This window comes from Streptomyces anthophorae, assembly GCF_049310305.1.
In the GTDB taxonomy this organism is placed as follows: domain Bacteria; phylum Actinomycetota; class Actinomycetes; order Streptomycetales; family Streptomycetaceae; genus Streptomyces.
The window spans coordinates 2901970-2957805 of sequence record NZ_JBLWQQ010000001.1 but is presented as its reverse complement, the minus strand read 5'-3'; the positions used below and the strand labels follow the sequence as shown (position 1 = coordinate 2957805).

The window sequence follows — 55836 nt, the reverse complement described above, 5'->3', positions numbered from 1 at the left end:
CGCGGCGCATGAGCCAGGGCATGGGCGGCGGCGCGGGCGGCATGCTCGGCCGCAAGCAGCCGCCCAAGCCGGTCGAGCTCGAACCCGGCAAGAAGCGCACCACGTTCGAGGACGTCGCCGGGATCGACGAGGTCGAGGGCGAGCTCAACGACGTCGTCGACTTCCTCAAGAACCCCGAGGACTACCGCACCATGGGCGCCAAGATGCCGCGCGGCGTGCTCCTCGCGGGCCCGCCCGGCACCGGCAAGACGCTGCTCGCGCGGGCGGTCGCCGGTGAGGCCGGGGTGCCGTTCTTCTCCGCCTCCGCCTCGGAGTTCATCGAGATGATCGTCGGCGTCGGCGCCTCGCGGGTGCGCGAGCTGTTCGCCGAGGCCCGCAAGGTCGCCCCGTCGATCATCTTCATCGACGAGATCGACACCATCGGCCGGGCCCGCGGCGGTGGCGGCGGCGTGGGCGGTCACGACGAGCGCGAGCAGACGCTCAACCAGATCCTCACCGAGATGGACGGCTTCACCGGCTCCGAGGGCGTCATCGTCATCGCCGCCACCAACCGCGCGGACGTCCTCGACCCGGCCCTGACCCGCCCGGGGCGCTTCGACCGGATCGTCAACGTGTCCCCGCCCGACCGCGGCGGCCGCGAGGCCATCCTCAAGATCCACACCCGGGGCATGCCGCTGTCCTCCGACGTCGACCTCGCCCAGGTCGCCCGCACGACACCGGGGATGACCGGCGCCGAACTCGCCAACCTGACCAACGAGGCCGCGCTGCTCGCCGTGAAGCGCAAGCAGAAGCAGATCAACCAGACCGACCTCTCCGAAGCGCTCGAAAAGGTCCAGCTCGGCGCCGAGCGGCCGCTGGTGATGCCCGAGGAGGAACGTCGCCGCACCGCCTTCCACGAGAGCGGCCACGCCCTCCTCGGCATGCTTCAGCCCGGCGCCGACCCCGTCCGCAAGATCACGATCGTGCCGCGCGGCCGCGCCCTCGGCGTCACGCTCTCCACCCCGGACGCCGACAAGTACGCGTACACGGAGGAGTATCTGCGCGGCCGCATCATCGGCGCCCTCGGCGGCATGGCGGCCGAACACGTCGTCTACGGAGTCATCACGACCGGCGCGGAGAACGACCTGGAGCAGGTCACCAACATCGCCCGCGGCATGGTCGCCCGCTGGGGCATGAGCGAGAAGGTCGGCCGCCTGTCCGCACTCCCGAACGACTCCCAGCAGCCGTACGGCCTCGCCGCCGCCCCCGACACCGTCAACGCGATCGACGGCGAGATGCGCCGCATCGTGGACGAGTGCTACGAGGAGGCGTGCCAGAAGCTGCGCGACAACCGGGACAAGCTCGACGCCCTCGCCGAGGCGCTCATGGCGAACGAGACGCTGGAGGAGGCGGACGCCTACCGGATCGCCGGCGTCACACGCTTCACCAAGGACTGAACGGCACGACCTCCGCGCGCAACCGGGCCCGCACGCCACACGGCGTGCGGGCCGTTCACGGCGTACGGGCTATCAGGTACCTGAACACATTGGGCATCCATACGGTCCCGTCGCCCCGCACATGCGCTTGCAGCGCCTCGGACACCTCCTTGTCGACCTGCGCCGGATCCGTCGCTCCCACCGCGGCGTCGAACAGGCCCGTCGACAGGAGGCCGCGCACCGCGCTCTCGGCGTCCGCGTACCCGAAGGGGCACGCCACCCGGCCGGAACCGTCAGGGCGCAGCCCCGCCCGCTGGGCGACCTCCTCCAGGTCGTCACGGTGCGCCGGGCGCCAACTCCCCGTGCTGCGGAGGGGGTCGGCGAGCTTCGTGGCCACCCGTAGGACGGACGACGTGGCACAGCGCTCCGGGGGACCCCAGCCGACCAGCACCACGGCGGCGCCCCGGCCCGCCAGAGGGGCCACGCTCTCCAGACGCGCGGAAAGCCCCTCGGAGTCCCCGGCCACACACCCGATCGGCCGGAAGTCGGTGATCACGCTGTACGGGGTCCCGCCGGGATCGGTCGCGGTGAGGTCGGCGGTGTCGGACCTGGTGAGCCGGACGTCCGCGGTCTCCCGCGGCCGGGACGCGTCGGACAGCAGCCGCTCCTCGGCCAGGGCGAGGAGCTCTGGGTCCGAGGGCTCGACGCCGGTCACGGCGGCGCCGCGCGAAGCCGCCATGAGGAGCGCGAGACCGGATCCGCAGTCGAGGCCGAGGAGCCGGGTGCCAGGACCGACCTCCAGGCGCTCGTACACCGCTTCGTAGAGCGGCACCAGCATCCGCTCCTGAATCTCCGCCCAGTCACGCGCGCGTGCGCACAAGTCCGTCCGCGGCGCGGGTGCCGCGTGAGGGAGGTGCCGCCGCACGAGCGTAGGTGTCATCGAAAGTGCCCCAATCCACCGAGAGATGCCGAGAGTTGTTGTCGTGCCGCCCGGCCGTTCGCGTGGCGTCCGGCCGTGTTCGCGCGCTGCTCGCACTCCCCCCGTATGCCAGAGAACTCCGCAATGTCCGCCGCGTCTAGGGGGTGTTTGGCAGGCGCGGCGACAATGCGCGTGTGCACCGTCGTGCGCCCCCGGGCGGTCATATGACGGGCGCACGCGGGTGGCCGCGGGCATACGGGCGAAAAGGATTCGAGTGCCACCCGGCCCGCGCCGTAGCATCCGCGCCATGGCCAAACCCCGCGTTCTCACGCCCCGGACGGAAGACTTTCCGCGCTGGTACCAGGACCTGATCACCAAGGCCGAACTGGCCGACAACGGTCCGGTGCGCGGCACCATGGTCATCCGACCGTACGGCTACGGCCTGTGGGAGCGGATGCAGCGGGAGATGGACGACCGCATCAAGGAGACGGGCGCGCAGAACGCGTACTTCCCGCTCCTGATCCCGCAGTCGTACCTGACCAAGGAGGCCGACCACGTCGAGGGCTTCGCGCCCGAGCTCGCCGTGGTCACGCACGGCGGCGGCAAGGAGCTGGAGGAGCCCGCCGTCGTCCGCCCCACCTCGGAGATGATCGTCAACGCCTCCTTCGCCAAGTGGGTGCAGAGCTACAGGGACCTGCCGCTGCTCATCAACCAGTGGGCCAACGTGGTCCGCTGGGAGCTGCGCCCCCGCCTCTTCCTGCGTACGACGGAGTTCCTCTGGCAGGAGGGACACACGGCGCACGCGACCTACGAAGAGGCGCGCGACTTCGCGGCGCGCATCCACCGGCACGTCTACGCGGACTTCATGGAGAACGTCCTCGCGATGGACGTCCTCCTGGGGCGCAAGACGCCCAAGGAGCGCTTCGCCGGGGCGATCAACACCCTCACCCTCGAAGGCATGATGGGCGACGGCAAGGCCCTCCAGATGGGCACGAGCCACGAGCTCGGCCAGAACTTCGCCAAGGCGTTCAACACCCGCTACCTGTCCAAGGACGGCGCGGAGGAACTGGTCTGGCAGACCTCCTGGGGCTCCACGACCCGCATGATCGGCGCCCTGGTGATGATGCACGGCGACGACAACGGGCTGCGCGTCCCGCCCCGCCTCGCGGCCACCCAGGTCGTCGTCCTCGCCGTCAAGGACGACGAGGCGGTGCTCCGCGCGGTCCGCGAAATCGGCGACCTCCTTAAGAAGGCGGGAATCCGCGTCCACGTGGACGACCGCACCGACACCCCCTTCGGGCGCCGTGCCGTCGACTGGGAGCTGAAGGGCGTGCCCGTACGCGTCGAGGTCGGGCCCCGCGACCTGGAGAACGGCACGGCGATGCTCGCCCGGCGCATCCCCGGCGGCAAGACCCCGGTCGCCCTGGAGGCGCTGGTCGCGGTGCTGCCCAAGATCCTGGAGGAGGACCAGGCGCTGCTGCTCGCGCAGTCACGGGAGCGGCGGCAGCTGCGGACGGCCGATGTGACCACGGTCGCCGAGGCCCTGGAGGCCACCGCGGAGGGCGGCTGGGCGCGCATCCCGTGGGCCACCCTCGGGGAGGCGGGCGAGAACGAACTCGCCGGGCACGGCGTCTCCGTACGGTGTCTGCTCACCCCCGAAGGGGCGGTGCCGGACGCCGATGACGCGGCCGGTAACGTCGCGGTCGTGGCACGCGCGTACTAGGCGCGTACAGGGGATCGCCCGTAAAGGCGTACATGCCACTACGCACCACCTTTGTGTGAGCTGTGCGCCTTCTCCGTACATCTGCGCACCCGTCCTCCTCGGGACGCATCAGCGGGAACTGACTGGTACGTGCAAATTATTTGGGATGCCCCGGAATAGGAACACGGAGGCACCCCGGCTCGTTGTCACGACGTGAGCACGACACCACCTGTTCTCGCCGCAGAGCTGGCAGGGGCGTGGGCCGATATTCAGCGGCACCACCCCGAGCTGCCGGATCTTGCCGCGCCCGAATCCCTGATCGGCGAGTCGTCGTCCGCATGCGGACGCGAGCTCTCCTTCGAGCGACTCCTTCACGAGGCAGTCCACGGCATCGCAGCCGCGCGCGGAATCCGCGACACATCGCGCGCCGGCCGCTACCACAACCGCAGATTCCTTGCCATTGCCGAGGAGTTGGGCCTCGACCACCCCGAGGAACCGCACCCCAGCAGCGGGTTCTCGCTGGTCACGCTCAACCCGGACGCGAAGCAGCGCTACCGGCAGACGATCGAGCGGATCCAGCGTGCCCTGAAGGCGCACACCGTGGCGACCGCCGCGGACACCAAGCGAAGCTTCCGCGGCCCCGCCGCGCGGCACGGCTCCTCCGGGGGCGGCGTCCGCGTCAAGGCGGTCTGCGACTGCGGGCGCAACGTCCGCGTCGTGCCGTCGGTGCTCGCGCAGGCCCCGATCATGTGCGGCGGCTGCGGGAAGCCGTTCCGCATCCCGGAGATCGTCGGCGTCGCGGCGGGCTGAGTTCTCGGCTCCTGGCGGGGCCCGGTGGAGCGGCCGGGGGGATTCGGCCGCTCCGGAGACGTGTGGCACAATGGCTAGCTGTACTCGACAGTCGCACAGGACCCCTCTCTCCTCCGGCTGACGCGTCCATCGGGCACTCGGGTACCGCAACCCCACGCGGCAATCTCGCCGTGCCCACCCACGTCAAGACCAGGAGACACCACACCCGTGGCAGTCAAGATCAAGCTGAAGCGTCTGGGCAAGATCCGTTCGCCTCACTACCGCATCATCGTCGCCGACTCCCGCACCCGCCGTGACGGCCGTGCGATCGAGGAGATCGGCCTGTACCACCCGGTGCAGAACCCGTCGCGCATCGAGGTCGACTCCGAGCGTGTCCAGTACTGGCTGGGTGTCGGCGCGCAGCCGACCGAGCCGGTCGCGGCCATCCTCAAGGTCACCGGTGACTGGCAGAAGTTCAAGGGTCTGCCGGCCCCGGCGCCGATGAAGGTCGCCGAGCCGAAGGCCGCCCGCCCCTCCTTCGAGGCGCTGGCCACCGAGGACGAGCCCAAGGGTGAGGCCATCACCCAGAAGAAGAAGGCTGAGAAGAAGGACGAGGCCGAGGCCCCGTCCGAGTCGACCGAGGCCTGAGCATGCTCGAGGAGGCTCTTGAGCACCTCGTGAAGGGCATCGTCGACAACCCCGACGACGTGCAGGTCGCCTCGCGCAACCTGCGCCGGGGACGCGTTCTCGAGGTCCGGGTCCACCCCGACGACCTCGGCAAGGTGATCGGCCGCAACGGCCGCACCGCGCGCGCCCTGCGTACTGTCGTGGGTGCCATCGGCGGCCGTGGTGTCCGCGTCGACCTCGTCGACGTCGACCAGGTTCGCTGAGAAAAGTTGAACACCGGCTCGGGCCGGGGAGGGCTTTCGAGCCGTCCCCGGCCCGAGTGCCATTCTGACGGACCTTGCTGGAGTCGCGGGCCCTGGCACGCACATCTGCGGCGTTGTCGTCGGTTGCCAACGCTCCGCGTTGACGCCCTCCTCCGCCTTGCAGCTGCACGCACCAGACCCCGCTCACCGGCACCGCCCGTGCACGCCGTCCGCGTCCAGCCTGGTCCGTCAGAATGGCACTAGTCGTTTGTGCCCCCTGGTGGGCTGACAGGAGAGTTTCCGACGTGCAGTTGGTAGTGGGGCGCATCGGCCGCGCCCACGGCATCAAGGGCGAGGTCACCATCGAGGTGCGCACCGACGAGCCCGAGCTGCGGCTCGGCCCCGGCGCACGGCTCGCCACCGACCCGGCCGCCACGGGGCCGCTCACCATCGAGACCGGCCGGGTGCACAGCGGCCGGCTGCTGCTGCGCTTCGAGGGCGTGAAGGACCGGACCGCGGCCGAGGCGCTGCGCAACACACTCCTGATCGCGGAGGTGGACCCCGAGGAGCTGCCCGAGGAAGAGGACGAGTTCTACGACCACCAGCTCATGGACCTCGACGTCGTCACGGTCGACGGCACCGAGGTCGGCCGGATCACGGAGATCTCGCACCTGCCCTCGCAGGACCTGTTCATCGTGGAGCGGCCCGACGGCAGCGAGGTCATGATCCCGTTCGTCGAGGAGATCGTCACCGAGATCGACCTCGAGGAGCAGAAGGCCGTCATCGACCCGCCGCCCGGCCTGATCGACGACCGCGCCGAGATCGCGTCCTCCCGCGAAGACGCCGAAGACGCGTCCTCCCGCGAAGAGGGGGACGAGTCCGCATGAGGCTCGACGTCGTCACGATCTTCCCCGAGTACCTGGAACCGCTGAACGTCTCCCTCGTCGGCAAGGCACGCGCGCGTGGGCAGCTCGACGTCCACGCGCACGACCTGCGGCAGTGGACCCACGACCGGCACAACACGGTCGACGACACGCCCTACGGCGGCGGCCCCGGCATGGTCATGAAGACCGAGCCGTGGGGCGAGTGCCTCGACGACGTGCTCGCCGAGGGGTACGAGAGCGGCGCCCAGGGGCCCGTCCTGGTCGTCCCCACGCCCTCCGGGCGCCCCTTCACCCAGGAGCTCGCGGTGGAGCTCTCCGAGCGCCCCTGGCTGGTCTTCACGCCCGCGCGCTACGAGGGCATCGACCGCCGCGTCATCGACGAGTACGCGACCCGTATGCCCGTCTACGAGGTCTCCATCGGCGACTACGTCCTCGCGGGCGGAGAGGCCGCCGTGCTCGTGATCACGGAGGCCGTGGCACGCCTGCTGCCCGGCGTCCTCGGCAACAGCGCCTCGCACGAGGACGACTCCTTCGCGCCCGGCGCCATGGCCAACCTCCTGGAGGGGCCCGTCTACACCAAGCCCCCCGAGTGGCGCGGCCGGGACATCCCCGACGTGCTGCTCAGCGGCCACCACAGCAAGATCGCGCGGTGGCGCCGCGACGAGGCGCTGCGCCGCACCACGCGCAACCGGCCCGACCTGATCGAGCGCACCGACCCCAAGGCCTTCGACAAGAAGGACCGCGAAATGCTCTCGATCCTGGGCTGGGGGCCGCGTCCCGACGGCCGATTTGGGCCGACGCCCGAGGCCGTGGAAGAATAGGCCGCTGCTGTACGTCCAGCCTGCGCCCCTGCCACAGGGGGAACGACGCTAGGCCCGACGCGATCAGCTACCGAAACTCATCATTTACCTCCCGCCGATGACCTGTGGCATCGGTGAAGAAAGCAGACGATCATGTCTCACCTGCTCGACTCCGTCGACTCCGCGTCGCTGCGCGACGACGTCCCGGCCTTCCGCCCGGGCGACACCGTCAACGTCCACGTCCGCGTCATCGAGGGCAACCGCTCCCGTGTGCAGCAGTTCAAGGGCGTAGTCATCCGCCGCCAGGGCGCCGGCGTCCGCGAGACCTTCACGGTCCGCAAGGTCTCCTTCTCCGTCGGCGTCGAGCGCACCTTCCCGGTGCACACGCCGATCGTCGAGAAGATCGAGCTCGTCACCAAGGGTGACGTCCGCCGCGCCAAGCTGTACTACCTCCGTGACCTGCGCGGCAAGGCCGCGAAGATCAAGGAGAAGCGCGAGAACTGAGCCGCTCGGCGCCCCCAGAGGGCGCCGGCGCATCTCGCCTGCGGCGTCCACAGGGCGGCCGGATAGCATCTGGCCTCGATGGACACCGAAGCACAGCACGAGGAGCGCGACCGCTCCTCCGAGCCCCATGAGAACACCTCACAGGGCGAGGAGGACCGGTCGCGCTCCTCTTTGCTGTCCGGGGTGGTCGACTGGCTGCCGGGCGGCCGCATCACCCTGGCCCTGCTGCTGTGTCTGGCGTGCCTGCTGGCCGTCAGCGTCTTTGTGATGCAGCCGTTCCAGATCCCCAGCGGCTCCATGGAGAGCACATTGAGGGTCGGGGACCGCGTTCTCGTAAATAAGTTGGCGTACCGTTTCGGTGCCGAGCCGACCCGAGGCGACGTGGTCGTCTTCGACGGCAGCGGGTACTTCGGTGAGGGCGACTACATCAAGCGCGTCGTGGGCACGGGGGGAGACCGGGTGGCCTGCTGCGACAGCAAGGGGAGGATCGAGGTGAACGGGAGGCCCGTGGACGAGCGCGCCGTGCTGCACGCCACGGACGCGCCTTCGAAGGTGCCGTTCGACATCGTGGTTCCCGAGGGCACCCTCTTCCTGCTCGGTGACCATCGCAGCGACTCCCGTGACTCCCGCGACTACTTGGGCGCGCCCGGCGGCGGCTTCGTCCCCGTGGACCAGGTGATCGGCAGGGCCGAGTGGATCGCGTGGCCGACCGGGCACTGGCACTCCTTGTCCCGTACGGACATCTACGCGCGCGTGCCCGCACCCGGCGGCGCCCATGGGTAGGCGGGGCAAATCGCGCAGCCACCGCGGCGACGAGCGGCTGCCCACCGGCAGCCGGCCCACCAGTGGCCCCGAGCAGCAGGGCAGGGCCGAGCGGCGCAAGCTCGCCCGCAAGGTGAAGCGCCGCCGCAGGCGCTCCGTGCTCAAGGAGATACCCCTCCTCATAGGCGTGGCGCTGGCCATCGCCCTCGTCCTGAAGACGTTCCTGGTGCAGGCCTTCGTCATCCCGTCGGGCTCCATGGAACAGACGATCAGGATCGGCGACCGGGTCCTGGTCGACAAGCTCACCCCCTGGTTCGGCGCGCAGGTGCAGCGCGGCGATGTCGTCGTCTTCAATGACCCGGGGAAGTGGCTCGAGCAGGAGGCCGGTCCGAAGAAGGAAGCCCCGGTCGGTGTGAAGCAGGTCAAGGAAGGTCTGACCTGGATCGGGCTGCTGCCGTCCGACAACGAACGCGACCTCATCAAGCGGGTCGTGGGTGTCGGCGGCGACACCGTGAAGTGCTGTGACACACAGGGCCGCGTCACGGTCAACGGGACACCGCTCGAGGAGCGTGCGTACATCCATCCCGGCAACGCCCCCTCGAAGTTCGACTTCTCCGTCAAGGTGCCCAAGGGGCGCCTGTTCGTGATGGGCGACCACCGCGCCAACTCCGCGGATTCCCGCTATCACCTCACCGAGGCCTTCCACGGGACGGTGTCCGAGGAGTCCGTGGTCGGGCGGGCCCGGTTCATCGGGTGGCCCATCGGTCACTGGACCTCGCTGTCGGAGCCGCCGACCTTCGCCGCCGTCGCCGACGCGCAAGGAGACGGGTCGACCGCCGCCTCAGGAACGTCGCATAGGGTGGCCTCCACGTACGGTGCCGGACCGGGCTCGAACGCTTCGGATTCGGACGGATTTATCCCCCTCCCGACCCCTGCGGAACTCCCGCTCGTTATGGGAGTGGTGGGCCTGCATCGGATACGGATCAGGCGGCGGCACGGAGTGAGGAGTGGATGTGGGGGACTTGGCGGTCGGCGCACGGTCAGGGCATGGTCCCGAAGAGGAGCCCGGGCGATCCGACGACGCGGCGGGTCCGGGTCCGACGGAGGCGGGTGACGCCTCGACGGCCGCACCCCCGCGCGAGGCGGAGTCGAGCGGCGGATCGACGAGTGGCTCCAAGAAGCAGCGTTCCTTCTGGAAGGAGCTGCCGCTCCTCATCGGCATCGCGCTGATCCTGGCGCTCGTCATCAAGACGTTCCTGGTCCAGGCGTTCTCGATCCCTTCGGCGTCGATGGAGAACACGCTGAAGATCGGCGACCGGGTCTTGGTCGACAAGCTCACCCCGTGGTTCGGTGCGGAGCCGGAGCGCGGCGAGGTCATCGTCTTCCACGACCCGGCGAGCTGGCTGGAGGGCGAGCCGACGCCCGAGCCCAACGCCGTGCAGACGGTGCTCAGTTGGGTCGGCCTGATGCCGTCGGCCAACGAGAAGGACCTCATCAAGCGCGTCGTCGGCGTCGGTGGCGACACCGTCGAGTGCAACGGCACGGGCCCGCTCAAGATCAACGGCAAGGCGCTGAACGAGCCCTACGTCTACCCGGGCAACACCCCGTGCAGCGACGACAACGCCGGTGGAACGTTCAAGGTGAAGGTCCCCGAGGGCAAAGTTTGGGTCATGGGTGACCACCGCCAGGACTCCATGGACTCCCGCTACCACCAGAACGACAAGAACGGCGGCTTCGTCCCCGTGGACAACGTCGTGGGTCGCGCCATCGTCGTAGCCTGGCCGCCCACGCACTGGTCGACGCTGCCGGTGCCGGACACCTTCGACCAGTCCGGCCTCGGCGCCGTGTCGAACGTGGCTCCGGGCGCGCTCGGACTCGCGGGCGCCGCACCACTGGTGCTGTGGCGCAGGCGCAAGATCAATCAGCGCGTTACCGAGGGGAACACCAGGGTTTCTGAGGCTGGTGGCGCCCGGTAGGGTGCCGTCCCAGATCGCCGATCTTCCGTGGTCCGCACCGTTCCGGGGCTGGTTCGACGAGATCGACTTCTCCGAACCGCGGGAGCAACTGGGATGAGCAGGACGCGTCGTACGAATGAGGGTCACGGCAAGGTCGGCAGCGCGCTGTCCGGCATAGCCGTGGCCCTCGGCTGTGTGTTGTTCCTGGGCGGGTTCGTCTGGGGCGCCATCCTGTACCAGCCGTACACCGTGCCCACCGACTCCATGGACCCGACGATCAAGGCGGGCGACCGGGTGCTCGCGGAGCGGATCGACGGCAGCGAGGTCAAGCGCGGCGACGTCGTCGTCTTCCAGGAGAACTCCTGGGGAAACGTTCCGATGGTCAAGCGTGTGGTCGGCGTCGGCGGTGACAAGATCGCCTGCTGCACGCAGAACAAGCTGACCGTGAACGGCGAGCAGATCGACGAGCCCTACCTCCCGAAGGGCGAGAGCGCCTCGCTCACCGGCATCAGGAACACGACCGTCCCGAAGGGCCGGCTCTTCCTGCTCGGTGACCACCGCGCCGACTCCCTGGACTCCAGTGCGCACATCGGCGACAGCGAGAACGGCTCGGTGGAGCGCGGCGCCGTGCAGGGCCGGGTGGACGCCCTGGCGTGGCCCATGGCCGGGATGCAGAAGCCGACCGGCTTCGAGGCGCTGCCGGGCGGCATCTCGCAGCCGGGCCCTGTGAAGACGGTGCTGGCGGCCATCGTGGCGGGCGCGGTGCTGGTGCTCGGCGGGGCGGCGTACGGGCCGATCGCGAAGCGCTCCCGGCGCTCGCGCGGCGCGTCCCCGGAGCCGGCCCGTGTCTGAACCCGGCCGCGAGCTGCGCAAGGTCGCCCGCGTCGTCCTGCTCGACCCGGAGGGGCGGATCCTGCTCCTGCACGGGCACGAGCCGGGCGACACGGCGGACGACTGGTGGTTCACGCCGGGCGGCGGCCTGGAGGGCGACGAGACGCGTGAAGAGGCCGCCCTGCGGGAACTGGCAGAGGAGACCGGCATCACCGACGTCGAACTGGGGCCTGTGCTGTGGCAGCGGATCTGCTCCTTCCCCTTCGCCGGTCGGCGCTGGGATCAGGACGAGTGGTACTTCCTGGCCCGTACGAGAACGGCCTCTGCGGAGCTGGGAGAGCTCAACGGGACGGGCCTCACCGACCTGGAGCGCCGCAGCGTGGCGGGAGCACGCTGGTGGACGTGCCGGGAACTGACCGAGGCGCATGAGACGGTGTATCCGACCAGACTCGCCGGGCTGCTGAAGCGGCTGCTCGACGAAGGTCCCCCGAGCCGGCCCGAGGTCCTCGACACGGAAATCGTCTAGAGGCGCACGAGGCTGGCGCACAATGGGGGGACGCACGGCTGAAGGGGAACATGCCATGAGCGCCGAGGACCTCGAGAAGTACGAGACCGAGATGGAGCTGAAGCTCTACCGGGAGTACCGCGACGTCGTCGGTCTGTTCAAATACGTGATCGAGACCGAACGGCGCTTTTACCTCACCAATGACTACGAGATGCAGGTCCACTCGGTCCAGGGCGAGGTGTTTTTCGAGGTGTCGATGGCGGATGCATGGGTCTGGGACATGTACAGGCCCGCTCGTTTCGTGAAACAGGTCCGTGTGCTCACGTTCAAGGACGTGAACATCGAGGAGCTGAACAAGACCGATCTGGAGCTGCCGGGCAGCTGACCCGGCCTGTGGGGGCTCGTCACGGGTGACGAGGTTTTCCACAACCCGTAGGTAGTTCACCAAGATCCACTTCTTTGCGGCCCGGGCGTCAGCGTGGGTGCCGGAGGTGGTGCCGACGTGAACGCACGGGGAGCACTGGGGAAGTACGGCGAGGATCTGGCCGCGAGGCGGCTGACCGAGGCCGGGATGACGGTGCTCGCGCGCAACTGGCGCGCGGGCAGGTCCGGCGAGATCGACATCGTGGCGCGGGACGGCGACGCGATCGTCGTGTGCGAGGTCAAGACCCGCAGCGGACCGAGCGGCGAGGCCGGGGCCTTCGAGCACCCGATGGCCGCGATCACACCGGTCAAGGCGGCGCGGCTGCGCGACCTCGCCGAGCGCTGGGTGCAGGAGCACGGGGGAGCGCCGCCCGGCGGCGTCCGCATCGACCTCGTCGGCGTACTGCTGCCGGAGCGCGGAGCGCCCCGCGTCGAGCATGTGCGAGGGGTGTCCTGATGGGCTTCGCGCGTACGTGTTCCGTGGCCCTCGTGGGAGTCGAGGGCGTCGTCGTCGAGGTGCAGGCGGACCTGGAGCCGGGAATCGCCGCGTTCACGCTGGTGGGGCTGCCGGACAAGAGCCTGGTGGAGAGCCGGGACCGCGTCAGGGCGGCGGTGGTCAACTCCGGGGGCGACTGGCCGCAGAAGAAGCTCACGGTGGGGCTGAGCCCGGCATCCGTGCCCAAAGGTGGTTCGGGTTTCGATCTCGCCGTTGCTTGTGCCGTGCTCGGTGCGGCCGAGCGGATCGACCCGAAGATCCTCGCCGACATCGTGATGATCGGGGAGCTGGGCCTGGACGGGCGGGTGCGGCCGGTACGGGGCGTGCTCCCGGCCGTGCTCGCGGCGGCCGACGCAGGCTACGAGCAGGTGGTGGTCCCCGAGTGCACGGCGGGGGAGGCGGCCCTCGTGCCGGGCGTATCGGTCCTCGGAGTGCGCAGCCTGCGCCAGCTCATCGCCGTGCTCACGGACGCGCCGGTGCCGCAGGAGGAGGCGGACGAGTCGGGGCGGCCCGATCAGCTGCTCGCCGGCCTGTGCATGCCCGGCAGCGGCGTCGGTACGGGCCTCGGCGGCTCCGCGCACGACGGGCATGGGCTCGATCTCGCGGAGGTCGTCGGGCAGCTCTCCGCCCGTACGGCGATCGAGGTCGCGGCGGCGGGCGGACACCACGTGATGCTGTCCGGGCCACCGGGCGCGGGCAAGACGATGCTGGCGGAGCGACTCCCCGCCATCCTGCCGCCGCTCACCCGTGAGGAGGCCCTGGAGGTCACGGCGATCCACTCGGTCGCGGGAATGCTGCCGCCGGGCAAATCGATGATCGACACCGCGCCGTACTGCGCACCGCACCACTCCGCGACCATGCAGTCCCTCGTCGGGGGCGGTCCTGGGGTGGCCCGGCCGGGAGCGGTGTCGCTGTCGCACCGGGGCGTCCTGTTCCTCGACGAGGCCCCGGAATTCAGCGGACAGGCGCTCGACGCCCTGCGTCAGCCCCTGGAGGCGGGACATGTGACGATCGCGCGCAGCGCCGGGGTGGTGCGGCTGCCCGCGCGGTTCCTGATGGCGCTCGCGGCGAACCCCTGCCCCTGCGGGCAGTACCGGGCGCTCGGCGGCGAGTGCGACTGCCCGCCGGCCACGGTCCGCCGCTACCAGGCGAGGCTCTCGGGTCCGCTGCTCGACCGGGTCGACCTCCGCGTCGAGGTCGAGGCCGTCACCCGCAACGAACTGGCGGGGTACGGGCCGCGGGGCGAGAGCACCCAGGTCGTCGCGGACCGGGTACGGGAGGCCAGGCAGCGGGCGGCGGCCCGGTTCGCGGACACCCCGTGGCGGACCAACAGCGAGGTGCCCGGGCACGCCCTGCGCACCCGCTGGCCGGCCGCGCCCGGGGCCCTCGACGAGGCGGAGCTCGACCTGGAGCGCGGCTTCCTCACCGCGCGGGGGCTCGACCGGGTGCTGCGGGTGGCCTGGACGGTGGCCGACCTCGCCGGGCGGGACCGCCCGTTCGCCCAGGACGTGGCGCTCGCGCTGCAACTGCGGACCGGGATCTCGCGCGGGGTGCCGATGACGATCGGGGCGGGTTCGTGACCGGGGGCGGGGCCTTGCGGGCCGGTGCTCCGGGCGGGGCGGTACCGAGGGAGGGCGGGGCGTGATGGGCGGGGGAGGTGGCGACGACGTGCGGCTCGCGCGGGTGCGGCTCACGCGGATCGTGGAGCCCGGCTGGGAAGTGGCTGGGCGGTGGCTGCGGGAGTTCGGAGCCGTGGAGACGGTGCGGCGCATCGAGGCGGGCGGGACCGAGGAGCCGCTGCCCGGGGCGCGGGAGGGACGCTGGGCGGGGCTCGTCGCGCGGGCCGCGGACGCGCCGCCTGCCGAGCGGGATCTGGAGCGGGCGGCGGCGGCCGGGGCGCGGTTCGTGTGCCCGGGGGACGCCGAGTGGCCGGGACAGTTGGACGACCTGGGGGACGGGCGGCCGGTGGGGCTCTGGGTGCGGGGCGGGCCCAGCCTGCGGATGTGGGCGCTGCGCTCGGTGGCCGTGGTGGGCGCGCGGGCCTGCACGGACTACGGGGTGCGGATGGGCGCGAGCCTCGGGGCCGGGCTCGCCGAGCGGGGCTGGGTCGTGGTCTCGGGCGGGGCCTACGGGGTCGACGCGGCCGCGCACCGCGGGGCACTGGGAGCGGCCGGGGCGACGGTGGCCGTGCTCGCCTGCGGCATCGACCGGATCTATCCGCGGGGGCACACGCAGTTGATCGACCGGGTCGCGGAACAGGGACTCGTGATCGGGGAGTTGCCGCCCGGGGACCATCCGACGCCCAGCCGGTTCATCCTCAGGAACCGGGTGATCGCCGCGCTCACCAGAGGGACCGTCGTGGTCGAGGCGGCCTATCGCAGCGGCGCGCTGGGCACGGTCCGTTGGGCGCAGCGCCTCGGGCGGCACGCGATGGGCGTGCCAGGGCCCGTGACCAGCGGCGTCTCCGCGGGAGTGCATGAACTGCTGCGCAAGGACGCGGTGCTTGTGACCGACGCGGCGGAAGTCGTCGAGCTGGTCGGGGACATGGGCGAGCTCGCGCCCGAGCGCCGCGGGCCGGTGCTGCCCCGCGATCTGCTGCCACCCGAAGCGGCGCGGGTGCTCGCCGCGCTTCCCGCGCGCGGCTTGTGCAGCGTCGCCGAGGCGGCCCGCGGGGCGGGGACGGCCGAGGACGAGACGATCGGGAGGCTGTACGAACTGCGCTCTTTGGGGTTCGTCGAACGACACGGCGTCGGCTGGCAGTTGACACGCCAGGCGATCGAATCGGTCTTTCCCGGAGGGGAGGTGCGGTGACGCGGTGCGTTGCGCCGTCCGGATGACCCCCCGATGACCTTGGCAATTCCGGCAGTTGGCGCTCCGCGCCGGTCGGACGGTGCGACGGAACCGGCCACGCGAGTCGACGAAGGGAACGTATCTGCGCAACGGTGATCTCCCACCCTTCGCACACTGCGACGCTCCAGTCACGCTACGCTCACCAGGATCCGGGTTCGTCCCCTCCATCCGGAATCAGGTGGGTAGCTCGGGTACCAGTCATCACCAGACGGGCAACACGGCATCTTCACAGGCAGAGCGATCACAGCGACCAGTACGTCAAGCACCTTCGGGTTCCTGGGTACGCAGCAGCAGAACGGCACAAGGCGGCGCATGCCACAACACACCTCCGGGTCCGACCGGGCGGCGGTACCCCCCGTCGCGCGCGGCTCCAGCGTGCGGCCTCCGGCTCCCTCCTCCCTCGAGGAGCTGTGGAGGTCGTACAAGGAGACGGGTGACGAGCGGCTGCGCGAGCAGCTGATCCTGCACTACTCGCCGCTGGTGAAGTACGTGGCGGGCCGGGTCAGCGTGGGGCTGCCGCCCAATGTGGAGCAGGCGGACTTCGTCTCGTCGGGGGTCTTCGGGCTCATCGACGCGATCGAGAAGTTCGACATCGAGCGGGAGATCAAGTTCGAGACGTACGCGATCACCCGTATTCGCGGGGCGATGATCGACGAACTGCGCGCGCTCGACTGGATTCCCCGCTCCGTGCGGCAGAAGGCGCGCAACGTCGAGCGCGCCTACGCCACCCTCGAGGCCCAGCTGCGGCGCACTCCCTCGGAGAGCGAGGTCGCCGCCGAGATGGGGGTCGCGCTCGAGGAACTGCATGCGGTTTTCAGCCAGTTGTCGCTGGCCAACGTGGTGGCGCTGGAGGAGCTGCTGCACGTCGGGGGCGAGGGAGGCGGGGACCGGCTCAGCGTCCTGGACACGCTCGAGGACCATGCCGCGGACAACCCGGTGGAGGTCGCGGAGGACCGGGAGCTGCGTCGATTCCTGGCGCGGGCGATCAATACGCTGCCGGAGCGCGAGAAGACCGTCGTGACGCTCTACTACTACGAAGGCCTGACGCTGGCCGAGATCGGCAACGTGCTCGGGGTCACGGAGAGCCGGGTCAGCCAGATCCACACGAAGTCCGTGCTCCAGCTGCGGGCGAAGCTCGCGAGTTTCGGGCGCTGACGGGGCGTGCGGCCGAGCCGGCAGGCGAATCGTGCCTGCCGCGGGTGCGACTCCGGCCGGGGCCTGAGGCCCCGGCGGCTCCCGTCGCGGGCCGCATCTTCGTAAAGTGGAGACGTGCCTAGGATTCGAGCGGCCTCTGTGGCCGAGCACCGGTCGATGCAGCGCGGCGCCCTTCTGGACGCGGCGCGTTCCCTGCTGTCCGAGGGTGGGACGGACGCGCTGACGTTTCCCGCGCTCGCGGAGCGGACGGGGCTCGCGCGCTCGTCCGTCTATGAGTACTTCAAGTCGCGCGCGGCCGTGGTCGAGGAGCTGTGCGCGGTCGACTTCCCGGTGTGGGCCGCCGAGGTCGAGGCCGGGATGGCGCGGGCCGGTACGCCCGAGGGCAAGGTCGAGGCGTATGTGCGGGAGCAGTTGGCGCTGGTGGGGGACCGGCGGCACCGGGCCGTCGTCGCCATCTCCGCGAGTGAGCTGGACGCCGGGGCGCGGGAGAAGATCCGGGCCGCGCACGGTGGGCTGGTCGCGATGATCGTCGAGGCGCTCGAGCAGATGGGGCATGCGCAGCCGCGGCTCGCGGCGATGCTGCTTCAGGGCGTGGTGGACGCGGCCGTGCGCAGGATCGAGCTGGGGGCCGCGGAGGAGCCCGGCGTGATCGTGGACGCGGCCGTGGGGATGGCTCTGCGGGGCGTCCGCGGCTGAGTCCGTCCCGGGGCCCGGCGGTCGTGTTGCGCGGCACCGGGGTTCTTTAGCTGTACCGGGGGCGGCGCCTGTCGTCCTGGGCGCGCGGCACCGGGGTGCCGCCTTGCCCACCCTGCCGCCCAAGGCGGCAGATTGCCCAAGGCGGGGGCGGCTGGCCGAAATGGGTGGGGCGGCGTTCTGGTGGCGGATTGCCCGAGGTGGGGGCGGCCGGCCGTCACAGGTGAGGCGGCGTTCACGCGGCCGGTTCCCCAAGGCGAAGCGGGTCACAGGTCCCACGTCCATCCCCACCCCCACACCGGAAGCAGCCTCGATGGGCGGCCGCGGAGGGTCGATGGGGCCAGCAAGGACAAGGGGTCCAGGTACTCCGTGGCTCGGCGAAGGCCCCAGTGGAGGCAGGACCGGGATGCGGGTGGGCAGTGGTCCGTGGGGAGTTGGAGGGTGGCCACCGGTTCGCCGGCCGTGACCTTGGCGCCCCGTTTCACCAGCGGTGTCACCGGTTCGTACGTCGTGCGCAGAGGTGGCTCCCCGGTGTCCGAGAGCGCGACGGAGAGCACGCCTCTGCCCGCGACCTCGCCCGCGAAGGAGACCCGTCCGTCGGACACCGCGCGTACGGGAGCGCCGATCGGGGCCGCCAGGTCGACGCCGCGATGGCCGGGGCCGTAGGGCGAAGCCGGTGGGGCCCAGGGCCGGACCACCCGTGGCCGCTCGCCCACCGGCCAGAAGCGGGCGTCCCCCGCCCAGGCCGTGGGTCCCAGCACCGCGAGGAGCGCACCCGCCATCATCACCGTGAGTAATTTCCGCATGGCGCTCAGGTTCCTCCGCGGTGCGCCGGCGCAGGGATCATGGCCGGGAAACGTGGACTACCGAGCGGTTGTGGACAGCGGCGTCACCCGGTACCTCGCGGGTCCCGTACACTTCATGTGGCGATCCGGCCCACCGGATCGACTTCGCACGCCCCGACACCGGGCCTCACAGGCTTCGTGTCAGTGGCCTATCGGTCCCGTACGACCGTCTCGCAAGAGCGCGAGCGTACGCGGCAGGCACACGCAGTGGGCGTCAGGAAACAACCGAGAAAACACAAGGAGTACGGCCATGGCCGTCGTCACGATGCGGGAGCTGCTGGAAAGCGGCGTCCACTTCGGTCACCAGACCCGTCGTTGGAACCCGAAGATGAAGCGCTTCATCTTCACGGAGCGCAACGGCATCTACATCATCGACCTTCTCCAGTCGCTGTCGTACATCGACCGCGCCTACGAGTTCGTCAAGGAGACCGTCGCCCACGGTGGCACGGTCATGTTCGTCGGCACGAAGAAGCAGGCGCAGGAGGCCATCGCCGAGCAGGCGACCCGCGTCGGCATGCCCTACGTGAACCAGCGCTGGCTGGGCGGCATGCTCACCAACTTCTCGACCGTCTACAAGCGTCTGCAGCGCCTCAAGGAGCTCGAGCAGATCGACTTCGAGGACGTCGCCGCGTCCGGTCTCACCAAGAAGGAGCTTCTCGTGCTCTCGCGCGAGAAGGCCAAGCTGGAGAAGACCCTCGGTGGTATCCGCGAGATGTCCAAGGTGCCCAGCGCCGTCTGGATCGTGGACACCAAGAAGGAGCACATCGCTGTCGGCGAGGCCCGGAAGCTCAACATCCCGGTCGTCGCGATCCTCGACACGAACTGTGACCCCGACGAGGTCGACTACAAGATCCCGGGCAACGACGACGCGATCCGCTCCGTCACCCTGCTCACCCGCGTGATCGCCGACGCCGTCGCCGAGGGCCTCATCGCCCGCTCCGGCGTGGCCACGGGCGACCAGAAGCCGGGCGAGAAGGCCGCCGGCGAGCCCCTCGCCGAGTGGGAGCGCGACCTGCTCGAGGGCGAGAAGAAGGCCGACGACAAGGCTGAGGCCAAGCCCGCCGACGCCGAGGAGAAGGCTGAGGAGGCCCCGGCCGCCGAGGCTGCCGCCCCCGCCGAGGCCCCGGCTGAGGCCCCCGTCGAGGCCCCGGCCGCGGACGCCGAGAAGGCCTGACCCGTACGGGATTCGGTTTCATGAGGTGACGGCGGGGGTCGACTGCGGCCCCCGCCTTCACCCGTAACCGTCACCTTCGTTCTCACACTGCTTCAGACTTCGTAGAGAGAAAACCAGGATCATGGCGAACTACACCGCCGCTGACGTCAAGAAGCTCCGCGAGCTCACCGGCGTCGGCATGATGGACTGCAAGAAGGCGCTCGACGAGGCCGACGGCGACGTCGACAAGGCCGTTGAGGCCCTGCGCATCAAGGGCCAGAAGGGCGTCGCCAAGCGCGAGGGCCGCTCCGCCGAGAACGGTGCCGTTGTCTCCCTCATCGCCGACGACAACACCTCCGGTGTCATCGTCGAGCTGAAGTGCGAGACGGACTTCGTCGCCAAGGGCGAGAAGTTCCAGGCCGTCGCGAACCAGCTGGCCGCGCACGTCGCCAAGACGAGCCCCGCGGACCTCGAGGCGCTGCTCGCCTCCGAGATCGAGGCCGGCAAGACCGTCCAGGCCTTCGTCGACGAGGCGAACGCCCAGCTCGGCGAGAAGATCGTCCTGGACCGCTTCGCGCAGTTCTCCGGCGCCTACGTCTCCGCGTACATGCACCGCACCATGCCCGACCTGCCCCCGCAGATCGGTGTCCTGGTCGAGCTGGACAAGGCCGACGCCGAGCTGGCCAAGGGCATCGCGCAGCACATCGCCGCCTTCGCGCCGAAGTACCTCTCCCGCGAGGACGTCCCGGCCGAGGTCGTCGAGTCCGAGCGTCGCGTCGCCGAGGAGACCACCCGCGCCGAGGGCAAGCCGGAGGCCGCGCTCCCGAAGATCGTCGAGGGTCGCGTCAACGGCTTCTTCAAGGAGGCCACGCTGCTCGGCCAGCCGTACGCCCTCGACAACAAGAAGTCCGTCGAGAAGGTCCTCCAGGAGGCCGGTGTCACCCTGAAGCGCTTCGCGCGCATCAAGGTCGGCATCTGAGTCCGTACCGCGCCAGACGCGAGACCCCGCTAGGGTCGACAGCAGTCGTCCGGGAACGCACCGGGCGACCGCAGTTGTGACGAGGAGGCCATTGCCGCGCATGGGATGCGAACCACCCCACCGGCAATGGCCTTCTTCGTATGTGTGCCAAGTAAAAGAGGCGAGAATCCCATGACCACCACCCAGGCCGACACTGCCGATAAAGGCGACAAGAGCGACGACGACAAAGTCGCGGGGCGCTTTCTGCTGAAGCTTTCCGGTGAGGCGTTCGCCGGGGGCGGGGGTCTGGGCGTCGACCCCGACGTGGTGCACGCCATCGCCCGGGAGATCGCGGCCGTCGTACGCGAGGGCTGGCAGATCGCCGTCGTCATCGGCGGCGGCAACTTCTTCCGCGGCGCGGAGCTCCAGCAGCGCGGCATGGACCGCGCCCGCTCCGACTACATGGGCATGCTCGGCACGGTCATGAACTGCCTGGCCCTCCAGGACTTCCTGGAGAAGGAGGGCATCGACTGCCGCGTGCAGACCGCCATCACCATGGGGCAGGTGGCGGAGCCGTACATCCCGCTGCGCGCCGTACGGCACCTGGAGAAGGGCCGCGTCGTCATCTTCGGCGCCGGTATGGGCATGCCGTACTTCTCCACCGACACGACCGCCGCGCAGCGCGCCCTGGAGATCGACGCCGAGGCGATGCTCATGGGCAAGAACGGTGTCGACGGCGTCTACGACTCGGACCCGAAGACCAACCCCGGGGCCGTGAAGTTCGACGCGCTCAGCTATGGCGAGGTCATCACCCGTGACCTGAAGGTCGCCGACATGACCGCGATCACCCTGTGCCGCGACAACAAGCTGCCGATCCTCGTCTTCGAGCTCATCACGTCGGGCAATATCGCCCGTGCCGTCAAGGGTGAGAAGATCGGGACCCTCGTGGGCGAACAGGGCACCCGAGCCTGACCCCTCCTGTCTCCCGGGAGCCCCGTGTCCCTGCGGGTCCCCGGGGGATGGACAATGTCCTGCCGGTCGGACACCGTGCAGGAAAGACACGCGACGCAGCCGACCGCGCCCCCGTGCCCGGCCGGGCCTCACTCAAGACACGCAGGAGCAAGTGGTGATCGAAGAGACCCTCCTCGAGGCCGAGGAGAAGATGGAGAAGGCCGTCGTCGTCGCCAAGGAGGACTTCGCCGCGATCCGCACGGGACGTGCGCACCCGGCGATGTTCAACAAGATCGTGGCCGACTACTACGGCGCGCTGACGCCGATCAACCAGCTGGCCTCGTTCTCGGTGCCCGAGCCGCGGATGGCCGTGGTGACCCCGTTCGACAAGAGCGCGCTGCGCAACATCGAGCAGGCGATCCGCGACTCCGACCTCGGCGTCAACCCGAGCAATGACGGCAGCATCATCCGGGTGGTCTTCCCGGAGCTGACCGAGGAGCGCCGCAAGGAGTACATCAAGGTCGCCAAGGCCAAGGCCGAGGACGCCAAGGTCTCGATCCGCTCCGTGCGCCGCAAGGCCAAGGACACGATCGACAAGGCGATCAAGGACGGCGACATCGGCGAGGACGAGGGCCGCCGCGGCGAGAAGGAACTGGACGACACCACCACGAAGTACGTGGCCCAGGTCGACGAGCTGCTCAAGCACAAGGAAGCCGAGCTGCTCGAAGTCTGAGCCAGCGCGGAAGATCGAGGTTCGAGGAATCCGTGAACGACTCTTCCTGGGGTGCGCCGACCGGGCCCGGACAATGGGGCCCGACCGACGGCCAAGGGTCCGCCCCTGGTCAGGGGCCCGCGTACGGGCAGGTGCCGGCGTACGGCCAAGAGCCGTCGTACAACCAAGGACCGGCGTACGACCACGGGCGCGCTCCGGCGGGTCCCGCGTACGAACGGCACGCGGTCGATGAGACTCGGCCCATGCCCATCGTGCCCGATATGCCTGATACGCCTTCTGGTGACGGAAGGGGCGACGACCAGGACGACCGGGGGGCCGCTCGGCTGAGTGGTCCCCTGTTCCGCGACGAGACGCCTCGGCAGCCGGAGCCGGACGAACGGCCCGCGGAGCCCGCCGGGTCCTCGGCGCCCTCGCGGCCCGAACCGCCCAAGAAGAAGAGCGCGGGCCGGGACCTCGGGGCCGCCATAGGCGTCGGTGTCGGGCTCGGTGCGGTGATCATCGCTTCGCTCTTCATCGTCAAGGCCGTGTTCGTCGGCGTCATCGCGGTGGCGGTCGTCGTCGGACTGTGGGAGCTGACCTCGCGGCTCGAGGAGCGCAAGGGCATCAAGGCGCCGCTCGTGCCGCTCGCCGTCGGCGGCGCGGCCATGGTGGTGGCCGGGTACGTACGGGGCGCCGAGGGCGCCTGGGTGGCAATGGCGCTGACCGCGCTCGCCGTCCTCGTGTGGCGGATGACCGAGCCGCCCGAGGGATACCTGAAGGACGTCACGGCGGGGGTCTTCGCGGCCTTCTACGTGCCGTTCCTCGCGACCTTCGTGGCGATGATGCTCACCGCGGACGACGGGGCGTGGCGCGTGCTCACGTTCCTGATCCTGACGGTCGTCAGCGACACCGGGGCGTACGCGGTCGGCTGGCGCTTCGGCAAGCACAAGCTCGCGCCGCGCATCAGCCCCGGCAAGACCCGCGAGGGCCTGGTGGGCGCCGCCTCGTTCGCCATGGTGGCGGGCGTGCTGTGCATGCAGTTCCTGGTGGACGACGGCACGTGGTGGCAGGGCCTCGTCATGGGCGCCCTCGTCGCGGCCAGCGCGACCCTCGGCGACCTCGGCGAGTCCATGATCAAGCGGGACCTCGGGATCAAGGACATGGGGACGCTGCTGCCGGGGCACGGCGGCATCATGGACCGCCTCGACTCCCTGCTGCCGACCGCTCCGGTCGTCTGGCTGCTTCTGGTGCTGTTCGTCGGTTCCTGAAGAACGCCCACGTGAGAGCCCCTGTCCGTAACCGGACGGGGGCTCTTCGTATATACCTCCACGAGACTTGTGAAGACCTGTTCACGAAGGTGGTCGGGTTCGTTGAGGGGGGCTTGCGTGCGTTCTTTACGCTGAAGTAACAACGTGCCTCATGAACATCTTCGGCCGCAGCTTCTCCTCCCGACGCGCAGAGGGATCCGCTGCTCCGGGTGCCGCCGGCACCGCAGTCCTGCCCGACCCGGCCGGCCACGACCCCTCCATGGCGGCGCTCACCGGCTCCTGGATGGTCGACCCCGCACACAGCAGGATCGGGTTCTCCGTCCGGCACGCCATGGTGACGACCGTGCGCGGCGCCTTCACGGATTACCAGAGCCGCCTCTACTTCGACGGCAACGATCCGTCCCGCTCCTCCGCCGAGCTCGTCCTCGCCACGGCGAGCGTCGACACCGGTGTCGAGCAGCGGGACGCCCACGTGGTGGGCCGGGACTTCCTGAACGCCTCCCAGTACCCGCGGATGACCTTCAAGAGCACCGCCGTGGAGCTGGTGGGCGACGATGTCTACCGGATGCACGGCGACCTCACCATCAAGGGCGTGGCCCGTCCCGTCGTCCTCGAACTCACCTACATCGGCTTCGTCACGGACGCCTTCGGCGACGAACGCGTCGGCTTCGACGGCACCACCACCATCAACCGCACCGACTGGGGCCTCACGTACAACGCCCGCCTGGCCCAGGGCGGCAACATGGTCAGCGAAAAGGTCCGCCTCCAGTTCGACATCGCAGCGATCCGCACGCCGTCGGCTCCCTGATGCCGCGGGTGCCCGGGGCACGCGTCGAGCTCTGCGACACGGCTCGGCCCGCCTGAGGCCGGAGAGCGGCTCGCTGAGCTCCAGCCACCGAGCAGCCCTCTATCAGCGACTCTGTCGCCGGTAGGGGGCTGCTCCGCTGTGTGTGGCCGGTAGTACGACACGATCTTCGCGATACGCTCCAGGTCGGCCACGGATGCATCGCGCCGAAGGCCCGGCCGACGCCGGGACCGAAAGGCCGGCCGTCCCTCACCGATGAATCCGTAGATCACTTCACATCACCGCCGGGAGAACCCGTGACCGACAGCAAGAACATCAACAACCCAGTGGGCCAGGGCGGCGGCCAGCGCAAGAAGCAGTCCCGCGCCGAACGCCAGAACAACGGCCCGCACCGCAACGCGGACCGCCGCCACGCAGCGGACCAGAAGGCGGAACTGGTGCGCAAGATGCGAGAGAAGACAGGCGCAGCCGAGGGCACGGGGCAGTCGGACGACGACACCGCCCCCACACAGAGCTGACGCACCACGGGCCGCCCAAGGCCGCCCAACAGCGACCAACGGCGACCGCCAGTGACGGGCGTCCCAGGCGACGGCCCCGGGGCACCCCCGCGCATCCGCGGCACAAAAAGGCCCCAACCTGCGTGGTTGGCACGGATCAGGGGCCTGTTTGGCTTACTGGGCTGTGTCTGGGGCCGTCTGCCTCGGAAGGCGTTGGCAGGAACACCCGGTCGACAGCGTTGCGCGTGCGCTCCTGACTCGACGGCATCAAGTGCGCGTACACGCGGAGCGTCAGCGCTGGGTCTGTGTGACCGAGGTACGGGCGTTCAGGAGGACGGACGCGTAGAAGTGCCTGAGTGCGTACATGCCGTGCTCGCGGACCGAGACGTACCTCCCGTCGGGTCCGGCGCCCGGGATGAGGCCAGCGAGCGCCAGAGCAGGCTTCCAGGCATGGGTGTTGAAGTTGCTGCGCCACACGATCCCGTTCGCGGCGTTCGTGAACAGGAGATGGATGGGCCGTCACCTCCGTAGCCGGAGTGGTGGTCCGCGATGACGGCCGACTGCTGGCCATCCGCCGAGCGGACAACGGCACGTGGGAACTTCCCGGCGGCGTGCTCGAACTCGAGGAGACCCCGGAGGCAGGCGTACGCCGAGAGGTCTGGGAAGAGACCGGCATCCACGTCGAGGTGGACGAGCTGACCGGCGTCTACAAGAACACCACCCGGGGCGTCGTGGCCCTGGTGTTCCGCTGCAAGCCCGCGGGCGGTGAGGAGCGCACGTCGGACGAGTCCACGGCCGTGGAGTGGCTGACGCCCGACGAGGTCAGCGAGTACATGTCCGAGGTTTACTCGATCCGGCTCCTGGACGCCCTCGACGGGGCGGGCCCGCATGTCCGAAGCCATGACGGTAAGCGCCTGATGCCAGCGCGATAGAGCTTTCCCTACTTCATCAAGACCGGCTGCGCTCCGCTCCGCCGGGCGCGCTTCTCGGCTCCGCTGCCCTTCGCGCTCATGCCTTCGGCCCGCGCTACGGGCGCTGCACCGACGCGCGCCCACATGGTTGGGGGCCGGGGCTTGAAGTGGGTGACCGCGCTGCTCAACTCGCCTTCAAAGACGATGCCTCCGGCGGGGGATCGGCCGGCACCGGGAGCCGGGGAAACGCTGCCGGGTGCAGGTCCGTGGGTGGTTGCGAGGGCTCCCATCCCGTCCACCGTCGACCCAGGCAAAGCCGAGCAGACGTGGCCCCTGGTGTCCAGGTCGTTCGTACAGCGGCGCGCTCCACCTGGACACCAGGGGCCACGCCCGCTCCACTGCGTGTGGGTCGACGGCGGACGGGATGGGAGCTGGGGTTGGGTGGTGGGCTGCGGCGATGAGGCGGGGTGGAGGTTGCTCCAATTTACCCTCCGCCCGAAGTCGCTCCGCCTACATTGTTGTCCATCCAGCGCGGAGAAATCTCGATATGTTTAGTACATGCGTTGAGATTCGAGAGAGTCGGGGAATTAATGTACGAAGGTCGACCGAAGACGCCGTCCGAGGTTAAGAGGAAGCTACGTCAACATGCCCGTTTTGGCTGCTGTAGATGTGGGCTACCGATCTATCAGTATCACCACATCGTTCCGTACAGCGAGGAGCAGCATTTTCGAGTAGAGGACATGATGCTCCTCTGTCCTTTGTGTCATGACATGGCGACGAAAGGGGTTTTCAGTGACGCTCAACAGCGGGAAATACAGAATGCTCCCTTTAATGTACGGAAGGGGCTGGCAGGTGGAATGTTGCATACCAGTCAAAAGTACTGTGCCGTGCTGGCTGGTGGCGTGTTGCTGGTAGGCGAAGGGCCGGTGATCCTTGCGGACGGGGAGTCGCTCTTGGCCCTTGCCCCGGACGAGGGTGGGCATGTGCGGTTGTCGATAACCTTGCGAGACGAGGGCGGGAACCTGCTTGCCCTAGTTCAAGATAATGAATGGATTTCGGGCGATGCGACAGTCTGGGATATGGAATCAGATCATCAGAAGCTAGTCGTTCGATCTGCCGCCAACCGGGTGGCGCTGAATCTGAACGTGAAGGGTGAACCGGCTCATCTTCGGGCTAAATTCTGGCACGCTGGCTACATGGTTGATTTGCGTGGTATTGGTATCCGTATTAATGGGGTGGACGCTGGACAGGAGCTAGCGGAGGGGCTCGCATTCGCTGGTATGGCCCTTGACCTCAACACCGAAATGCGGCGCGTCCAGCTCGTGCCGCAGCTTGAAAATGCCCTTCTGGTAAGCGAGCCCGACCCCTTGAGGCGGCTAACAAAGACCGTGGAAGCGTGGAAGCGACTCAAAGGTGAAATGTCCAGCTCGGAGAGGCAGGGCTGACGGGAGCTGGGCCGTCCCTGGGCCGTCCGAGGCCGCTCAGCAGTGACCAACGGCGACCGCCAGTGACAGGTGTCCCACACGACGACCGCAGGTCACCCCCATTCGTCTGCGACACTGGTAACGCTATGCCTAAGCCCGGAGAACTCACGTTCGTCGCCCCCCGCGGAGCCAAGAAGCCGCCGCGGCACCTTGCTGATCTTTCGCCTGCTGAGCGGAAGGAAGCCGTTGCCGCGATCGGTGAGAAGCCGTTTCGCGCCAAGCAGCTCTCGCAGCACTACTTCGCGCGGTTCGCGCACGACCCCGCGGAGTGGACCGACATCCCCGCGGGATCGCGCGAGAAGCTGCGGCAGGCGTTGCTGCCGGAGCTGATGACCGTTGTGCGGCATCTGTCGACCGACAACGACACGACGCGCAAGACGCTGTGGAAGCTGTTCGACGGGACGCTCGTCGAGTCCGTGCTGATGCGGTATCCGGATCGCGTGACGATGTGCATCTCGTCGCAGGCCGGATGTGGGATGAACTGTCCCTTCTGTGCCACGGGGCAGGCCGGGCTCGACCGGAATCTGTCGACCGGTGAGATCGTGCATCAGATCGTCGATGGGATGAGGGCTCTCCGGGACGGGGAGATTCCCGGGGGTCCTGCCCGGCTCAGCAACATCGTGTTCATGGGCATGGGCGAGCCGCTCGCCAACTACAAGCGCGTCATCCAGGCCATCCGCGCGCTCACCGACCCGGAGCCGGACGGGCTCGGGCTCAGCCAGCGCGGCATCACCGTGTCGACCGTCGGGCTCGTGCCCGCCATCAACCGGTTCACCGACGAGGGGCTGAAGTGCCGGCTCGCGATCTCGTTGCACGCCCCGGACGACGAGCTGCGTGACACCCTCGTCCCCGTCAACACGCGGTGGAACGTGCGCGAGGTGCTCGACTCCGGGTTCGAGTACGCCGCGAAGTCCGGGCGTCGCTTGTCGATCGAGTACGCGCTCATCCGGGACATCAACGACCAGGCATGGCGTGGTGACCGGCTCGGGCGGATGCTCAAGGGCAAGCCGGTGCACGTGAACCTGATCCCGTTGAACCCGACTCCCGGGTCGAAGTGGACCGCCTCGCGGCCCGAGGACGAGAAGGCCTTCGTCGACGCCATCGCCGCGCACGGCGTCCCGGTGACCATCCGGGACACCCGCGGCCAGGAGATCGACGGAGCCTGTGGACAGCTGGCGGCCACCGAGAGGTAGCCTGGCCACAGTAAGTACGACAACTACATCTGCATTTCCGACAGGGGAGCGCCACAGCGCTGAGAGTGCGGCGACCGACGGCAGGCATCGCGTCGACAGGCCGCAGACCCTCTGGACCTTGCCCGGGTCATTCCGGGTAGGAAGTTCGGACACCACTCAAGCTGTTGCGCCCTGCCCGGAGCCCTGGCCGTTTTGGCCGGAGGGCTCCGGGCAGGGCCGCGTCTTCTCCTGGTCAACTCCAGGAGGAATGAAGTAGTGAGCAAGAAGCAGTCGGCCCGCAGGGCGACCACGACCGCGTACGTTTCCGTGGTCGTGGGGCTCGGGCTCGTGGCGCTGTCCGCGTGCGGGTCCTCCGGCGGTGGCTCCGGTGCCGCCGGTGGGGACTCCAAGACCGTGACCCTGGTGAGCCACGACTCGTGGGCCGTCTCCAAGGGCGTGCTGAAGGACTTCGAGAAGAGCTCCGGGTACAAGGTCAAGGTCCTCAAGGACGGGGACGCAGGCGAGGCCGTCAACAAGGCGATCCTGTCGAAGGACAATCCGCAGGGCGACGTCTTCTTCGGCGTCGACAACACCCTGCTCTCGCGCGCGCTCGACAACGGGATCTTCTCCTCGTACAAGGCCAAGGGGCTCGAGGAGAACGTGAAGCGCGAGTACCGGCTCGATGCGGGGAAGGACCGGGTTACCCCTGTTGATACCGGGTCGCTCTGCGTCAATTACGACAAGGCGTATTTCAAGAAGCACGACCTCGCGCCGCCTTCGTCCTTCGCCGATCTCACCAAGCCGGCCTACAAGAACCTGCTGGTCACGGAGAACGCGTCCACCTCGTCGCCCGGTCTCGGCTTTCTGCTCGGCTCCGCCGCGAAGTACGGGGACGACGGCTGGCAGCCGTACTGGAAGAAGCTGAAGGCCAATGGGCTCAAGGTCGTCGACGGCTGGGAGCAGGCGTACAACGAGGAGTTCAGCGGGAGCGCCGGGGGCAGGAAGGCGGGCGGTGACCGGCCGCTCGTCGTGTCGTACGCGTCCTCGCCGCCCGCCGAGGCCGTCTTCGCCGATCCGCAGCCGAAGACCTCGCCGGTCGGGGTCGCGAAGGGCACCTGCTTCCAGCAGATCGAGTTCGCGGGGCTGCTGAACGGCGCGCAGAACGAGAAGGGCGGCAAGGCGCTGCTCGACTTCCTGGTCTCCAAGAAGTTCCAGGAGGACATGCCGCTCAACATGTTCGTCGACCCCGTGACGGAGAATGCCACCGCGCCCGCCGACTACACCAAGTACGCGGTGAAGATCGACGATCCCGAGACCATGAGCCCGCGCAAGATCGCGGACAACCGGGACGACTGGGTGAAGTCGTGGACGTCGCTCGTACTGAAGTAGCCGTCAGGACGACGAGCGGGAACACGGCGCGGCTCGGGCTCATGGTCCTGCCCGTCGTGTTCTTCGGGCTGTTCTTCGCCTATCCGGTCGTCGCGATCGTCGAGCGCGGCCTGCACGCCGAAGGCGGCTGGCAGCTCGGGCGGCTGTTCGACGTGCTCGGGCAGTCCGACATCCGGCACGTCCTGTGGTTCACGGTGTGGCAGGCGCTCGCGTCGACCGCGCTGACGCTGCTGATCGCGCTGCCGGGGGCGTATGTCTTCGCCCGGTTCGAGTTTCCCGGCAAGCAGGTGCTGCGGGCCGTCGTCACCGTCCCGTTCGTGCTGCCGACCGTCGTCGTGGGCACCGCCTTCCTCGCGCTCGTCGGCAAGGGCGGGCTGCTCGACGAGCTGTGGGGCGCCCGGCTCGACACGACGGTGTGGGCGATTCTGCTGGCGCATGTGTTCTTCAATTACGCGGTCGTGGTGCGGACCGTCGGCGGGCTCTGGGCGCAGCTCGATCCCCGGCAGGAGGAGGCCGCGCGGATGCTCGGCGCCTCGCGGTTCGCGGCGTGGCGGAAGGTGACGCTGCCGGCGCTCGGGCCCGCCGTCGCCGCCGCGGCGCTCATGGTGTTCCTGTTCACGTTCACGTCGTTCGGCGTCGTGCAGATTCTCGGCGGTCCGGGGTTCTCGACGCTTGAGGTCGAGATCTATCGGCAGACCGCGCAGATCTTTGATCTGTCCACCGCCGCCGTGCTGACCATCGTGCAGTTCCTCGCCGTCGGGCTGATTCTCGGCGTGCACGCCTGGACCGTGCGGCGGCGGGAGAGCGCGCTGCGGCTCGTCGACGCCGCGCACACGTCGCGCAGACCGCGCGGGGCCGGCCAGTGGACGCTCCTCGCCGGCGTACTCGTGACCGTCGCCCTGCTGATCGTGCTGCCGCTCGGGGTGCTCGTCGAGCGCTCGCTCGACGCTCCCGGCGGATACGGGTTCGGGTACTACCGGGCGCTCACGAACGCCGACGGCGGGACCTTCCTCGTACCGCCGATCGACGCGATCTGGAACTCGCTGGAGTACGCGCTCGCCGCCACGGCCATCGCCGTGGTGATCGGTGGGCTCGCCGCCGCGGCGCTCACCCGCCGGGCCGGGCGGCTCGTGCGGGGCTTCGACGCGTTGCTGATGCTGCCGCTCGGGGTGTCGGCGGTGACCGTCGGGTTCGGGTTCCTGATCACGCTCGACGAGCCGCCGCTCGACCTGCGGTCCACGTGGATCCTGGTGCCGCTCGCGCAGGCGCTCGTCGGGGTGCCGTTCGTGGTGCGGACGATGCTGCCGGTGCTGCGGGCCGTCGACGGGCGGCTGCGGGAGGCCGCCGCCGTGCTCGGGGCCTCGCCGCTGCGGGCGTGGCGGGAGGTCGACCTGCCGATGGTGCGGCGGGCGCTCCTGGTCGCGGCCGGGTTCGCGTTCGCCGTGTCGCTCGGCGAGTTCGGGGCGACCGTGTTCATCGCGCGGCCTGACAACCCGACGCTGCCGGTCGCCGTGGCCCGGCTGCTCGGGCGGGCCGGCGACCTCAACTACGGGCAGGCGATGGCCCTTTCGACCGTGCTGATGGCCGTCTGCGCGGCCTCGTTGCTCGTCCTTGAACGGATTCGGCCCGCCAAGGCCTCGACCGGGGAGTTCTGATGTCGCTGCTGGAGCTGGACGACGCGACCGTACGGTTCGGTGGGCGCGCCGTGCTCGACGCCGTGGACCTGGAGGTCGCCGAGCACGAGATCGTGTGTGTGCTCGGGCCGAGCGGCAGCGGCAAGTCGACGCTGCTGCGGGCCGTCGCCGGGCTGCAACCCCTGGACGGCGGGCGGGTGTTGCTCGACGGCGCCGACCGGGCCGGGGTGCCCGCGCACAAGCGCGGCGTCGGCCTGATGTTCCAGGACCACCAGCTGTTCCCGCAGCGCGACGTGGGGCAGAACGTCGCCTTCGGTCTGCGGATGCACGGGGCAGGAAAGGCCGAACAGGCGGAGCGCGTACGGGAGTTGCTGGGGCTCGTCGGGCTGCCCGGCGCCGAGCGGCGCGCGGTCGGCGCGCTGTCCGGCGGGGAGCAGCAGCGGGTCGCGCTCGCGCGGGCGCTCGCGCCGCGGCCGCGCCTGTTGATGCTGGACGAGCCGCTCGGACAGCTCGACCGCTCGCTGCGTGAGCGGCTCGTCGTCGAACTGCGGGAGCTGTTCGGCGAGTTGGGGACGACCGTGCTCGCCGTCACGCACGACCAGGGGGAGGCGTTCGCGCTCGCCGACCGGGTCGTGGTGATGCGGGACGGGCGGATCGCCCAGACCGGTACGCCCCTTGAGGTGTGGCAGCACCCGGCGGACGAGTTCGTGGCCCGGTTCCTCGGCTTCGACAACGTGGTGGAGGCGACGGTGACCGGGGCGGTAGCGGACACCCCCTGGGGGAAGGTGCCGGTGCCCGACGGCTCGGAGCAGGGGGACCGCAAGCTGCTCGTACGGCCCGCGGGCGTACGCCTCGTACCGGCCGCCGAAGCCCAGCTGACCTGCGCCGTCACCGCGCGCACCTTCCGTGGCACGCACGTCGCGCTGCACTTGCAGCCGGAGGACGCGCCCCGCCTGGAAGCGGCCTGCGCGCTGCGCGAGGCGCCGGAACCGGGGGACGAGGTCGGGGTCGCCTTCGACGCGGCGGAGATCGTGGTGCTGGGGGCGGGCGCCGCCGCGGAGACCGGCTGAGCGGTCGGACGGCGCCCGCGCCGGGCCTACTTCTGCGCCGCGCTCTTGCGGCGGAGCGCGAAGACCACGCCGCCGCCCGCGACGACCAGGAGGGCCGCGATGCCGGCGATCACCGGGGTGTTGCTGCTCGCGCCGGTCTCGGCGAGGTCCGAACCACCGGCCGGGGAAGCCGAGTTGCTCGGCGCCGGGGCGGCGGCGGGGCTGCTCTTGGAGGGTGCCGGGGCCGGCTTCTCGGCCGGGGCCGAGGTGCTGGGCGCCGCGGACGTGGGAGGCGTCGACGGCTTCTCGCCGGCGCACGCCTTGGCGGGGGCGGTGACGCCGCCCTTGATGTCGTCGTCGACGTTGAAGCGGTCGGTCTTCACGTGGACGCGGTAGGTCGCGCCCGGCTTCCAGTCCTCCTTGAAGGTGATCGTGGCGCCCTCCTTGGAGCCCTTCACGACCTGGGAGCCGACCTGCTCCTCGGAGCCGCCGGACGTCCGGAAGACGGTGACGGTCGCCGGGGTGCCGGACGCGTCCACGTCGGTCACGGAGATGACGCCCTGCTGACCTTCACAGCCGGCCTTGGCGGTGAACTCGCTGATGTTGCACGCCGACGCGGAGCCTGCGACGCCGAGCGTCAGGGCCGTCGCGGCGGCGGCCACACCGGCGAAGCGGGCAGCTCTTGAGGGGATGCGCTGAAATATGCGGGGGGCTACGGACACAGCTGTCCTTCACATGTACTGGGAAGAGAAGGGGTGCGGCGCGGCGCGAACGCACCTCGAAGCTCAACACCCCCACGGTCACCGATGGTTTATCGGTGACCGTGACGCACGGTCAATACACGAAGCGCCCCACCGGCCACTCTTGACCCCCGCTTGACCCAACGGGCCAGGGTCCGCGACCCCAGCAAGATCCGTCAGAAGGGCCCTAGCCGAGCCGCTTGATGGTCTCGCCCGCCTCCTCGACCGTGTCCACCAACGCGATCCGGTCCTCCATGGACCGCTCGCGGGCGAGCGCCTGGAGCAGTGGCCAGGTGGGCAGCCGTTCGGTCCAGTGGGCGCGGTCGACCAGGACCATCGGGGTCGGCTCGCCCCGCGACTCGTAGTAGTTGGGCGTCGCGTTGTCGAAGATCTCCTGCACCGTGCCCGCCGCGCCCGGCAGGAAGATCACGCCCGCGGTGGAGCGGGCCAGCAGGCCGTCCTCGCGGGTGGCGTTGGCGAAGTACTTGGCGATGTGCTCGGCGAACGCGTTCGGCGGCTCGTGTCCGTAGAACCAGGTGGGGATGCCCACGGAAGGGCCGCCGCCCGGCCAGCGCTCCCGGACGGCGAAGGCCGCGTCCGCCCAGTCGGTGATCGACGGGGTGAACGACGGTGACTTGGCGAGGAGTTGGAGTGCGTCGTCGAGCATGGTGTCGGCGAACGGCGCCGCGTACGCGCCCAGGTTCGCGGTCTCCATCGCGCCGGGCCCGCCGCCCGTCGCCACGGTGAATCCCGCGCGGGCCAGCGTGCGGCCGAGCCGGGCCGCGCCCGCGTACGCCTCCGTGCCGCGCGCCATCGCGTGACCGCCCATGACGCCCACCACCCGGGCCCCGGCGAGGAGTTCGTCGAGCGCGTCGGACACGGAGTCGTCGTGCACGGCGCGCAGCATCGACGCGAACACGTCGCCGTCGGCCTTGGTGCGCTGGAACCATTCGTACGCGCGGGCGTCGGGAGTGGCCGCGTAGCCGCCCTCGGACGACAGGCCCTCGAACAGCTCGGCGGGGGCGTAGAGGCGGCCGCGGTACGGGTCGAAGGGGAGGCCGGGGACCGGTGGGAAGACCAGCGCGCCGCGCGCCCTGACCTCGGTGGCGGCCTGCGGGTCCATGGGGCAGCCGAGGAATATGGCGCCCTCGACCTCGGTGCGGCGCAGCTGCTCGGTGCGGGCGGTCAGGTCGACGGCCTGCACCCGGTGCCCGGTCAGCGTGGCGTGCGCGGCCACCACCTCGTCGAACTCCGCGAGCGTCTCGATCTCGCGGTCGGAGGTGGTGGCGGGCACGGACGGTTCGGTGGAACGTTCTGGAGTCGGCACCCGCCCATGCTAAGCAGGGGCGGGCGCCGGGCTGTTGGTCAGCCCTCGACGACCGACGGGTCCATCCACATGACCTCGAAGGTGTGCCCGTCGAGGTCGTCGAAGGCCCGCCCGTACATGAAGCCGTGGTCCTGCTTCTCGCCGGTCTCGGTGCCGCCCGCGGCGATCGCCCGGTCCACGAGCTCGTCGACCTTCTCGCGGCTCTCGGCGCTCAGTGCGAGGAGCACCTCGCTGCTGCTCGTCGAGTCGACGATCTTCTTCTTGGTGAAGCTCGCGTACTTCTCCTTCGTGAGCAGCATGATCACGATGTGTTCGCTGATCACGATGGAGGCGGCGGTGTCGTCCGAGAACTGGGCGTTGCGCTCGTAACCCAGCTCCGTGAAGAACTTGGTTGACGCGGCCAGGTCGTTCACGGCCAGGTTCGGGAAGATCATCTGCTGGTACTCGCTCATGACGTGTCCGTCGCCTTCTCGCTGAAGTGAAGTGGTGTGGTGCGTACGAACATGTAGACGGCCAGTGTCGGCAAAACTCATCGCACCGTCAGCGGTGCTGCCGAAAGTTCCGCGACGACCCAGGTCAGCGGCCCGAAAACGGCCAGCAGGGCGCAGGCCCTGAGCGCCACCGCCCCGCGCAGCGCCGAGGCGGGGGCGCCGATCCGCAGCAGCGCCTCCGTCGTGTTCCGCCGCGCCTGGCGGGCCTCGAAGGACGCGGTCACCAGCGTCGCCACGGCGCAGCCGACGACCAGCAGCGCGCCGAGCGTCGCGAGCGGCCCGACGCCGGCCGCCGCGCCCTGGCGCTCCCCGTACACGGTGGCCGCCGCGTACGCGCCCGACGCCACCGCGCAGACCACGCCGAGCGGGCGGCCGACGCGCCGTGCCTCCTCCTGGAGCACCCGGCCCGCGAGCAGCCGCACCGCCGAGGGGCGTACGGACTGCAACGCGCGCCCGCACAGGTACGTGAGCCCGGGACCGGCGAGCGCCAGGCCGAGCGCGGTCAGCGTCCACCCGGCGAGCACGCCCGTGGGGCTGCCGGTGAGCCCGCCGGGCAGCCGGGAGCCCGCGGCGCCGCGCACGCTCGCCGCGTACGTCTCCACGGCGAGGCCCGCCGCGAGCAGCGCGAAGCCCCACGGCAGTCCGGTCGGGGCGGCCGCGGGCTCCTGCGGCTCCGCGGTGTCCTTGACGGGGCGCGCGAGCCGCGGGCGCAGTGCGAGGGCGCTCGCCGCGGAGGCCGCGAGCGGCACCCACGTCAGCAGGGTGAGCGTGGCGGCGAGCGGCAGGGGCCGGTCGGCGGCGAGCAGTCCGCGGGCCGCGCCGTCGAACGGGAGGCCGGACAGGTCGCCCCGCAGATGCAGGAAGAACAGCAGCGCCAGCATCGAGCCGAGCGTGCAGGCGATGGCCGTGGAGATCGCGGCGAGCAGGGTGAGGCGGGCGGGGCCGAGGCCCACGGCGGACAGGCCCGCGCGCGGCTGTGTGCCGGGGTCGGAGCGGGCCACGGCGACCGCGAAGTACACGGTCGCGGCGAGCGGCAGCGCGCACCAGGCGAGGCGCAGCACCGAGTTGGCGGCGGTCTCGGGGTGCCCGAGCGCGTGGCCGAGCGTGCTCAGGAGCAGAAATCCGGTGCCGGCCGAGGCGGCGGCGACGAGGAGTCTGCGCAGCTGGACCAGCGGGTGCGCGCCGCGCGCTAGACGGAGAGCGAGCACGCGGTGCGACCCTCCCCTTCGGAGGTCTTCTCGGGCAGCGGCACGGTGTGCACGCGGCGCCCGTCGAGCAGCGACTCGGTGCGGTCGGCGAGCGCGCCCACCGCGGAGTCGTGGGTCGCGAGGACGACCGTGATGTCGTGCGAGCGGGCGGCGGCGGTGAGGGTGCGCAGGATGTGGGCGCTGTCCGCGCGGTGCAGGGTCGCGGTCGGCTCGTCGGCGAACACCACGTGCGGGGCGTGCGCGAGGGCGCGGGCGATGGCCACGCGCTGGCGCTCGGCGACGGACAGGGCGTGCGGGCGCTTGCGGGCGAGGCGGCCGACGTCGAGCCGGTCGAGCCACTCGTGGGCGGCGGCCTTGGCGGGGCGGCGCGAGGTGCCGCGCAGCATCAGGGGGAGGGCGGCGTTCTCCCACACGTTCAGCTCGGGCACGAGGACCGGCTCGGGGTCGATCCAGCCGAACCGGTCGCGGCGCAGCCGTTCGCGGACCAGCGGGCCCATCGTGTGCACGGGTGTGCTGTTGAACCACACCTCGCCCTGCTGCGGCAGGAGCTGACCGGAGAGGCAGCGCAGCAGTGTCGTCTTCCCGCTGCCGCGGGGTCCGGTGACGGCGAGGATCTCGCCCTCGCGGACACCGAGCGAGACACCGGTGAGCGCGGGGGGCGCGCCCTCCGGCCCGTTGCCCGATCCGCTGTGCGCATAGTGCAGGGCACGCGCCCACAGCACGTCGTTGTCCGGCGGGGCCACCATGACGTACACCTCGTTCTGATCAGTTGCCTTCCCCCTAACGGGGGAACGAAGGCGGGGCCGATCGGTCACTGGGCACCGTATGGACGCGCGGGCGCGGGCCGGAGAAGGGCACGGCCCGGTTGCCTCCCATCTCACTCGGATGGGTGCAACCGGGCCGTGCGTCAAGCCAGTTGGCGGTCCGTGGCCACCCCTGGCTCAGACCTTGATCAGACCTTGATCAGATCTTCGACCAGGCCTCCGTGAGGACCTGTCGGATGATCCCTTCGATCTCGTCGAACGTCGCCTGGTCGGAGATCAGCGGCGGGGAGAGCTGGATGACCGGGTCGCCACGGTCGTCCGCGCGGCAGTACAGGCCGTACTCGAAGAGCTTCTTCGAGACGAAGCCGTAGAGCACGCGCTCCGACTCCTCGTCCGTGAAGGTCTCCTTGGTGGCCTTGTCCTTCACGAGCTCGATGCCGTAGAAGAAGCCGTTGCCGCGGACGTCGCCGACGATCGGCAGGTCGTTCAGCTTCTGGAGCGTGTTGAGGAAGTTCGCCTCGTTGTCCAGCACGTGCTGGTTGAGGCCCTCGCGCTCGAAGATGTCGAGGTTGGCGAGACCCACCGCGGCGGAGACCGGGTGGCCGCCGAACGTGTAGCCGTGCAGGAACGTGTTGTCGCCCTTGTAGAACGGCTCGGCGATCCGGTCGGAGACGATGGCCGCACCGATCGGGGAGTAGCCGGACGTCATGCCCTTGGCGCAGGTGATGATGTCGGGCACGTAGCCGAACTTGTCACAGGCGAACATCGTGCCGAGGCGGCCGAAGGCGCAGATGACCTCGTCGGAGACGAGCAGCACGTCGTACTTGTCGCAGATCTCGCGCACGCGCTGGAAGTACCCGGGCGGCGGCGGGAAGCAGCCACCGGCGTTCTGCACCGGCTCCAGGAAGACGGCCGCGACCGTCTCCGGGCCCTCGAACAGGATCTCCTGCTCGATCTGGTCGGCGGCCCAGCGGCCGAAGGCCTCCGGGTCGTCGCCGTGGATCGGGGCGCGGTAGATGTTCGTGTTCGGCACCTTGTGCGCGCCCGGGACGAGCGGCTCGAAGGGGGCCTTGAGGGCCGGCAGACCCGTGATGGACAGGGCGCCCTGCGGGGTGCCGTGGTAGGCGACCGCGCGCGAGATGACCTTGTACTTCGTGTGGTTGCCGTTGAGCTTGTGGTACTGCTTCGCCAGCTTCCACGCGGTCTCGACGGCCTCGCCGCCACCGGTGGTGAAGAAGACCTTGTTGAGGTCGCCCGGAGCGTAGTGGGCCAGGCGCTCGGCCAGCTCCACGGCCTTGGGGTGGGCGTACGACCAGATCGGGAAGAACGCCAGCTCGGCCGCCTGCTTGGCGGCGACCTCGGCGAGTTCCTGCCGACCGTGACCGGCCTGGACCACGAACAGGCCGGAGAGGCCGTCCAGGTACTTCTGGCCCTTGTCGTCGTAGATGTAGGTGCCCTCGCCACGCACGATGGTGGGAACGGGCGCGTTCTCGTACGAAGACATGCGGGTGAAGTGCATCCACAGGTGGTCGTACGCGGTTCGGCTGAGGTCCTTGCTCACGGCTATCGGGTTCCCCACATGTAGGTCTGCTTCTTGAGCTTCAGGTAGACGAAGCTCTCGGTGGAGCGCACGCCGGGGAGGGCCCGGATGCGTCGGTTGATGACCTCCAGAAGGTGGTCGTCGTCCTCGCAGACGATCTCCACCATCAGGTCGAACGAGCCCGCGGTCATCACGACGTACTCGCACTCCGGCATGTCGGTGAGCGCGTCCGCCACGGGATCCAGATCGCCCTCGACGTTGATGCCGACCATCGCCTGCCGCCGGAAGCCCACGGTGAGCGGGTCGGTGACGGCGACGATCTGCATCACGCCCTGGTCGAGCAGCTTCTGGACGCGCTGGCGCACGGCCGCCTCGGAGAGGCCGACGGCCTTTCCGATGGCGGCGTACGGGCGCCTGCCGTCTTCTTGAAGCTGTTCGATGATGGCGAGGGAGACGGAGTCGAGCGGCGGATTGCTGCCGTTCCTCGAACTGGGTCCCTTGGGATCTGCGCTACGACTGGCCACGGCCTCACTGTGCACGAGGACTCGTCGGTTTCGCAAGCCCAGAGCGATGAAATTCGTTGTCTGTGAGGTTCAACCTCACTGATTCCGTAGTTCAACGGGGGTGGGGGGTGTCGAAAACGTCGGTCCTCGGTCTAGGGTGGGCGTCTCAATCTTTGGACAGCGAACAGTCAGGAGGGCCGGCAGTGAGCACCAGTGAGCTGCGTCGTCTGCGCAATTACATCGACGGTGAGTTCAAGGACGCCGCCGACGGACGGACCACCGAGGTGGTCAACCCCGCCACGGGCGAGGCGTACGCGACCGCGCCGCTGTCCGGGCAGGCCGACGTCGACGCCGCGATGGCCGCCGCCGAGGCCGCGTTCCCGGCCTGGCGCGACCTGGTCCCCGGCGAGCGCCAGAAGTACCTCCTCAAGATCGCGGACGCGTTCGAGGAGCGGGCCGAGGAGCTCATCGCCGTCGAGTCGGAGAACTGCGGCAAGCCGATCGGGCTCACCCGCAGCGAAGAGATCCCGATGATGCTCGACCAGATCCGCTTCTTCGCGGGCGCCGCGCGCATGCTGGAGGGTCGCTCCGGCGGCGAGTACATGGAGGGCCTGACCTCCTTCGTGCGCCGCGAGCCGATCGGCGTCTGCGCGCAGGTCGCGCCGTGGAACTACCCGATGATGATGGGCGTGTGGAAGTTCGCCCCGGCGCTCGCCGCGGGCAACACGGTCGTCCTCAAGCCGTCCGACACCACCCCGGCGTCCACGGTCCTGATGGCCGAGATCATCGGTTCCATCGTGCCCAAGGGCGTCTTCAACGTGGTGTGCGGCGACCGCGACACCGGCCGCCTGATGGTCGAGCACAAGACCCCGGCGATGGCCTCCATCACCGGCTCCGTGCGCGCCGGCATGCAGGTCGCCGAGTCCGCCGCCAAGGACCTCAAGCGGGTCCACCTGGAGCTCGGCGGCAAGGCCCCGGTCGTCGTCTTCGAGGACGCCGACCTCCAGAAGGCCGCCGAGGGCATCGCCGAGGCCGGGTACTTCAACGCCGGTCAGGACTGCACCGCCGCCACCCGCGTGCTCGTGCACGAGTCGGTGCACGACGAGTTCGTCACCGCCCTCGCGAAGATCGCCGCCGAGACGAAGACCGGCGCGGCCGACGACGAGGACGTGCTCTACGGCCCGCTGAACAACGCCAACCAGCTGAAGCAGGTCACCGGCTTCATCGACCGCCTCCCGGCGCACGCCAAGGTCGAGGCCGGCGGCCACCGCGTCGGCGAGCAGGGCTACTTCTACGCCCCGACCGTCGTCTCGGGCCTCAAGCAGGACGACGAGATCATCCAGAACGAGGTCTTCGGCCCGGTCATCACGGTCCAGTCCTTCACGGACGAGGACCAGGCGGTGTCCTACGCCAACGGCGTCGAGTACGCGCTGGCCTCCTCGGTCTGGACGAAGGACCACGGCCGCGCGATGCGGATGTCCAAGGTCCTCGACTTCGGCTGCGTGTGGATCAACACCCACATCCCGCTCGTCGCCGAGATGCCGCACGGCGGCTTCAAGAAGTCCGGCTACGGCAAGGACCTGTCGGCGTACGGCTTCGACGACTACACGCGCATCAAGCACGTGATGACGTCGCTGGACGCGTGAGTCCTACCTGTACGTGAGTCTCACTTACGGCGAAGTCGGCGCGACCCTGACGGAGGGTGAACTGCCGTCGGGGTACGCCCACTTGGACCGGCGCGCACGGATCGGCTCGGGGCAGGAATGCTTCGAGCGGTCCGGCGCGGCGGTCCTTTCGTGGGGCGCGCAGCGCGGCGCGGGCCTGCGGGTGCGACCGGAGGACACCCCCGTCCGGGAAGGCGCCGACGTGGTGCTGCGCGCGCCGTTCCTCCGGATCCCCTGCCGGATCGTGCGAGTGGTGCGCGAGCCCGCACGCGTCGGATTCGCGTACGGCACCCTGCGGGGCCACCCCGAGTGCGGCGAGGAGGCGTTCCTCGTCGAACGAGATCCGGACGGCTCCGTATGGTTCCGCGTACGGGCGTTCTCACGTCCGGGTCGGTGGTACGTGAGGGCGGGCGCGCCGGTGGCGAGGGTCGTACAGAGGTGGGCGACCGCTCGCTACATACGAGCGATCGCCACCTCAAGCCCCTGCGGCGATTGAGCAGCGGGGTGCGGGGCGGAGCCCCGAGACGGGTGCTACTTGCCGCCCACCCGCTTCGGCGGCGCCGGAAGAACGAGGCCACCGTTCGGGAACGTGACCCCTGCCTTCTCCAGCGGCCCCTTGCACACCTTGAACGCCTTCTTGGTGGCGGCGGATCCGGCCCGCGGCGACTTCCCCTCCGGCACCCGCGTCTTCACGACGAACGAGACCCCGCCGTCGGAACCCTTCGCGGCGTGGAACGACGGGAACAGGTCCTCCCCGTGTTCGCGCATGCACGCGGCGAAGGCGTCGTTGGCCTCGTTGAGGTCGTCGGGCGCCTCGGCGGTCGGGTGGTAGCCGATGGTCGCGGCACTCTTCGGCGGCTTCGGCGGAGTGTGGCCCCAGCCGCCGCCGCTCGCCGAGGCCTGCGTCGCGGTGACCGCGCCGAGCGCGACGGCCGAGATCAGCGCGCCGGACGTGAGGAGGCGGTGCCGGTGGTGGAGCAGACGCATACGCATGTGTCGGTGGTCCTTTCCGTGGAGTGCACGGCGGCTGCCGTACGCAACTCACTTCACCGGTATGCCGGTTACGGCACGGGAACGCCCGCCCTTATGCCTGCGTAACCGGGCCACCGCCACACTGACGCCATGCGTGTGCTGGTGGTCGAGGACCATGAAGAGCTCGCCGAGACCGTCGCCGCGGGGCTGCGCCGCCAGGGCATGGCCGTCGACGTGGTGTACGACGGTGACGCGGCGCTGGAACGGGTCACGGTGCACGGCTACGACGTCGTCGTGCTCGACCGCGACCTGCCGGGCGTGCACGGCGACCAGGTGTGCCGGGCGCTCGCGGCGGGGGAGGGGCGTCGGGCGCTCGGCGCGGGGCAGGGGCGCGAGCGCGTGCTCATGCTCACCGCGTCCGGGACCGTCGCCGACCGGGTTGCCGGGCTCGGCATGGGCGCCGACGACTATCTTCCGAAGCCGTTCGCGTTCACCGAACTCGTCGCGCGCGTAAGGGCGTTGGGGCGGCGCGCGGGACCCGTCCTGCCGCCCGTCCTGGTCCACGGAGACCTGCGCCTCGACCCGGGCCGCCGCGAGGCCGTCCGGGCCGGACGCCACCTCCCGCTCAGTCCGAAGGAGTTCGCCGTCCTTGAACTGCTGCTCGCCGCCCAAGGCACCGTCGTATCGGCCGAGGAACTCCTCGAGCGGGCCTGGGACGAGGCCGCCGACCCCTTCACCCAGACCGTCAAGGTCACGGTCAGCCGCCTGCGCCGCAAGCTGGGCGACCCGCCGCTGATCGAGACGGTCGACCGGGCCGGATACCGGGTGTGACCGGCGTGCGCAGGGCCCTGCGGCTGCCGGGCGGCAGCGTCCGGTGGCGGCTCACGCTGCTCTACAGCGGCCTGTTCGTGCTCGCGGGCGGCCTGCTGCTCACCTTCGTGTACGCGATGGTGGCCCAGGCCTCCGGCTGGGGCCGGGTCAAGGAGAAGGCCGTGTCCGCCGCCGAACCCGTGCCGCGCGAGGCCGCCGCTCCCGCCCTCAAGGCCGTCGTCGAGCGGAGCCTCGAAGTGCAGCGCGACGGACAGCTGCACCGCCTCCTCGTCGAGTCCGGCGTCGCGCTCGGCCTGATGGCGCTGGCCTCCCTGGCACTCGGCTGGCTGGTCGCGGGTCGGGTCCTCGCCCCCTTGCGCACCATGACCCACAAGGCCCGCCGGATCTCCGCCGACGACCTGCACGAACGGCTCGCGGTGCACGGCCCGCGCGACGAACTCAAGGATCTGGCCGACACGTTCGACGGGCTGCTCGGCCGACTGGAGGGCGCGTTCGAGGCGCAGAAGAGGTTCGTCGCCAACGCCTCCCACGAACTGCGCACCCCCATCACCTTCCAGCAGGCCGTCGTCGACGTCGCCCTCGACGACCCCGAAGCGGACGCCGAGACGCTGCGCGCCGCCTGCCGCCGGGTGCGTACGGCGGCGGAGGAGCAGGAGCGGATCATCGAGGCGCTGCTGATGCTGGCGCGCGGCCAACGCGGCCTGGAGAAACGGGAGTACGTGGATCTCGCCGATGTCGTACGGGACGTGCTGTCGGCCGCGGAGGGCGACGAGGGAGTGTCGGTCCGCACGGAGCTCGCCGCGGCGCCGCTGCTCGGGGACCGGCGACTCGTCGAACGCCTCGCGGGCAACCTCGTCGACAACGCGCTGCGTCACAACTCGCCCGAGCGGGAGGGTGGTTGGGTAACCGTCCGGACGGGCAGCGAATCCGGCCGGGCCACCCTCCGCGTCCACAACAGCGGCCCGCACGTCCCCGCCGACCGCGTCGACTCGCTCTTCGAACCGTTCCGCAGGCTCGGCACCGAGCGCACCACACGGCGCCGCGAGGGCCTCGGCCTCGGCCTGTCGATCGTCGCGGCGGTGGCCCAGGCGCACGGCGGTCGCGTACGGGCCCGGCCGGGCGGGGTGGAGGGCGGCCTCCTCGTCGAGGCCGAGTTCCCGGCGACGTAGATCGACAAGGTGTCGGTCGGGGGCCGCCCCGCTCGACGCAGCGTCCATTGAACACCCGACCCGCCCGCTCCCATGCTGGATCAGTGAGATCGAACCCGGTAACCCCCCATGTCACCCGCCGTTCACTGCTGCGCACCCTGGGCGGAGGGGCGACCGCAGCGGCTCTCGGCGCCCTCGTCACCGGCTGCGGTGTGCCCGCCGCGTACGTCTCGCCCGGCGACCGCTCCGCGAAGGACCGGTCCGCCGACGACAAGAAGCTGACCTGGGCGAACTGGCCGCTCTACATCGACGTCGACGACGACAACCCGTCGAAGCGGCCCACCCTCGACGCGTTCGAGAAGCGGACCGGGATCCAGGTCAAGTACACCGAAGAGATCAACGACAACGACGAGTTCTTCGGCAAGATCAGCCCGTCGCTGATGAACCACCAGAAGACCGACCGCGACCTCATCGTCATCTCCGACTGGATGTGCTCGCGCTTCGTGCGGCTCGGCTGGGTCCAGGAGATGGACCGCGCCCACCAGCCGAACGTCACCAAGTACCTCGACCCGCTGCTGCGCTCGCCCGCCTTCGACCCGGGCCGCAAGTACACCGTGCCGTGGCAGTCCGGCATCACCGGCATCGCGTACAACAGGCGGAAGCTGGGCCGCGAGATCAAGCACGTCTCCGACCTGTGGGCCAAGGACCTGGCGGGCCGCGTCACGCTGCTCTCCGGCCTCGACGAGTCCTTCGCCCTCCTCATGCAGGGCAACGGCGTGGACATCACCAAGTGGACCGGCGCCGACTTCGACAAGGTCTGCGAGCAGGTCGAGAAGCTGGTGAAGGCGAAGCACATCCGCCGCTTCACCGGCAACGACTACATCAAGGACCTGTCCAGCGGCGACGTCCTGGCCTGCCAGGCGTACAGCGGCGACATCATCCAGCTCCAGGCCGACAACCCGGACATCGAGTTCGTCGTGCCCGAGGAGGGCGCCGAGCTGTGGGCCGAGTCCCTGATGATCCCCAACCTCGCCGACCACAAGGCCAACGCCGAGCGCCTGGTCGACCACTACTACCGGCCGGAGGTCGCGGCGGAGCTGGCCGCGTGGGTCAACTACGTCTGCCCGGTGCCCGCGGCGCGGGACGTGCTGGCCTCCTCCAAGGACAAGGAGACCGCCGAACTCGCGGAGGACCCGCTGATCTTCCCCGACGACACGATGCGCTCGCGGCTCGCCATCGCCCGTGACATCAGGCCGGCGGAGCGCACCGAGTTCTCCAAGCGGTGGAACAGGATCGCGGGGCTGTGAGGAGCGACGGGTGTCACAACTCGACCTCACACGAGTCGAGTTGAGGGCGTCATAGGCTGACGCCATGGCCGATGACCAGTTGTCCGTCGAGGCGGCGGTGACCCTGGGGCTGTTCGCCGCCTGGGCGCTGCACGACACCGAAGAGCTGCTCACCACCCCCCGCTGGATCCGGAGGAACGTGCCGCGGCTGCGCGAGCGGTGGCCGGACGTGCCCGAGCGGGTGTGGCGGCTCATGGAGCGCGTCGACGGGCGGGAGTTCACCGCGGCCGTCGGCGCCATGGCGGGGATCGTCGGAGCGGGGGCCGTGGCCGGGTGGGCGAGCGGTGGCCGCAGTGCCGCATACCAGACCATGCTGAACGGGTTCGGGGCGCACGGGCTGCTGCACATCGGGCAGGCCGTCGCCGTCCGCGGCTACACCCCGGGCGTCTTGACCTCGCCGGTGCTCGTCGTGCCGTTCACCGTGTGGGCGCGGCGGCGGCTGAAGAGGGCCGGGGTGCTGCGTCCTGGCCGGGCCCGTGACGTCGTCGCCGGGGTCGCCTGGGCGGCCGCGGCGACGGCCGTGTCGCACGGGGTGGCGCACCGGCTGGTCAGGTCGCGTTCCGCACCGAGGCCATGATGATCCGCTGGGCGACGGGGTTCATCTCCTCGCCCTTCGCGTCCGTGGAGTTCACCGAGTAGACGACCGTCCGGGACAGGTCCTGGTCGGCGGCGATCCCGGTGCTGTAGCCGTACCGCGAACCGGACTTGCCCCAGTACACGCGGCCGCCGATCTCGATCTTCTGAAGGCCCGCGCTCATCGTGGCGCCGGCCACGCCGGCCGGCAGCGTGAACATCTCCTCCAACTGCGGCGCGGGCACGATCCGGCCCCGGAAGAGGGCGGTGAGCAGCCGCTCCAGGTCGGCGGTCGTGGAGATCATGTCGCCCGCCGCCGACCGGTCGGCCTGGACCCACTCCGTCACGTCGACGAACTTCCCGCCCACCAACTGGTAGCCGCGGTTGTGCGGGCCGTGGATCCGCCGTTCGGTGCCAGGGAAATACGTGTGCCGCATGCCCGCGGGACGCAGCACGAGCCGGGTCGCCGCATCCGCGAAGGAGCCGCCCGTGACCTTCTCCACGAGCAGCCCGAGCAGCGTGTAGTTGATGTTGAGGTACTGCTGGCGTGTGCCCGGCGGGAAGGAGGGGTCCTTGGTGAGCGCCGAAGCGGCGACCTGCGTGGGCGTGACGACGTCGAAGCGGTGCGCGTACTGGTCGGCGAACGTGTCGCCCCAGCCGTCCCCGGCCGGTATCCCGCTGGTGTGGTTGAGCAACTGCCGTACGGAGACGGGCTGTCGGAAGGCGGTGCCGCGGAAGAGCGCGGGGAGGTAGCGCTGCACCGGCGCGTCCAGGTCGACCCGTCCGTCGGCGGCGAGCCGCAGCACGGTGGCCGCCGTCACCACCTTCGTGGTCGAGCCCGCCCTGAACCGCGCGTGCTCCAGGGCCTTCGCCCCGCTGCGCAGGTCCCGTACGCCCGCGGCCCCGTGCCAGGAACCTCCGGTGCCGCCTACCCGGACGAGGGCGGCGGTGGCGTCGTCGTCCGGCAGGCCCGCGAGGGCCTCGGTCAGCGCCTTCGCGTCGGGGGCGCCAGGGGCGGGGGCCACCACGGCCTGCGCCGGGACGGCCGTGGCGAGCGGCGCCGCGACGGCGCCGAGGACGAGCGCGGTGGACAGGGCGAGGGCGAGACGACGCTTCAAGGGGGCCTCCTGGCAGGGGAGTTGGCCCGGTCGGGCCGACACGGACCATCCTTGGCGCCGGCCCGCCGCGGCGGCTCGTCGCGAGGGATGATCCCGACCCCGGCCCGCGGCCCGGCGGTTCCCCTAGGGGAGAAGGCCTCAGATGTCGCCGCGCAGCGACGTCAGGACGTCGACCCGGTTCGTCGTGATCGAGTCGACGCCGATGTCGAGCAGCCGGCGCATCGAACGCTTGGTGTCCGGGGTCCACGCCGACAGCAGGTAGCCGTCGTGGTGCACCTTGGCCGCGAGCTCCCGGGTCACCAGCGGGAAGCGGTAGTTGAGCCAGCGGGGTGTGAGGGCCGCGAGGACGGCGGGGCGGGGCGGTGCAAGGGAGGTCCAGGTGAGTGCGAGCTCGGCGGAGGGCGCGGCGGCGCGCACCTTGAGCATCGTCTGGGCGCCCGCGCAGTAGTAGACCCGCTCCTCGGCGCCGCAGTCGCGCACGGCGCCGACGACCGCCCGGACCGTACGCGCGTCCGCCCCCGGAAGGTCGATCATGACGCGGGCGTCCCGGCACACCTCCAGGGCGTCCGCCAGCGTGGGCACGCCGCCCTCCGTAAGTCCGCGCACCTCGTCGCCGGAGAGCGCGGACAGCGGGCGTTCGTGCTCCCACAGGCGTTCGAGCGTGGAGTCGTGGAGCAGGACCGGGACCGCGTCCCGCGTCAGTCGTACGTCGATCTCCACCGCGTCCGCCCCCCGTTCCAGCGCGGAGCGCAGGGACGGGAGGGTGTTCTCGCGGACGCGGTAGGGGTCGCCTCGGTGGGCCACGGCAGTCACGGTGCGCATGGCCCCATTGTGACCTGCGGGCTCAGCCCGCCGTCGGCCAGTTCCGCGTGTACGTGTCGATCTCCGCGGCGATCCGCGCCTTGCCCGGCTCGTCGAGGAACGAGGCCCGTACCGCGTTCTTGGCCAGCTCCGCCACGCCCCGCTCGTCGAGGTCGAGGAGGCGGGCCGCCACCGCGTACTCGGTGTTGAGGTCGGTGGAGAACATCGGCGGGTCGTCCGAGTTGATGGTGACCGTCACGCCCGCGTCCACGAACTGCCTGAGCGGGTGCTCGTCGAGGGTGCGGACCGCGCGCGTCGCGATGTTCGACGTCGGGCACACCTCCAGCGGGATGCCGTGCTCGGCGAGGTGCGCGAGGAGCTTCGGGTCCTGGGCCGACGACGTGCCGTGCCCGATCCGCTCGGCGCCCAGGTGGTTCAGCGCGTCCCACACGGACTCGGGCCCGGTCGTCTCGCCCGAGTGCGGCACCGACCGCAGGCCCGCCGCGCGCGCCCGGTCGAAGTACGGCTTGAACTGCGGCCGCGGGACGCCCACTTCGGGCCCGCCGAGGCCGAACGACACCAGGCCCTCGGGCCGCAGCCTGTCGTCCGTGGCGAGCCGCACCGTCTCCTCCGCCGACTCCAGACCCGCCTCGCCGGGGATGTCGAAGCACCAGCGCAGCACCGTGCCGAACTCGGACTCCGCCGACTTGCGGGCGTCCTCGATGGCCTCCATGAACGCGCGGGCGTCGATGCCGCGGCGCGTGGAGGAGAAGGGGGTGAGGGTGAGCTCCGCGTACCGCACGTTCTGCCGTGCCATGTCGCGGGCGATCTCGTACGTGAGGAGGCGGACGTCCTCCGGCGTGCGGATGAGGTCGACCACCGACAGGTACACCTGGATGAAGTGCGCGAAGTCCGTGAACGTGAAGAACTCGGCCAGTGCCTCGGGGTCGGTCGGGACCTTCGAGTCGGGGTGCCGGGCGGCGAGCTCCGAGACGATCCTGGGGGAGGCGGAGCCCACGTGGTGGACGTGCAGTTCGGCCTTCGGCAGTCCGGTGATGAAGGCTTGCAGGCTCCGACTCGGGCTCTGGCTGTGACTCGGGCTCTGGCTCACGGTTTCCTCCCCAGGAACTTGGGTGATCGGCTGATCGGGGTCCTCGTCATCGTATGCGGGGAGATCGCCCGCGCGGCGCGGGTGCCTAGCATGAGCGGATGAGCGAGTACGACCCGTGGCGCACGCCGCCGGCGCCCTCCGCGTACGGGTACGCCAATCCGTACGCGGCGCCGGACGAACCCGTGCCGCCACCGCCCATCGGCCCCGAGGGGCCGGGGCCCTACGCCTACCGGGCGTACTGGTACGCGTACGGTCACGGCACGTCCGGTGCCGTGCCGCCCCGCAACGGGACGGGCACCGCGGCCCTGGTGCTCGGCATCGTCACCGCGGTCGGCTTCCTGCTGTGGCCCGTCGCGATCGTGACGGGTGCGCTCGCCGTGATCTTCGGCGTGATCGGCAGGCGCCGGGCCGGGCGGGGGTTCGCGACCAACGGAGGGCAGGCGCTGGGCGGGCTCATCTGCGGCGTGGGCGGGCTGCTGTCGGCGGTCGGCGTCGCGATCGCCGTCCTCCTGGGCTAGGGGGCGAGCAGCCGCGGGCTAGTGGGTGAGCAGCCGCGGGCTAGTGGGTGAGCAGCCGCGCTCTCGCCGCCATCAGTGCGAAGCCCAGCAGATTCAGCCCCTGCCACGCCTCCGGGTCCGCGGCGCCCGCATCGTCCGCCGCCATCCCGATGCCCCACACCCGGTCCATCGGACTGGCCTCCACAAGCACCCGGTCGCCCGTCCCGGTCAGGAACTCCCGCAACCGCGGATCCGAGGCGAACTTGTGGACGCTCCCCTCGACGACCACGCCGAAGCGCTCCCGCTCCCACACCGCGCCGTCGAAGCCGCGCACCAGGCGCCCCGCCTTCTTGGCCTCCGCCGGATGTCCCGCGCCGATCGCGCGGCGCTCCGCCTCCGCGTCCCCGAAGAGGCGGGCCTTCTCCGCCATCATCCAGTGCTCCGCCGTCGCGTACTCCACGCCCTCCACCGTGAACGGCGAGGGCCACCACTGGCTGAGGCAGCTCGCCCCGATCGCACCGTCCTTACGCGGTGTGTGCCCCCAGAAGTGCAGGTACTTCACGCTTGTCCCCGCCGCCAGGGCCGTGACCAGTGATTCCCTGCTGTTGATCTCCATACACGGGAGTCTGGCACCCACCACTGACAATCCGTCCTGCGTTTTCCAGGCGGACTCGACACCTGGTCGACAGATTCCGTCGCGTAACCAAAAGGCAACAACGGAATCACTTGTTGGCGCGGGTGTCCTCTGTCAGGATCGGCACTCAAATCGAGCTGGAGCTACGGCTGGAGCTACGTCGGCCCTCGGGACCTGGCCGGCGCAGGAGAAGCGAGAGCGAGCACTCATGCACCACCCCACCTCGGATCACCCCGCCTCGGCCAAGAACGTGGCCGCACTGGCGAAGGAACTCTTCGCGGACGGCGCGAACTTCGTCGCCGGCCGCCTCGTCAAGGGCACGTCCGGCCGCACCCACGCCGTCGTCGACCCGGCCACCGGCGAGGAGGTCCACACGTACGAACTGGCGGGCACCGCCGACGTGGACGCCGCCGTCGCGGCCGCCCGCGCGGCCTTCCCCGGCTGGTCGGGAGCCACGCCCGGCGAGCGGTCCGACGCCATGCACCGGTTCGCCGCCGTGCTCGACGAGAAGGCGGAGGAGTTCGCCCGCCTCGAGTCGTTGCAGTGCGGCAAGCCGCTCAAGCTGAGCCGCGAGTTCGACGTGCCCGGCTCCGTCGACAACGCCGCGTTCTTCGCCGGCGCCGCCCGCCACCTCCAGGGGCAGTCCGCGGGCGAGTACAGCGCCGACCACACCTCGTACGTGCGCCGCGAGCCCATCGGTGTCGTCGGCTCCATCGCGCCGTGGAACTACCCGCTCCAGATGGCCGCCTGGAAGGTGCTCCCCGCCATCGCGGCGGGCAACACGATCGTCCTCAAGCCCGCCGAGCTGACCCCGTTCACCTCGCTGCTCTTCGCGCAGGCCGCGACCGAGGCGGGCCTGCCCGACGGCGTCGTCAACGTCGTCACCGGGGCGGGCAAGGACGTCGGCGAGCACCTCGTCGGCCACCCGGACGTCGCCATGACCTCCTTCACCGGCTCCACGGGCGTCGGCAAGCGGGTCGCCGAGATCGCCACGGCCACCGTGAAGCGGATCCACCTGGAGCTGGGCGGCAAGGCCCCGTTCCTCGTGTTCGACGACGCCGACCTCGACGCCGCCGTGCACGGCGCGGTCGCGGGCGCGCTGATCAACACCGGTCAGGACTGCACCGCCGCCACGCGCGCGTACGTGCAGCGTCCGCTCTACGACGCCTTCGTGGAGAAGACGGCGGCCCTGATGGAGACCGTCAGGCTCGGCGACCCGTTCGCCGAGGACACCGACCTCGGGCCGCTCATCTCGCACGCCCAGCGCGACCGCGTCGCCGCCTTCGTGGACCGGGCACGCGGCTACGCGCGCGTGGTGACCGGTGGCGAGGCCCCCGGCGGCGATCTCGCGGCCGGCGCGTACTACAGGCCGACCCTCATCGCCGACGCCGCGCAGGACAGCGAGGCCGTCCAGTCCGAGATCTTCGGTCCCGTCCTTGTCGTGCTGCCCTTCGACAGCGACGACGAGGGCATCGCGCTCGCCAACGACACCCCGTACGGGCTCGCCGCCTCCGCCTGGTCCACCAATGTGTTCCGTGCGAACCGCGCCACGCGCGAGATCAAGGCGGGCTGCGTGTGGGTCAACGACCACATCCCGATCCTCAGCGAGATGCCGCACGGCGGCTACAAGGCGTCCGGCTTCGGCAAGGACATGTCTGCGTACTCCTTCGACGAGTACACGCAGATCAAGCACGTCATGTTCGACAACACAGCGGTGGTGCGCAAGGACTGGCACCGCACGATCTTCGGGGACCGATAGCAATCAGGCCGCCCCGACCAGCGGCCGCCAACCCTCCCGAAAGGGCAACCAGCGCATGGAGCAGTACGAGCCCGACAGCCTGACGTCCCTCAGTCGGCCCCAACTGGCCGCCATGCAACGCAGCTTCAGGAACGGCAGGGCCGCGATGTCCCGCCGCTCCCTGATGCGGGCCTCGGCGGGCGGCGCGCTCGCCGTCGGCGGACTCGGCGCCCTCACCGGCTGCGGCATCCCGGCGGCGAGCAAGTCCTCGGGCGGCATCTCGTCCGAGGACCACTCGGCCAAGGAGAAGGTGATCAACTTCTCCAACTGGACCGAGTACATCGACATGAGCGACGACGAGAAGCACCGTCCGACGCTCGAGGCCTTCACCAAGCGCACCGGCATCAAGGTCAAGTACACCGAGGACATCAACGACAACGTCGAGTTCTTCGGCAAGATCAAGCCGCAGCTCGCGGCGGGCCAGGACACCGGCCGCGACATCATCATCCTCACCGACTGGCTGGCCGCGCGGCTGATCCGCTACGGCTGGGTGCAGAAGCTCGACCCGGCCAACCTGCCGCACGCGTACACCAACCTCGCCTCCCAGTTCCGCAACCCCGACTGGGACCCGGGCCGCTCCTTTTCCTACCCCTGGCAGGGCATCGCGACGGTCATCGCGTACAACACCAAGGCCACCGGCGGGAAGGAGATCACCTCGGTCTCGCAGCTGCTCGACGACCCCAAACTGAAGGGCCGGGTCGGGCTGCTCTCCGAGATGCGCGACACGATCGGCATGACGCTGATCGACATGGGCAAGGACCCCGCCGACTTCAAGGCCGACGACTTCGACGCGGCGATCGCGCGCGTCCAGAAGGCCGTCGACAGCAAGCAGGTGCGCCGCTTCACCGGCAACGACTACATCTCCGACCTCAGCAAGGGCGACCTCGCGGCCTGCCTCGCCTGGGCCGGGGACGTCGTGCAGCTCCAGGCGGACAACCCGCACGTCAAGTTCGCGATCCCGGACGCCGGTTACATCTCGTCGACCGACAACATGCTGGTCCCCAACAAGGCACGTCACAAGACGAACGCCGAGAAGCTCATGGACTACTACTACGAGCCGGCGGTCGGCGCGGAGCTCGCCGCGTGGATCAACTACGTCTCGCCGCTGGAGACCGGCATCGTCAAGCCGGAACTCGCCAAGATCGACAAGGACGTCGCGAACGACCCGCTGATCGTCCCCGACAAGGAGATGTCGGCGAAGGCGCACGGCTTCCGCTCCCTGACGGCCAAGGAAGAGACGGCGTTCGAGCAGAAGTTCGCCCAGCTCACGGGCGGCTGAAGCACCCCGGCACCTCCTTCGCCCCCGTCCGGCACCGCCCCTGCCCGTACCGACTCCTTGGACTCACCATGACGACCCTCACGACGTCGGAGACCGGCGGAGACGTCCGTCTCTCCGGCATCAGCAAGACGTACGACAACGGCTTCACCGCCGTCCAGCCGCTCGACCTCACCGTGCCCCAGGGCTCGTTCTTCGCGCTGCTCGGCGCCTCCGGCTGCGGGAAGACCACGACGCTCCGCATGATCGCCGGGCTCGAGGACCCGACGACGGGCACGGTGCACCTCGGCGACCAGGACGTGACGTCCCTGCCCCCGTACAAGCGCCCGGTGAACACCGTCTTCCAGTCGTACGCGCTCTTCCCGCACCTCGACATCTACGAGAACGTCGCCTTCGGCCTGCGCCGGCGCGGCATCAAGTCGGTGAAGAAGCAGGTCGAGGAGATGCTCGACCTGGTGCAGCTCGGCGAGCAGATCCGCAAGAAGCCGCAGCAGCTCTCCGGCGGCCAGCAGCAGCGCGTCGCCGTGGCCCGCGCGCTGATCAACCACCCCAAGGTGCTCCTGCTCGACGAGCCGCTCGGCGCCCTCGACCTCAAGCTGCGCCGCCAGATGCAGCTGGAGCTCAAGCGCATCCAGACCGAGGTCGGCATCACGTTCGTGCACGTCACGCACGACCAGGAGGAGGCCATGACGATGGCCGACACCGTGGCCGTGATGAACGCGGGCACCGTCGAGCAGCTCGGCGCCCCCACCGACCTGTACGAGAACCCGGGTTCGACGTTCGTCGCGAACTTCCTCGGCACCTCGAACTTCATCGAGGCCGAGATCGCGGGCCGGGCCGGCGAGGACCTCACCCTCAGGGCGGGCGGCGGAAAGCTCGTCCTGCCCGCCGCCCGCAACTCCGCGCGCACCACCGCGACCGGCGACAAGCTGCTCCTCGGCGTGCGCCCCGAGAAGATCTCGCTCACGCACGCCGACGACGCGGGCGAGATCCCCGACGGGCGCAACCGCATCACCGGGAAGATCGCCGACTCCAGCTTCATCGGCGTCTCCACCCAGTACGTCATCGACAGCCCGCTGTGCGACTCCTTCGAGGTCTACGCGCAGAACATCGAGCGCGACAGCCGCCTCGCGCCCGGCGCGGAGGTCGTCCTGCACTGGAACCCGGCGCACAGCTTCGGGCTCGACGCCGGCCAGGACATCGAGGCCGGCGCGGCCAAGGTCTCGGAGGACGCCGCCGCATGAGCACTGTCACCGACGCGCCACCCATGGCGCCCACGCCGTCCGAGGAACCACCCGCACCGCGCAAGATTCGCAAGCGCGGCCGCCTCGTCCCGTACTGGCTGCTGCTGCCGGGCATCCTGTGGCTGGTCGTCTTCTTCGCCCTGCCGATGGTCTACCAGGCGTCGACCTCGGTGCAGCAGGGGTCGCTCGAAGACGGCTTCAAGGTCACCTGGCACTTCGCGACGTACTGGGACGCACTGTCCGAGTACTACCCGCAGTTCCTGCGCTCGGTCCTGTACGCGGGTCTCGCCACGATCCTGTGCCTGCTGCTCGGCTATCCGCTCGCGTACCTGATCGCGTTCCGCGCCGGCCGCTGGCGCAACTTCATCATGATCCTGGTGATCGCCCCGTTCTTCACCAGCTTCCTGATCCGTACGCTCGCGTGGAAGACGATCCTCGCGGACGGCGGCCCGGTCGTGGGCGCGCTCAACTCGCTGCACGTCCTCGACGTCACGAGCTGGATCGGCATGACCGACGGCAGCAGGGTCCTCGCCACCCCGCTCGCGGTGGTGTGCGGACTCACGTACAACTTCCTGCCGTTCATGATCCTGCCGCTCTACACATCGTTGGAGCGGATCGACGGCCGGCTGCACGAGGCGGCGGGCGATCTGTACGCGTCCCCGGCGACGACGTTCCGCAAGGTGACGTTCCCGCTGTCGATGCCGGGCGTGGTGTCCGGAACGCTGCTGACCTTCATCCCCGCGGCCGGTGACTACGTGAACGCCGACCTGCTCGGCTCCACCGACACCCGCATGGTCGGAAACGTCATCCAGACGCAGTTCCTGCGCATTCTCGACTATCCGACGGCGGCGGCGCTGTCCTTCATCCTCATGGCGGCCATTCTCTGCATGGTCACCTTCTACATCCGTCGTTCCGGGACGGAGGACCTCGTCTGATGCGCTGGCTGCGAAAGAATCTCGTGGTGATGGCGGGCCTGATCACGCTCGGCTATCTCCTGCTCCCGAATCTCGTCGTGACGGTCTTCTCCTTCAACAAGCCGAAGGGCCGCTTCAATTACGAGTGGCGGGAATTCTCGACGGACGCCTGGAAGAACCCGTGCGGCGTCGCCGACATGTGCGGATCGCTCTCGCTGAGCCTCCAGATCGCGCTGTGGGCCACGATCGGCGCGACGGCCCTCGGCACGATGATCGCCTTCGCGCTCGTCCGCTACCGGTTCAGGGCGCGCGGCGCGATCAACTCGCTGATCTTCCTGCCGATGGCGATGCCGGAGGTCGTGATGGCGGCCTCGCTGCTCACGCTCTTCCTCAACATGGGTGCCCAGCTGGGCTTCTGGACGATCCTGATCGCCCACATCATGTTCTGCCTCAGCTTCGTGGTGACGGCGGTGAAGGCGCGCGTGATGTCGATGGACCCGCGCCTGGAGCAGGCGGCGCAGGACCTGTACGCGGGCCCGGTGCAGACCTTCCTGAGGGTCACCCTGCCGATCGCGGCGCCCGGCATCGCGGCGGGCGCGCTGCTCGCCTTCGCGCTCTCCTTCGACGATTTCATCATTACGAACTTCAACGCGGGCTCGACCGTCACGTTCCCCATGTTCGTCTGGGGCTCGGCACAGCGCGGAACGCCCGTTCAGATCAATGTCATCGGTACGGCCATGTTCCTGGTCGCCGTACTGTGTGTGCTGGCTGCAATGACCATCGGTAAGCGCAAGAACAAGGTTTCCTGAACCACTCGCATTTCTGAGGGAGTTGGAATCATGGCCGCACGCGCCATGAATCGCTGGACGAATTCACTCGCCGACGCCAAGCCGGTCGCGTACTGGCTCGACGACCCCGGCAGGCCCGAGGCCCGCGCCGCACTGACCGGCGACGAG

Annotated in this window: 59 protein-coding genes and 2 pseudogenes (2 of these 61 cut by a window edge); 46 read left to right on the top strand and 15 right to left on the bottom strand. The window is 70.0% G+C overall.

Annotation, left to right across the window (positions count from 1 at the left end; translation table 11 throughout):
- Positions 1–1436, top strand: partial view of an ATP-dependent zinc metalloprotease FtsH gene (ftsH, locus tag ACNYS0_RS13125; protein ID WP_422473447.1) — the 3' portion only. The gene continues 508 nt to the left of window position 1, outside the view; only the last 1436 of its 1944 coding nucleotides appear in the window; the start codon falls outside the window, past its left edge; it ends in the stop codon at positions 1434–1436.
- A gap of 55 nt (positions 1437–1491) precedes the next feature.
- Here the strand turns inward: ftsH and ACNYS0_RS13120 are convergent, their stop codons facing one another.
- On the bottom strand, positions 1492–2355 hold the full coding sequence (locus ACNYS0_RS13120; protein ID WP_422473445.1) for a class I SAM-dependent methyltransferase: 864 nt from the start codon (positions 2353–2355) through the stop codon (positions 1492–1494).
- Positions 2356–2641: 286 nt separating this feature from the next.
- On the opposite strand from ACNYS0_RS13120, the gene proS reads away from it, so the two are divergent.
- The 18 genes from proS (at position 2642) to ACNYS0_RS13030 (ending at position 17555) form a co-directional block, all read left to right on the top strand.
- Positions 2642–4057, top strand: a complete 1416-nt coding sequence (gene proS / locus ACNYS0_RS13115) for a proline--tRNA ligase (protein ID WP_422473444.1) — start codon at positions 2642–2644, stop codon at positions 4055–4057.
- A 192-nt stretch (positions 4058–4249) separates the two neighbouring features.
- A complete protein-coding gene (locus ACNYS0_RS13110) occupies positions 4250–4846 on the top strand; it encodes a hypothetical protein (protein WP_422410215.1) in 597 nt (198 codons plus the stop codon).
- A gap of 207 nt (positions 4847–5053) precedes the next feature.
- Complete coding sequence (gene rpsP, locus ACNYS0_RS13105; protein WP_422410217.1) at positions 5054–5473, top strand: 30S ribosomal protein S16; 420 nt, start codon at positions 5054–5056, stop codon at positions 5471–5473.
- 2 nt (positions 5474–5475) lie between these two features.
- Entirely contained in the window at positions 5476–5715 is a 240-nt protein-coding gene (locus ACNYS0_RS13100) for an RNA-binding protein (protein WP_014176063.1), read from the top strand.
- Positions 5716–5999: 284 nt separating this feature from the next.
- Complete coding sequence (rimM, locus tag ACNYS0_RS13095; protein ID WP_422473443.1) at positions 6000–6581, top strand: ribosome maturation factor RimM; 582 nt, start codon at positions 6000–6002, stop codon at positions 6579–6581.
- Complete coding sequence (trmD, locus tag ACNYS0_RS13090) at positions 6578–7399, top strand: tRNA (guanosine(37)-N1)-methyltransferase TrmD (protein WP_422473441.1); 822 nt, start codon at positions 6578–6580, stop codon at positions 7397–7399. The genes rimM and trmD overlap by 4 nt, the downstream gene beginning before the upstream one ends.
- 132 nt (positions 7400–7531) lie before the next feature.
- Entirely contained in the window at positions 7532–7882 is a 351-nt protein-coding gene (rplS, locus tag ACNYS0_RS13085) for a 50S ribosomal protein L19 (protein WP_327661379.1), read from the top strand.
- Between the two features lie 78 nt (positions 7883–7960).
- Positions 7961–8665, top strand: coding sequence for a signal peptidase I (gene lepB / locus ACNYS0_RS13080; protein ID WP_422473438.1), 705 nt, complete (start codon positions 7961–7963; stop codon positions 8663–8665).
- Entirely contained in the window at positions 8658–9758 is a 1101-nt protein-coding gene (gene lepB, locus ACNYS0_RS13075) for a signal peptidase I (RefSeq protein ID WP_422473436.1), read from the top strand. Before lepB (ACNYS0_RS13080) ends, lepB (ACNYS0_RS13075) begins: the two co-directional genes overlap by 8 nt.
- Positions 9658–10620, top strand: a complete 963-nt coding sequence (gene lepB, locus ACNYS0_RS13070) for a signal peptidase I (RefSeq protein WP_422473434.1) — start codon at positions 9658–9660, stop codon at positions 10618–10620. The genes lepB (ACNYS0_RS13075) and lepB (ACNYS0_RS13070) overlap by 101 nt, the downstream gene beginning before the upstream one ends.
- A 93-nt stretch (positions 10621–10713) precedes the next feature.
- The gene (gene lepB, locus ACNYS0_RS13065; RefSeq protein WP_422410229.1) at positions 10714–11451 is read left to right on the top strand and encodes a signal peptidase I; all 738 of its coding nucleotides are present in this window, start codon (positions 10714–10716) and stop codon (positions 11449–11451) included.
- Entirely contained in the window at positions 11444–11956 is a 513-nt protein-coding gene (locus ACNYS0_RS13060; protein ID WP_422410231.1) for an NUDIX hydrolase, read from the top strand. The genes lepB (ACNYS0_RS13065) and ACNYS0_RS13060 overlap by 8 nt, the downstream gene beginning before the upstream one ends.
- Before the next feature lie 55 nt (positions 11957–12011).
- A complete protein-coding gene (locus tag ACNYS0_RS13055; protein WP_008737534.1) occupies positions 12012–12320 on the top strand; it encodes a DUF2469 domain-containing protein in 309 nt (102 codons plus the stop codon).
- Positions 12321–12437: 117 nt separating this feature from the next.
- Positions 12438–12815, top strand: coding sequence for a YraN family protein (locus ACNYS0_RS13050; RefSeq protein WP_422473432.1), 378 nt, complete (start codon positions 12438–12440; stop codon positions 12813–12815).
- Complete coding sequence (locus ACNYS0_RS13045; RefSeq protein WP_422473430.1) at positions 12815–14434, top strand: YifB family Mg chelatase-like AAA ATPase; 1620 nt, start codon at positions 12815–12817, stop codon at positions 14432–14434. Before ACNYS0_RS13050 ends, ACNYS0_RS13045 begins: the two co-directional genes overlap by 1 nt.
- 64 nt (positions 14435–14498) lie before the next feature.
- Positions 14499–15665, top strand: a complete 1167-nt coding sequence (gene dprA / locus ACNYS0_RS13040) for a DNA-processing protein DprA (protein WP_422473428.1) — start codon at positions 14499–14501, stop codon at positions 15663–15665.
- Positions 15666–16016: 351 nt separating this feature from the next.
- A complete protein-coding gene (gene whiG / locus ACNYS0_RS13035; RefSeq protein WP_385761161.1) occupies positions 16017–16859 on the top strand; it encodes an RNA polymerase sigma factor WhiG in 843 nt (280 codons plus the stop codon).
- A gap of 138 nt (positions 16860–16997) precedes the next feature.
- Positions 16998–17555 carry a TetR/AcrR family transcriptional regulator gene (locus ACNYS0_RS13030; protein WP_399228532.1) on the top strand — a complete coding sequence of 186 codons (558 nt, stop codon included), beginning with the start codon at positions 16998–17000 and terminating at the stop codon, positions 17553–17555.
- A gap of 263 nt (positions 17556–17818) precedes the next feature.
- Here ACNYS0_RS13030 and ACNYS0_RS13025 read toward each other — a convergent pair whose 3' ends face one another.
- Positions 17819–18358, bottom strand: a complete 540-nt coding sequence (locus tag ACNYS0_RS13025; protein ID WP_422473426.1) for a murein hydrolase activator EnvC family protein — start codon at positions 18356–18358, stop codon at positions 17819–17821.
- Between the two features lie 289 nt (positions 18359–18647).
- On the opposite strand from ACNYS0_RS13025, the gene rpsB reads away from it, so the two are divergent.
- From rpsB to ACNYS0_RS12990, 7 genes are all read left to right on the top strand, one after another.
- Positions 18648–19571 carry a 30S ribosomal protein S2 gene (rpsB, locus tag ACNYS0_RS13020; RefSeq protein WP_422410238.1) on the top strand — a complete coding sequence of 308 codons (924 nt, stop codon included), beginning with the start codon at positions 18648–18650 and terminating at the stop codon, positions 19569–19571.
- Positions 19572–19692: 121 nt separating this feature from the next.
- Positions 19693–20529 (top strand): translation elongation factor Ts, encoded by an 837-nt coding sequence (gene tsf, locus ACNYS0_RS13015; protein ID WP_385761156.1) that lies wholly within the window; start codon positions 19693–19695, stop codon positions 20527–20529.
- A 171-nt stretch (positions 20530–20700) separates the two neighbouring features.
- A complete protein-coding gene (pyrH, locus tag ACNYS0_RS13010; RefSeq protein ID WP_422473424.1) occupies positions 20701–21480 on the top strand; it encodes a UMP kinase in 780 nt (259 codons plus the stop codon).
- 154 nt (positions 21481–21634) lie between these two features.
- A complete protein-coding gene (gene frr / locus ACNYS0_RS13005) occupies positions 21635–22192 on the top strand; it encodes a ribosome recycling factor (RefSeq protein ID WP_326015300.1) in 558 nt (185 codons plus the stop codon).
- 32 nt (positions 22193–22224) lie between these two features.
- Entirely contained in the window at positions 22225–23439 is a 1215-nt protein-coding gene (locus ACNYS0_RS13000) for a phosphatidate cytidylyltransferase (protein WP_422473422.1), read from the top strand.
- A 151-nt stretch (positions 23440–23590) separates the two neighbouring features.
- Complete coding sequence (locus tag ACNYS0_RS12995; RefSeq protein WP_422473420.1) at positions 23591–24247, top strand: YceI family protein; 657 nt, start codon at positions 23591–23593, stop codon at positions 24245–24247.
- Between the two features lie 293 nt (positions 24248–24540).
- Complete coding sequence (locus ACNYS0_RS12990; protein ID WP_422473418.1) at positions 24541–24762, top strand: DUF6243 family protein; 222 nt, start codon at positions 24541–24543, stop codon at positions 24760–24762.
- 136 nt (positions 24763–24898) lie between these two features.
- Here the strand turns inward: ACNYS0_RS12990 and ACNYS0_RS12985 are convergent.
- Positions 24899–25248: pseudogene (locus ACNYS0_RS12985) on the bottom strand (site-specific integrase); the annotation flags it as partial.
- A 29-nt stretch (positions 25249–25277) separates the two neighbouring features.
- Here ACNYS0_RS12985 and ACNYS0_RS12980 point away from each other — a divergent pair.
- The 7 genes and pseudogenes from ACNYS0_RS12980 (at position 25278) to ACNYS0_RS12950 (ending at position 32401) form a co-directional block, all read left to right on the top strand.
- Positions 25278–25673 (top strand): NUDIX hydrolase, encoded by a 396-nt coding sequence (locus ACNYS0_RS12980; RefSeq protein WP_422473416.1) that lies wholly within the window; start codon positions 25278–25280, stop codon positions 25671–25673.
- 569 nt (positions 25674–26242) lie between these two features.
- Positions 26243–26422, top strand: a pseudogene (locus ACNYS0_RS12975) (HNH endonuclease); the annotation flags it as partial.
- On the top strand, positions 26423–27097 hold the full coding sequence (locus tag ACNYS0_RS12970) for a hypothetical protein (RefSeq protein WP_422482922.1): 675 nt from the start codon (positions 26423–26425) through the stop codon (positions 27095–27097).
- Positions 27098–27222: 125 nt separating this feature from the next.
- A complete protein-coding gene (rlmN, locus tag ACNYS0_RS12965; protein ID WP_422473414.1) occupies positions 27223–28329 on the top strand; it encodes a dual-specificity RNA methyltransferase RlmN in 1107 nt (368 codons plus the stop codon).
- Between the two features lie 255 nt (positions 28330–28584).
- Entirely contained in the window at positions 28585–29697 is a 1113-nt protein-coding gene (locus ACNYS0_RS12960) for a thiamine ABC transporter substrate-binding protein (protein WP_422473412.1), read from the top strand.
- Positions 29673–31352, top strand: coding sequence for an ABC transporter permease (locus ACNYS0_RS12955; RefSeq protein ID WP_422473411.1), 1680 nt, complete (start codon positions 29673–29675; stop codon positions 31350–31352). Before ACNYS0_RS12960 ends, ACNYS0_RS12955 begins: the two co-directional genes overlap by 25 nt.
- The gene (locus ACNYS0_RS12950; protein ID WP_422473409.1) at positions 31352–32401 is read left to right on the top strand and encodes an ABC transporter ATP-binding protein; all 1050 of its coding nucleotides are present in this window, start codon (positions 31352–31354) and stop codon (positions 32399–32401) included. The genes ACNYS0_RS12955 and ACNYS0_RS12950 overlap by 1 nt, the downstream gene beginning before the upstream one ends.
- Before the next feature lie 26 nt (positions 32402–32427).
- On the opposite strand, the gene ACNYS0_RS12945 is transcribed toward ACNYS0_RS12950, so the two are convergent.
- From ACNYS0_RS12945 to ACNYS0_RS12915, 7 genes are all read right to left on the bottom strand, one after another.
- On the bottom strand, positions 32428–33102 hold the full coding sequence (locus ACNYS0_RS12945; protein ID WP_422473407.1) for an LAETG motif-containing sortase-dependent surface protein: 675 nt from the start codon (positions 33100–33102) through the stop codon (positions 32428–32430).
- Positions 33103–33307: 205 nt separating this feature from the next.
- The gene (locus tag ACNYS0_RS12940) at positions 33308–34447 is read right to left on the bottom strand and encodes an LOG family protein (RefSeq protein WP_422473405.1); all 1140 of its coding nucleotides are present in this window, start codon (positions 34445–34447) and stop codon (positions 33308–33310) included.
- 38 nt (positions 34448–34485) lie between these two features.
- Positions 34486–34899 carry a VOC family protein gene (locus tag ACNYS0_RS12935; RefSeq protein WP_422473403.1) on the bottom strand — a complete coding sequence of 138 codons (414 nt, stop codon included), beginning with the start codon at positions 34897–34899 and terminating at the stop codon, positions 34486–34488.
- Positions 34900–34976: 77 nt separating this feature from the next.
- Complete coding sequence (locus tag ACNYS0_RS12930; protein WP_422410261.1) at positions 34977–36146, bottom strand: hypothetical protein; 1170 nt, start codon at positions 36144–36146, stop codon at positions 34977–34979.
- Entirely contained in the window at positions 36128–36892 is a 765-nt protein-coding gene (locus ACNYS0_RS12925) for an ABC transporter ATP-binding protein (RefSeq protein WP_422473401.1), read from the bottom strand. The genes ACNYS0_RS12930 and ACNYS0_RS12925 overlap by 19 nt, the downstream gene beginning before the upstream one ends.
- A 217-nt stretch (positions 36893–37109) precedes the next feature.
- Positions 37110–38489, bottom strand: coding sequence for an aspartate aminotransferase family protein (locus ACNYS0_RS12920; RefSeq protein WP_422410264.1), 1380 nt, complete (start codon positions 38487–38489; stop codon positions 37110–37112).
- Complete coding sequence (locus tag ACNYS0_RS12915) at positions 38474–38989, bottom strand: Lrp/AsnC family transcriptional regulator (protein WP_266714722.1); 516 nt, start codon at positions 38987–38989, stop codon at positions 38474–38476. Before ACNYS0_RS12915 ends, ACNYS0_RS12920 begins: the two co-directional genes overlap by 16 nt.
- A 167-nt stretch (positions 38990–39156) precedes the next feature.
- Between ACNYS0_RS12915 and ACNYS0_RS12910 the strand changes: the two genes are divergently transcribed.
- On the top strand, positions 39157–40599 hold the full coding sequence (locus tag ACNYS0_RS12910; protein WP_422473399.1) for a gamma-aminobutyraldehyde dehydrogenase: 1443 nt from the start codon (positions 39157–39159) through the stop codon (positions 40597–40599).
- A gap of 13 nt (positions 40600–40612) precedes the next feature.
- Positions 40613–41113: a DUF1990 family protein gene (locus ACNYS0_RS12905; RefSeq protein WP_422473397.1), complete on the top strand. Its 501-nt coding sequence runs from the start codon at positions 40613–40615 to the stop codon at positions 41111–41113.
- Between the two features lie 35 nt (positions 41114–41148).
- On the opposite strand, the gene ACNYS0_RS12900 is transcribed toward ACNYS0_RS12905, so the two are convergent.
- Positions 41149–41610, bottom strand: coding sequence for a hypothetical protein (locus tag ACNYS0_RS12900; RefSeq protein WP_422473395.1), 462 nt, complete (start codon positions 41608–41610; stop codon positions 41149–41151).
- 129 nt (positions 41611–41739) lie between these two features.
- On the opposite strand from ACNYS0_RS12900, the gene ACNYS0_RS12895 reads away from it, so the two are divergent.
- The 4 genes from ACNYS0_RS12895 to ACNYS0_RS12880 all read left to right on the top strand — a co-directional run bounded on the left by ACNYS0_RS12895 (position 41740) and on the right by ACNYS0_RS12880 (position 45491).
- Positions 41740–42420: a response regulator transcription factor gene (locus ACNYS0_RS12895; RefSeq protein ID WP_422473393.1), complete on the top strand. Its 681-nt coding sequence runs from the start codon at positions 41740–41742 to the stop codon at positions 42418–42420.
- Positions 42421–42425: 5 nt separating this feature from the next.
- Positions 42426–43589, top strand: a complete 1164-nt coding sequence (locus ACNYS0_RS12890; RefSeq protein ID WP_422473391.1) for a sensor histidine kinase — start codon at positions 42426–42428, stop codon at positions 43587–43589.
- 83 nt (positions 43590–43672) lie between these two features.
- Positions 43673–44875, top strand: a complete 1203-nt coding sequence (locus ACNYS0_RS12885) for an ABC transporter substrate-binding protein (protein WP_422473389.1) — start codon at positions 43673–43675, stop codon at positions 44873–44875.
- Positions 44876–44939: 64 nt separating this feature from the next.
- Complete coding sequence (locus ACNYS0_RS12880; RefSeq protein ID WP_422473387.1) at positions 44940–45491, top strand: HXXEE domain-containing protein; 552 nt, start codon at positions 44940–44942, stop codon at positions 45489–45491.
- On the opposite strand, the gene ACNYS0_RS12875 is transcribed toward ACNYS0_RS12880, so the two are convergent.
- The 3 genes from ACNYS0_RS12875 to ACNYS0_RS12865 form a co-directional block, all read right to left on the bottom strand.
- On the bottom strand, positions 45463–46605 hold the full coding sequence (locus ACNYS0_RS12875) for a serine hydrolase domain-containing protein (protein WP_422473385.1): 1143 nt from the start codon (positions 46603–46605) through the stop codon (positions 45463–45465). The genes ACNYS0_RS12880 and ACNYS0_RS12875 overlap by 29 nt on opposite strands.
- A 138-nt stretch (positions 46606–46743) precedes the next feature.
- Positions 46744–47427, bottom strand: coding sequence for a glycerophosphodiester phosphodiesterase (locus ACNYS0_RS12870; protein ID WP_422473383.1), 684 nt, complete (start codon positions 47425–47427; stop codon positions 46744–46746).
- 22 nt (positions 47428–47449) lie between these two features.
- Positions 47450–48517, bottom strand: a complete 1068-nt coding sequence (locus ACNYS0_RS12865; RefSeq protein ID WP_422473381.1) for an adenosine deaminase — start codon at positions 48515–48517, stop codon at positions 47450–47452.
- Between the two features lie 98 nt (positions 48518–48615).
- Between ACNYS0_RS12865 and ACNYS0_RS12860 the strand changes: the two genes are divergently transcribed.
- Positions 48616–49035: a DUF4190 domain-containing protein gene (locus tag ACNYS0_RS12860; RefSeq protein ID WP_422473379.1), complete on the top strand. Its 420-nt coding sequence runs from the start codon at positions 48616–48618 to the stop codon at positions 49033–49035.
- Positions 49036–49075: 40 nt separating this feature from the next.
- Here ACNYS0_RS12860 and ACNYS0_RS12855 read toward each other — a convergent pair whose 3' ends face one another.
- Entirely contained in the window at positions 49076–49630 is a 555-nt protein-coding gene (locus tag ACNYS0_RS12855) for an NADAR family protein (RefSeq protein WP_422473378.1), read from the bottom strand.
- Positions 49631–49856: 226 nt separating this feature from the next.
- Between ACNYS0_RS12855 and ACNYS0_RS12850 the strand changes: the two genes are divergently transcribed.
- The 6 genes from ACNYS0_RS12850 to ACNYS0_RS12825 form a co-directional block, all read left to right on the top strand.
- Positions 49857–51407, top strand: coding sequence for a gamma-aminobutyraldehyde dehydrogenase (locus ACNYS0_RS12850; protein WP_422473376.1), 1551 nt, complete (start codon positions 49857–49859; stop codon positions 51405–51407).
- A gap of 55 nt (positions 51408–51462) precedes the next feature.
- Positions 51463–52725: a polyamine ABC transporter substrate-binding protein gene (locus ACNYS0_RS12845; protein ID WP_422473374.1), complete on the top strand. Its 1263-nt coding sequence runs from the start codon at positions 51463–51465 to the stop codon at positions 52723–52725.
- 68 nt (positions 52726–52793) lie between these two features.
- A complete protein-coding gene (locus ACNYS0_RS12840) occupies positions 52794–53966 on the top strand; it encodes an ABC transporter ATP-binding protein (RefSeq protein WP_422473372.1) in 1173 nt (390 codons plus the stop codon).
- The gene (locus ACNYS0_RS12835) at positions 53963–54901 is read left to right on the top strand and encodes an ABC transporter permease (protein WP_422473370.1); all 939 of its coding nucleotides are present in this window, start codon (positions 53963–53965) and stop codon (positions 54899–54901) included. The genes ACNYS0_RS12840 and ACNYS0_RS12835 overlap by 4 nt, the downstream gene beginning before the upstream one ends.
- Positions 54901–55689: an ABC transporter permease gene (locus ACNYS0_RS12830; protein WP_422410290.1), complete on the top strand. Its 789-nt coding sequence runs from the start codon at positions 54901–54903 to the stop codon at positions 55687–55689. The genes ACNYS0_RS12835 and ACNYS0_RS12830 overlap by 1 nt, the downstream gene beginning before the upstream one ends.
- Positions 55690–55719: 30 nt before the next feature.
- Positions 55720–55836, top strand: the 5' end (the start) of a protein-coding gene (locus ACNYS0_RS12825; RefSeq protein WP_422473368.1) for an NAD(P)/FAD-dependent oxidoreductase. The gene runs 1302 nt beyond the window's last position; 117 of the gene's 1419 nt are visible here — the first part of the coding sequence; it begins with the start codon at positions 55720–55722; its stop codon lies beyond the right edge, outside the window.

What these genes read in the sequence shown, in the direction of transcription:
- ACNYS0_RS13120 (WP_422473445.1), bottom strand. Translation starts at nt 2,355, where the DNA reads ATGACACCTACGCTCGTGCGGCGGCACCTCCCTCACGCGGCACCCGCG.
- proS (WP_422473444.1), top strand. Translation starts at nt 2,642, where the DNA reads ATGGCCAAACCCCGCGTTCTCACGCCCCGGACGGAAGACTTTCCGCGC.
- ACNYS0_RS13100 (WP_014176063.1), top strand. Translation starts at nt 5,476, where the DNA reads ATGCTCGAGGAGGCTCTTGAGCACCTCGTGAAGGGCATCGTCGACAAC.
- trmD (WP_422473441.1), top strand. Translation starts at nt 6,578, where the DNA reads ATGAGGCTCGACGTCGTCACGATCTTCCCCGAGTACCTGGAACCGCTG.
- rplS (WP_327661379.1), top strand. Translation starts at nt 7,532, where the DNA reads ATGTCTCACCTGCTCGACTCCGTCGACTCCGCGTCGCTGCGCGACGAC.
- lepB (WP_422473438.1), top strand. Translation starts at nt 7,961, where the DNA reads ATGGACACCGAAGCACAGCACGAGGAGCGCGACCGCTCCTCCGAGCCC.
- lepB (WP_422473436.1), top strand. Translation starts at nt 8,658, where the DNA reads ATGGGTAGGCGGGGCAAATCGCGCAGCCACCGCGGCGACGAGCGGCTG.
- lepB (WP_422410229.1), top strand. Translation starts at nt 10,714, where the DNA reads ATGAGCAGGACGCGTCGTACGAATGAGGGTCACGGCAAGGTCGGCAGC.
- ACNYS0_RS13055 (WP_008737534.1), top strand. Translation starts at nt 12,012, where the DNA reads ATGAGCGCCGAGGACCTCGAGAAGTACGAGACCGAGATGGAGCTGAAG.
- ACNYS0_RS13045 (WP_422473430.1), top strand. Translation starts at nt 12,815, where the DNA reads ATGGGCTTCGCGCGTACGTGTTCCGTGGCCCTCGTGGGAGTCGAGGGC.
- dprA (WP_422473428.1), top strand. Translation starts at nt 14,499, where the DNA reads ATGGGCGGGGGAGGTGGCGACGACGTGCGGCTCGCGCGGGTGCGGCTC.
- whiG (WP_385761161.1), top strand. Translation starts at nt 16,017, where the DNA reads ATGCCACAACACACCTCCGGGTCCGACCGGGCGGCGGTACCCCCCGTC.
- ACNYS0_RS13025 (WP_422473426.1), bottom strand. Translation starts at nt 18,358, where the DNA reads ATGCGGAAATTACTCACGGTGATGATGGCGGGTGCGCTCCTCGCGGTG.
- rpsB (WP_422410238.1), top strand. Translation starts at nt 18,648, where the DNA reads ATGGCCGTCGTCACGATGCGGGAGCTGCTGGAAAGCGGCGTCCACTTC.
- tsf (WP_385761156.1), top strand. Translation starts at nt 19,693, where the DNA reads ATGGCGAACTACACCGCCGCTGACGTCAAGAAGCTCCGCGAGCTCACC.
- pyrH (WP_422473424.1), top strand. Translation starts at nt 20,701, where the DNA reads ATGACCACCACCCAGGCCGACACTGCCGATAAAGGCGACAAGAGCGAC.
- ACNYS0_RS12995 (WP_422473420.1), top strand. Translation starts at nt 23,591, where the DNA reads ATGAACATCTTCGGCCGCAGCTTCTCCTCCCGACGCGCAGAGGGATCC.
- ACNYS0_RS12970 (WP_422482922.1), top strand. Translation starts at nt 26,423, where the DNA reads ATGGCGACGAAAGGGGTTTTCAGTGACGCTCAACAGCGGGAAATACAG.
- rlmN (WP_422473414.1), top strand. Translation starts at nt 27,223, where the DNA reads ATGCCTAAGCCCGGAGAACTCACGTTCGTCGCCCCCCGCGGAGCCAAG.
- ACNYS0_RS12950 (WP_422473409.1), top strand. Translation starts at nt 31,352, where the DNA reads ATGTCGCTGCTGGAGCTGGACGACGCGACCGTACGGTTCGGTGGGCGC.
- ACNYS0_RS12935 (WP_422473403.1), bottom strand. Translation starts at nt 34,899, where the DNA reads ATGAGCGAGTACCAGCAGATGATCTTCCCGAACCTGGCCGTGAACGAC.
- ACNYS0_RS12925 (WP_422473401.1), bottom strand. Translation starts at nt 36,892, where the DNA reads ATGGTGGCCCCGCCGGACAACGACGTGCTGTGGGCGCGTGCCCTGCAC.
- ACNYS0_RS12900 (WP_422473395.1), bottom strand. Translation starts at nt 41,610, where the DNA reads ATGCGTATGCGTCTGCTCCACCACCGGCACCGCCTCCTCACGTCCGGC.
- ACNYS0_RS12895 (WP_422473393.1), top strand. Translation starts at nt 41,740, where the DNA reads ATGCGTGTGCTGGTGGTCGAGGACCATGAAGAGCTCGCCGAGACCGTC.
- ACNYS0_RS12880 (WP_422473387.1), top strand. Translation starts at nt 44,940, where the DNA reads ATGGCCGATGACCAGTTGTCCGTCGAGGCGGCGGTGACCCTGGGGCTG.
- ACNYS0_RS12870 (WP_422473383.1), bottom strand. Translation starts at nt 47,427, where the DNA reads ATGCGCACCGTGACTGCCGTGGCCCACCGAGGCGACCCCTACCGCGTC.
- ACNYS0_RS12860 (WP_422473379.1), top strand. Translation starts at nt 48,616, where the DNA reads ATGAGCGAGTACGACCCGTGGCGCACGCCGCCGGCGCCCTCCGCGTAC.
- ACNYS0_RS12855 (WP_422473378.1), bottom strand. Translation starts at nt 49,630, where the DNA reads ATGGAGATCAACAGCAGGGAATCACTGGTCACGGCCCTGGCGGCGGGG.
- ACNYS0_RS12850 (WP_422473376.1), top strand. Translation starts at nt 49,857, where the DNA reads ATGCACCACCCCACCTCGGATCACCCCGCCTCGGCCAAGAACGTGGCC.
- ACNYS0_RS12845 (WP_422473374.1), top strand. Translation starts at nt 51,463, where the DNA reads ATGGAGCAGTACGAGCCCGACAGCCTGACGTCCCTCAGTCGGCCCCAA.
- ACNYS0_RS12840 (WP_422473372.1), top strand. Translation starts at nt 52,794, where the DNA reads ATGACGACCCTCACGACGTCGGAGACCGGCGGAGACGTCCGTCTCTCC.
- ACNYS0_RS12835 (WP_422473370.1), top strand. Translation starts at nt 53,963, where the DNA reads ATGAGCACTGTCACCGACGCGCCACCCATGGCGCCCACGCCGTCCGAG.
- ACNYS0_RS12830 (WP_422410290.1), top strand. Translation starts at nt 54,901, where the DNA reads ATGCGCTGGCTGCGAAAGAATCTCGTGGTGATGGCGGGCCTGATCACG.